The sequence below is a fragment of the Craterilacuibacter sp. RT1T genome (assembly GCF_023502145.1).
In the GTDB taxonomy this organism is placed as follows: domain Bacteria; phylum Pseudomonadota; class Gammaproteobacteria; order Burkholderiales; family Chromobacteriaceae; genus Craterilacuibacter.
Genome location: NZ_JAMFLI010000003.1, coordinates 1 through 57,671 on the forward strand (window position 1 = coordinate 1; position 57,671 = coordinate 57,671).

50 protein-coding genes and 2 tRNA genes (1 of these 52 running past the window's edge) are annotated in these 57,671 nt (G+C 57.2%); 32 read left to right on the top strand and 20 right to left on the bottom strand.

Annotated features, from left to right (window positions below):
- Positions 1 to 319, top strand: a 319-nt coding sequence (locus M3P88_RS06370; protein WP_249615213.1) for a protease inhibitor I42 family protein, incomplete at its 5' end; no start/stop codon positions are given.
- Between the two features lie 72 nt (positions 320 to 391).
- Here the strand turns inward: M3P88_RS06370 and M3P88_RS06375 are convergent.
- Together M3P88_RS06375 and M3P88_RS06380 are read right to left on the bottom strand one after the other, a co-directional pair.
- On the bottom strand, positions 392 to 1,645 hold the full coding sequence (locus tag M3P88_RS06375; protein ID WP_249615214.1) for a hypothetical protein: 1,254 nt from the start codon (positions 1,643 to 1,645) through the stop codon (positions 392 to 394).
- A 230-nt stretch (positions 1,646 to 1,875) separates the two neighbouring features.
- The gene (locus M3P88_RS06380) at positions 1,876 to 2,793 is read right to left on the bottom strand and encodes a LysR family transcriptional regulator (protein WP_249615215.1); all 918 of its coding nucleotides are present in this window, start codon (positions 2,791 to 2,793) and stop codon (positions 1,876 to 1,878) included.
- A 92-nt stretch (positions 2,794 to 2,885) separates the two neighbouring features.
- Between M3P88_RS06380 and M3P88_RS06385 the strand changes: the two genes are divergently transcribed.
- Genes M3P88_RS06385 through M3P88_RS06400 form a run of 4 tightly spaced genes read left to right on the top strand, consistent with a single transcriptional unit; the run spans position 2,886 to position 5,400 of the window.
- Entirely contained in the window at positions 2,886 to 3,425 is a 540-nt protein-coding gene (locus M3P88_RS06385) for a cytochrome b (protein ID WP_249615216.1), read from the top strand.
- 10 nt (positions 3,426 to 3,435) lie between these two features.
- On the top strand, positions 3,436 to 3,978 hold the full coding sequence (locus tag M3P88_RS06390; protein WP_249615217.1) for a YceI family protein: 543 nt from the start codon (positions 3,436 to 3,438) through the stop codon (positions 3,976 to 3,978).
- Between the two features lie 21 nt (positions 3,979 to 3,999).
- Entirely contained in the window at positions 4,000 to 4,569 is a 570-nt protein-coding gene (locus M3P88_RS06395; protein WP_249615218.1) for a YceI family protein, read from the top strand.
- A gap of 57 nt (positions 4,570 to 4,626) precedes the next feature.
- On the top strand, positions 4,627 to 5,400 hold the full coding sequence (locus M3P88_RS06400; RefSeq protein WP_249615219.1) for a DODA-type extradiol aromatic ring-opening family dioxygenase: 774 nt from the start codon (positions 4,627 to 4,629) through the stop codon (positions 5,398 to 5,400).
- Between the two features lie 26 nt (positions 5,401 to 5,426).
- Here the strand turns inward: M3P88_RS06400 and M3P88_RS06405 are convergent, their stop codons facing one another.
- From M3P88_RS06405 to fadD, 14 genes are all read right to left on the bottom strand, one after another.
- Positions 5,427 to 6,998, bottom strand: a complete 1,572-nt coding sequence (locus M3P88_RS06405; protein WP_249615220.1) for a methyl-accepting chemotaxis protein — start codon at positions 6,996 to 6,998, stop codon at positions 5,427 to 5,429.
- A 64-nt stretch (positions 6,999 to 7,062) separates the two neighbouring features.
- Positions 7,063 to 9,522 carry a putative bifunctional diguanylate cyclase/phosphodiesterase gene (locus M3P88_RS06410; protein WP_249615221.1) on the bottom strand — a complete coding sequence of 820 codons (2,460 nt, stop codon included), beginning with the start codon at positions 9,520 to 9,522 and terminating at the stop codon, positions 7,063 to 7,065.
- Positions 9,519 to 10,523: an ABC transporter substrate-binding protein gene (locus M3P88_RS06415; RefSeq protein WP_249615222.1), complete on the bottom strand. Its 1,005-nt coding sequence runs from the start codon at positions 10,521 to 10,523 to the stop codon at positions 9,519 to 9,521. The genes M3P88_RS06410 and M3P88_RS06415 overlap by 4 nt, the downstream gene beginning before the upstream one ends.
- A 189-nt stretch (positions 10,524 to 10,712) precedes the next feature.
- A complete protein-coding gene (locus tag M3P88_RS06420; protein WP_249615223.1) occupies positions 10,713 to 11,792 on the bottom strand; it encodes an FAD-dependent oxidoreductase in 1,080 nt (359 codons plus the stop codon).
- Positions 11,789 to 12,427 carry a DUF3047 domain-containing protein gene (locus tag M3P88_RS06425; RefSeq protein ID WP_249615224.1) on the bottom strand — a complete coding sequence of 213 codons (639 nt, stop codon included), beginning with the start codon at positions 12,425 to 12,427 and terminating at the stop codon, positions 11,789 to 11,791. Before M3P88_RS06425 ends, M3P88_RS06420 begins: the two co-directional genes overlap by 4 nt.
- Positions 12,424 to 13,041, bottom strand: a complete 618-nt coding sequence (locus tag M3P88_RS06430; protein ID WP_249615225.1) for a CDP-alcohol phosphatidyltransferase family protein — start codon at positions 13,039 to 13,041, stop codon at positions 12,424 to 12,426. The genes M3P88_RS06425 and M3P88_RS06430 overlap by 4 nt, the downstream gene beginning before the upstream one ends.
- Entirely contained in the window at positions 13,034 to 13,684 is a 651-nt protein-coding gene (locus tag M3P88_RS06435) for an ATP-binding cassette domain-containing protein (RefSeq protein WP_249615226.1), read from the bottom strand. Before M3P88_RS06435 ends, M3P88_RS06430 begins: the two co-directional genes overlap by 8 nt.
- Positions 13,662 to 15,263 (bottom strand): ABC transporter permease, encoded by a 1,602-nt coding sequence (locus tag M3P88_RS06440; protein WP_249615227.1) that lies wholly within the window; start codon positions 15,261 to 15,263, stop codon positions 13,662 to 13,664. The genes M3P88_RS06435 and M3P88_RS06440 overlap by 23 nt, the downstream gene beginning before the upstream one ends.
- Before the next feature lie 3 nt (positions 15,264 to 15,266).
- Positions 15,267 to 16,448, bottom strand: coding sequence for an ABC transporter substrate-binding protein (locus tag M3P88_RS06445; protein ID WP_249615228.1), 1,182 nt, complete (start codon positions 16,446 to 16,448; stop codon positions 15,267 to 15,269).
- A 10-nt stretch (positions 16,449 to 16,458) separates the two neighbouring features.
- The gene (locus M3P88_RS06450) at positions 16,459 to 18,603 is read right to left on the bottom strand and encodes a dihydrolipoyl dehydrogenase family protein (RefSeq protein ID WP_249615229.1); all 2,145 of its coding nucleotides are present in this window, start codon (positions 18,601 to 18,603) and stop codon (positions 16,459 to 16,461) included.
- A gap of 164 nt (positions 18,604 to 18,767) precedes the next feature.
- A complete protein-coding gene (locus tag M3P88_RS06455) occupies positions 18,768 to 19,397 on the bottom strand; it encodes a MarC family protein (protein ID WP_249615230.1) in 630 nt (209 codons plus the stop codon).
- Positions 19,398 to 19,695: 298 nt separating this feature from the next.
- A complete protein-coding gene (locus tag M3P88_RS06460; protein ID WP_249615231.1) occupies positions 19,696 to 20,061 on the bottom strand; it encodes an arsenate reductase in 366 nt (121 codons plus the stop codon).
- Positions 20,062 to 20,072: 11 nt separating this feature from the next.
- The gene (locus M3P88_RS06465) at positions 20,073 to 21,212 is read right to left on the bottom strand and encodes a PilT/PilU family type 4a pilus ATPase (RefSeq protein ID WP_249615232.1); all 1,140 of its coding nucleotides are present in this window, start codon (positions 21,210 to 21,212) and stop codon (positions 20,073 to 20,075) included.
- Between the two features lie 105 nt (positions 21,213 to 21,317).
- Entirely contained in the window at positions 21,318 to 22,997 is a 1,680-nt protein-coding gene (gene fadD, locus M3P88_RS06470; RefSeq protein WP_249615519.1) for a long-chain-fatty-acid--CoA ligase FadD, read from the bottom strand.
- Positions 22,998 to 23,223: 226 nt separating this feature from the next.
- Here fadD and rimP point away from each other — a divergent pair, with 226 nt between their 5' ends.
- The 9 genes from rimP to M3P88_RS06515 all read left to right on the top strand — a co-directional run bounded on the left by rimP (position 23,224) and on the right by M3P88_RS06515 (position 35,332).
- Positions 23,224 to 23,649 carry a ribosome maturation factor RimP gene (rimP, locus tag M3P88_RS06475; protein ID WP_124734571.1) on the top strand — a complete coding sequence of 142 codons (426 nt, stop codon included), beginning with the start codon at positions 23,224 to 23,226 and terminating at the stop codon, positions 23,647 to 23,649.
- Positions 23,650 to 23,700: 51 nt separating this feature from the next.
- A complete protein-coding gene (gene nusA / locus M3P88_RS06480; protein WP_124734570.1) occupies positions 23,701 to 25,182 on the top strand; it encodes a transcription termination factor NusA in 1,482 nt (493 codons plus the stop codon).
- A gap of 35 nt (positions 25,183 to 25,217) precedes the next feature.
- The gene (gene infB, locus M3P88_RS06485; protein ID WP_249615233.1) at positions 25,218 to 28,091 is read left to right on the top strand and encodes a translation initiation factor IF-2; all 2,874 of its coding nucleotides are present in this window, start codon (positions 25,218 to 25,220) and stop codon (positions 28,089 to 28,091) included.
- 84 nt (positions 28,092 to 28,175) lie between these two features.
- The gene (gene rbfA, locus M3P88_RS06490; protein WP_124734568.1) at positions 28,176 to 28,562 is read left to right on the top strand and encodes a 30S ribosome-binding factor RbfA; all 387 of its coding nucleotides are present in this window, start codon (positions 28,176 to 28,178) and stop codon (positions 28,560 to 28,562) included.
- On the top strand, positions 28,562 to 29,482 hold the full coding sequence (truB, locus tag M3P88_RS06495; RefSeq protein WP_249615234.1) for a tRNA pseudouridine(55) synthase TruB: 921 nt from the start codon (positions 28,562 to 28,564) through the stop codon (positions 29,480 to 29,482). Before rbfA ends, truB begins: the two co-directional genes overlap by 1 nt.
- A 75-nt stretch (positions 29,483 to 29,557) precedes the next feature.
- Positions 29,558 to 29,827, top strand: a complete 270-nt coding sequence (gene rpsO / locus M3P88_RS06500; protein ID WP_249615235.1) for a 30S ribosomal protein S15 — start codon at positions 29,558 to 29,560, stop codon at positions 29,825 to 29,827.
- Between the two features lie 177 nt (positions 29,828 to 30,004).
- Positions 30,005 to 32,152 (top strand): polyribonucleotide nucleotidyltransferase, encoded by a 2,148-nt coding sequence (pnp, locus tag M3P88_RS06505; RefSeq protein ID WP_249615236.1) that lies wholly within the window; start codon positions 30,005 to 30,007, stop codon positions 32,150 to 32,152.
- Between the two features lie 130 nt (positions 32,153 to 32,282).
- Positions 32,283 to 33,041 carry a M90 family metallopeptidase gene (locus M3P88_RS06510; RefSeq protein WP_249615237.1) on the top strand — a complete coding sequence of 253 codons (759 nt, stop codon included), beginning with the start codon at positions 32,283 to 32,285 and terminating at the stop codon, positions 33,039 to 33,041.
- Between the two features lie 233 nt (positions 33,042 to 33,274).
- A complete protein-coding gene (locus M3P88_RS06515; RefSeq protein ID WP_249615238.1) occupies positions 33,275 to 35,332 on the top strand; it encodes an EAL domain-containing protein in 2,058 nt (685 codons plus the stop codon).
- A 115-nt stretch (positions 35,333 to 35,447) separates the two neighbouring features.
- Here the strand turns inward: M3P88_RS06515 and M3P88_RS06520 are convergent, their stop codons facing one another.
- Positions 35,448 to 36,938, bottom strand: a complete 1,491-nt coding sequence (locus M3P88_RS06520) for an aldehyde dehydrogenase (RefSeq protein WP_249615239.1) — start codon at positions 36,936 to 36,938, stop codon at positions 35,448 to 35,450.
- Positions 36,939 to 36,987: 49 nt separating this feature from the next.
- The gene (locus M3P88_RS06525; protein ID WP_249615240.1) at positions 36,988 to 37,533 is read right to left on the bottom strand and encodes a cupin domain-containing protein; all 546 of its coding nucleotides are present in this window, start codon (positions 37,531 to 37,533) and stop codon (positions 36,988 to 36,990) included.
- Between the two features lie 211 nt (positions 37,534 to 37,744).
- Here M3P88_RS06525 and ald point away from each other — a divergent pair, with 211 nt between their 5' ends.
- The 10 genes from ald (at position 37,745) to M3P88_RS06575 (ending at position 48,377) form a co-directional block, all read left to right on the top strand.
- Positions 37,745 to 38,869 (top strand): alanine dehydrogenase, encoded by a 1,125-nt coding sequence (gene ald, locus M3P88_RS06530; RefSeq protein WP_249615241.1) that lies wholly within the window; start codon positions 37,745 to 37,747, stop codon positions 38,867 to 38,869.
- 21 nt (positions 38,870 to 38,890) lie between these two features.
- A complete protein-coding gene (locus M3P88_RS06535; RefSeq protein WP_249615520.1) occupies positions 38,891 to 39,658 on the top strand; it encodes a gamma-glutamyl-gamma-aminobutyrate hydrolase family protein in 768 nt (255 codons plus the stop codon).
- 38 nt (positions 39,659 to 39,696) lie between these two features.
- Positions 39,697 to 41,031: a glutamine synthetase family protein gene (locus M3P88_RS06540; RefSeq protein WP_249615242.1), complete on the top strand. Its 1,335-nt coding sequence runs from the start codon at positions 39,697 to 39,699 to the stop codon at positions 41,029 to 41,031.
- Between the two features lie 57 nt (positions 41,032 to 41,088).
- Positions 41,089 to 42,465 carry an aspartate aminotransferase family protein gene (locus tag M3P88_RS06545; RefSeq protein WP_249615243.1) on the top strand — a complete coding sequence of 459 codons (1,377 nt, stop codon included), beginning with the start codon at positions 41,089 to 41,091 and terminating at the stop codon, positions 42,463 to 42,465.
- Positions 42,466 to 43,313: 848 nt separating this feature from the next.
- On the top strand, positions 43,314 to 44,174 hold the full coding sequence (gene motA / locus M3P88_RS06550) for a flagellar motor stator protein MotA (RefSeq protein WP_249615244.1): 861 nt from the start codon (positions 43,314 to 43,316) through the stop codon (positions 44,172 to 44,174).
- Between the two features lie 15 nt (positions 44,175 to 44,189).
- Complete coding sequence (gene motB, locus M3P88_RS06555) at positions 44,190 to 45,092, top strand: flagellar motor protein MotB (RefSeq protein WP_249615245.1); 903 nt, start codon at positions 44,190 to 44,192, stop codon at positions 45,090 to 45,092.
- 10 nt (positions 45,093 to 45,102) lie between these two features.
- Positions 45,103 to 45,831, top strand: a complete 729-nt coding sequence (locus tag M3P88_RS06560; protein ID WP_249615246.1) for a class I SAM-dependent methyltransferase — start codon at positions 45,103 to 45,105, stop codon at positions 45,829 to 45,831.
- On the top strand, positions 45,821 to 47,149 hold the full coding sequence (locus M3P88_RS06565; RefSeq protein WP_249615247.1) for a histidine kinase: 1,329 nt from the start codon (positions 45,821 to 45,823) through the stop codon (positions 47,147 to 47,149). Before M3P88_RS06560 ends, M3P88_RS06565 begins: the two co-directional genes overlap by 11 nt.
- Before the next feature lie 3 nt (positions 47,150 to 47,152).
- Positions 47,153 to 47,935: a TrmH family RNA methyltransferase gene (locus M3P88_RS06570; protein ID WP_249615248.1), complete on the top strand. Its 783-nt coding sequence runs from the start codon at positions 47,153 to 47,155 to the stop codon at positions 47,933 to 47,935.
- Between the two features lie 103 nt (positions 47,936 to 48,038).
- Complete coding sequence (locus tag M3P88_RS06575; RefSeq protein ID WP_249615249.1) at positions 48,039 to 48,377, top strand: YegP family protein; 339 nt, start codon at positions 48,039 to 48,041, stop codon at positions 48,375 to 48,377.
- A gap of 29 nt (positions 48,378 to 48,406) precedes the next feature.
- Here M3P88_RS06575 and M3P88_RS06580 read toward each other — a convergent pair whose 3' ends face one another.
- Entirely contained in the window at positions 48,407 to 49,204 is a 798-nt protein-coding gene (locus M3P88_RS06580; protein WP_249615250.1) for a hypothetical protein, read from the bottom strand.
- 146 nt (positions 49,205 to 49,350) lie between these two features.
- On the bottom strand, positions 49,351 to 50,040 hold the full coding sequence (locus M3P88_RS06585; protein ID WP_249615251.1) for a Bax inhibitor-1/YccA family protein: 690 nt from the start codon (positions 50,038 to 50,040) through the stop codon (positions 49,351 to 49,353).
- A 158-nt stretch (positions 50,041 to 50,198) separates the two neighbouring features.
- Between M3P88_RS06585 and M3P88_RS06590 the strand changes: the two genes are divergently transcribed.
- From M3P88_RS06590 to M3P88_RS06625, 8 genes are all read left to right on the top strand, one after another.
- Positions 50,199 to 50,283, top strand: a tRNA-Leu gene (locus M3P88_RS06590).
- 298 nt (positions 50,284 to 50,581) lie between these two features.
- Positions 50,582 to 51,889: a trigger factor gene (tig, locus tag M3P88_RS06595; RefSeq protein ID WP_249615252.1), complete on the top strand. Its 1,308-nt coding sequence runs from the start codon at positions 50,582 to 50,584 to the stop codon at positions 51,887 to 51,889.
- Positions 51,890 to 51,921: 32 nt separating this feature from the next.
- The gene (clpP, locus tag M3P88_RS06600; protein WP_220789403.1) at positions 51,922 to 52,539 is read left to right on the top strand and encodes an ATP-dependent Clp endopeptidase proteolytic subunit ClpP; all 618 of its coding nucleotides are present in this window, start codon (positions 51,922 to 51,924) and stop codon (positions 52,537 to 52,539) included.
- Between the two features lie 17 nt (positions 52,540 to 52,556).
- A complete protein-coding gene (gene clpX / locus M3P88_RS06605) occupies positions 52,557 to 53,834 on the top strand; it encodes an ATP-dependent Clp protease ATP-binding subunit ClpX (RefSeq protein WP_249615253.1) in 1,278 nt (425 codons plus the stop codon).
- A gap of 130 nt (positions 53,835 to 53,964) precedes the next feature.
- On the top strand, positions 53,965 to 56,379 hold the full coding sequence (gene lon / locus M3P88_RS06610; protein ID WP_249615254.1) for an endopeptidase La: 2,415 nt from the start codon (positions 53,965 to 53,967) through the stop codon (positions 56,377 to 56,379).
- A gap of 172 nt (positions 56,380 to 56,551) precedes the next feature.
- A complete protein-coding gene (locus M3P88_RS06615; protein WP_124734539.1) occupies positions 56,552 to 56,821 on the top strand; it encodes an HU family DNA-binding protein in 270 nt (89 codons plus the stop codon).
- Positions 56,822 to 56,885: 64 nt separating this feature from the next.
- A tRNA-Asp gene (locus M3P88_RS06620) sits at positions 56,886 to 56,962 on the top strand.
- Positions 56,963 to 57,028: 66 nt separating this feature from the next.
- On the top strand, positions 57,029 to 57,671 hold the beginning of the coding sequence (locus M3P88_RS06625) for a SurA N-terminal domain-containing protein (protein ID WP_249615255.1). 1,184 nt of this gene lie beyond the right edge of the window; 643 of the gene's 1,827 nt are visible here — the first part of the coding sequence; its start codon is at positions 57,029 to 57,031; its stop codon lies off the right edge, out of view.

Genomic DNA, 57,671 nt, shown 5'->3' on the forward strand with positions numbered 1-57,671 from the left:
TGCCGGGCAGGTGCTCAGAATAGGGGAGGCGGATAACGGCTTGACGCTGCAGATGCAGCGCGGGCAGCACTTGCAGCTGGTGGTGCCGGCTAATCCGTCTACCGGCTATGTCTGGCAGGCTACGGGGTTTGCCCCGGTGCTCGCGCAGCAGGGCGAGGCACTCTGGGTGGCGAATGGCAGCATGCCGGGTAGTGGAGGGGTCGAAACCTGGTCTTTTGTCGCCGACAAGACGGGCGTCACACAGTTGCGGTTACGCTATTTGCGGCCATGGGAAGCGATGCCGCTACGCGAGCTGAGCTACCGCGTTGAGGTCTATTGACTGATCTTTTTAATGCACGCTCTGGAGTATGCAAAAAGGCGCACGGCTAGCGTGCGCCTTGATGATGAGCATTTATTTGATGCGTTTGAATACGATAGGTTGAGACGTGTTATCCGCCGCAGTCAATGTAAGGCTATCTCCGCTTACTGTCAGTGGCAATGTCTGGTCTATGTCAATAGAAGAGACATGGTTGCCATAACCTCCCTTGTCCACGGTGCTGACGCTGGCGTGCGACAGACCCCACCAGCCGGTCTGATCTTTCAAAACTTGGTAGTTAAGGGTGTTGCTCTCCCATGTGTACTGACCGATCTCAAAACCATTACATGCGCCAGGTGTTTTGTCATCCACCAGATCACATCCATTGCGACCCGTTTCCACCATCAGATACTTGGTGACGCCGGTTGTTTTCCCGGTGTTGTAGAAGGTCAGTAGCACATCGTTATTTCCGGCTTTAACCGTCCAGCTGCCAAACAACGGCTTCTCTGCAAAAGGTGTCAAACGTTCAAATTGGTGGCTAGCCTGGTTGTCCTTGACCTGAAGTACACCATCCTTGAGTGTGAAATTAAAAGTACCCTGCGGATGGGAAAGCCCCCACTCACCATTGGTGTCAATCTGCGGGTAAGCCTTAAGCTCGCCCGTGCCGGCATTCCAGCTATAGTTGCCTCGTTCAATACCCGGCTTCCCGCTGTTATCTGCGTCGCCATTCTGGGCCAGGGTATAAGTGCCATCAGGCAGGAGGGTTAGCAGCACCAGTGGGTCGGTATCTCCTTGTATCATCCGCCACGAGCCGGCAATCCCTGTGGTTGCCAGTGCCGCATTCATATGCGCGGTGGCCTGATCTTCGGCAACCAGAGCTTTGGGCAGTACCTTGCCCGCTGCAGCGTCGAAGTCTGCGGACTTGAAGTCCAGTTCGACGGTTTTTAACTGCTCGAACAGGGTGCGTGAAATCGTGATGCCGTTTTCCGGATTGTCGTCATCATCCAGCGTTTGCAACAATTGCGCGATATTGATCGCGATGGCGCTGGCCTGATCATTGTTCCCTGCCAGCATCAAGGGGGTGAGCAGCGCGGCGGCTTTGGCCGCAGGCAACTGGATCCCGCCGATGGAGAAGGTCACGCTTTCGCCTGGCAAATAGCGGAACTCGCCTTTTTCATTGGTGTAGCCGGATTGTGTCGCCGTTTTGTACGCGACGCCTGCCACAACGCTATCCTTGAATACGCCAGTCTGTGTTGTTGCCGTTGCACTGTCTGAACTGCTGCCTCCGCTGCCACCGCAAGCAGCCAGAATGACAGGTAACGTGATGGCGAGTAGGTGTCTGCTTTTCATATATCCCCCTTTGGTTTGTGGTGCTCCTTTAAGTAAAAATTAGGGCGAGCCAGAAAAGCCGGATTTGACCCATGTCAAATGATTACGATCATGGGTTTGAATAGGCTATTTTTTTGATGCTTTTTTATTTGAAACTCATTGATATTTATAGTTTTTTGTGTTTATTTTGTGGCGGAAATGGTCTTGATTTTCTGTTGGATTTTGATTGCCCAACTGACCGGGTCAGTTCGCTAAACCACTTGTGCCGTTTCACTCCATGCGGCCGCGTCCAGCCGGGTGTGTAGAAAATCCACCATGGTTCTGACCTTGAGCGGCAGGTGCTTGCGGCTGGGGTAGAGCGCATAAATGGCCACTTCACCGGCACTCCACTGCGGCAGCACTTCAACTAGCCGTCCGGCTGCAATATCTTCACCAACGATAAAGCCGGGCTGGCGCACCAGCCCCAGATGCGCCAGTGCAAACTGGCGGCAAACATCCCCATTGTTTGCAAGCAGGCGCGAGTCTACGCGTACGCTGTATACGTCCTCACCATTTTGCAATGCCCATAACTGGCGCTGGCTGGCATAGCTGTAGTCGATTACGCTGTGTTGCGTGATGTCTTGCGGGTGTTGCAGCGGCGGACGCCCGGCCAGGTAGTCGGGGCTGGCGCATACCATCAGGCGGGCGCTGCAGAGTTGGCGCACGATCAGTTGCGAGTCGGGCTGTTCGCTGCTGATGCGAATGGCCAGATCAAAACCGTCTTCAATCAGGTCTATTTTGCGGTCGGACAGGTCGATGTCCAGCTGGATGTCGGGATGGATCGCGGCAAACTCGGCCCATAAGGGGGCCAGATAGCGCGCGCCAAAACTGAGGGGCGCGCTCATGCGCAGCAGGCCGCGCGGCTCCAGACTATGGCTGGCCGCTTCGGCTTCCGCTTCGGCAATGGCCTGCAATACCTCGCGGCAACGCGCAACATAGCGTTGCCCTTCTTCGGTCAGGGACAGACGCCGCGTGGTGCGCTGCATCAGCCTGACGCCCAGCTGCATTTCCAGATCGGCCACCAGTCGCGACAGTCTGGTTTTTCCCTGTTCCAACTGGCTTGCTGCTGCGACAAAGCTGCCCTGATCCACCACCGCCACCAGCGCCCGCATCGCTTCTAGTTTGTCCATTGTTCTTTATTTCGCATTAATTTATTTCATTTTAGGTAGTTTATCGCGATCTCAAATGCCAATACAGTGCGCCATATGACAAAGAGGGGGCGATGATGGCAGCAAAGGCGTATGCGCCACTGCAAGTGTGCTTGCACTGGTTAATGGCGGTTCTGATTGTAGCGACTCTTGGCGGCGGGTTTTATGTGGCGGGTCTTGCCTTGTCGCCAGCCAAATTCCGTTATCTGGCCTGGCACAAGTGGGCGGGTTTTGTCGTGCTGCTGCTGGTTTTCATGCGTCTTGCCGCGCGGCTGCGCTATGGCGCACCGGCGCTGCCTGGCCATATGGCCCCTCTGGCACGGGTGGCCGCCCACGCCGGGCATCTGGCGCTATACGGCTTGATGCTGACGCTGCCGCTGACCGGCTGGCTGATGAGCTCGGCCAAGGGGATCCCGCTGGTGCTGTTTACGGTATTGCCTGTGCCGGATCTGCTTGCGGCCAACCCTGAACTTGCCGGGCACCTTGCCTTCTGGCATCCGCTGCTGGCTTATACCCTAGCTGCTTTCATAGGTCTGCATGTGCTGGCCGCCCTTAAGCACCACTATCTCGATCGCGACGGCCTGCTGTTTCGTATGCGCCTGCGTCAACCATAAGGATGTAATGATGAAAAAACAGATTTTGGCGCTCGCGCTGTGCCTGCCGCTCTGGGCGCAAGCACAGGTGCTGGATGCCGCGGCCAGCCGGCTTGATTTCACACTGACCCAGATGGGCGTGCCGATGAAGGGCAGCTTTCGCGCTTTCAAGGCCGAGGTGAATTTTGATCCGACCAAACTGGCCGCCAGCCGTGCCGATATTCGCATTGCCACAAGCAGTATCGCTTTGCCGGCGGCTGATGCGGTGAACGAAGCGAAAAAGCCGGACTGGTTTGATGTGGCACGCTACCCCGAGGCGCGTTTTGTTGCCAGCCAGTTCAAGCAGTTGGCTCCTGAGCGTTTCGAAGTGCGCGGCAAGCTGACGCTTAAGGGCGTGACGCGCGAGATTGTCGCGCCGTTTACCACCAAGGCACAGGGCAAGAAGCTGCTGATCGACGGCATGCTGCCGGTGTCGCGCCTGGCATTCAATATCGGCGACGGCAGTTGGCGTGATACCGAAACCGTATCCGATATTGTCAAACTCAATTTCCGTCTGACCCTGATTCAAGCCTGAATAAACCCGAAGGAGCACACCATGAAAAAAACCCTACTTGCCAGCCTGATTTTGTCTGCCGTTGGCGCTGCTTATGCCGCACCGGTCAAGTATGAAATCGACCCGACCCATACCACGGCCAGTTATGAGGTTAACCATCTGGGCATGTCGCTGCAAAGCGGGACTTTCAGCCAGATCAAGGGCAATTTGCTGGTCGATGAGGCGGCTAAAGCGGCCAGGGTGGATGTCACGATTCCGACCGCTACGCTGAATAGCCATCTGGCCAAGCGTGATGAGCATCTGAAAAGTGCCGACTTTTTTGATGTAGCCAAATATCCGACCATGCGTTTCGTTTCGGACAAAGTGCTCTTCAAGGATGGCAAGCCTTCCTCCATTGATGGCCAGCTGACGCTGCTGGGGGTGACCAAGCCGGTGACGCTTAAGGTGCATTTCGCCGCCAAACAGGCCAACCCCATGAGCGGGGTGGAAACCTGGGGGGTGAACGCCACCGGCCAGCTTAAGCGCAGCGAGTTCGGCATGAAGACCTATTTGCCGGGTATTGCCGACGAAGTAAAACTGGATATTGCGCTGGAAGCACCCAAGGCGCAGTAATACGGCGAGCGGCTTGGCCAGGCTCAAGCCGCGTCTATCCGCGATAGGAGTTCAGTCATGCGTTTGCCTACCTTGTTTATTTCTCACGGCGCGCCCACGCTGGCGCTGGAACAGGGCGCCGATGCGCAATTTCTCGCCGCGCTTCCTGCGCGTTTCGCCGCGCCGCGTGCGGTGCTGGTGGTGTCGGCACACTGGCAGGCGGCGCAGCCTGTGATCGGCTGTGCCGCGCAGCCGGTGACGATGCATGATTTTTCCGGCTTTCCCGCGCCCTTGTCTGCGCTGCACTATCCGGCTCACGGCAGCCGCGAGCTGGCGGGCGAGCTGGCTGCCGCGCTGGACACAGCCGGCATCGCTTATGCGGTCGATGATATGCGCGGACTGGACCATGGCGCATGGGTGCCGCTGAAACATATGTGGCCAGAGGCCGGTGTGCCGGTACTGACACTGGCGCTGCCTTATGCGACAGACGCAGCAACATGGCTGGCTCTGGGGGAGGCTTTGTCCGCTTTGCCGGCGCAAGGCGTGCTGATATTGGGCTCGGGCGGTTTTGTACACAATCTGGCGGCCTTGCAGGCAGATGGTAGCCCGCCGCCACAGTGGGCACAGTCGTTTGAAGCGTGGATGGACGATGCCTTGCAAAACGGCCGGCGCGAAGCGTTGCTGGCCTGGTCGCAGCAGGCGCCTTATGCGCGTCAGGCGCACCCCAGTTGCGAGCATCTGGCGCCGCTGTTTGTCGCCCTGGGAGCGGCAGGGTCTGCGGCCCATGCGCAAAAGTGGTATGCGGCGTGGCGTTACGGCAGCTTGTCGATGGCGGCTTACGCCTTTGTCTGAAAGCGTAAGCCGGTGCGGGGGGCGTGTCAGACTTCGAAGGTTTCCGCCAGCTTGCGCATCTCACCTGCACGGACAGACAGGCCGCTAATCTGGCGGGTCGCGTTGGCCAGATGTTCGTTGGAGGCGCTAAATTGCTCGGCAATGCTCAGCATTTCATTCGCCAGATGGTTGGCGGCTGCCGATTGCTGCTGGTTGGCACTGGCGATGTCCTGCATATTGCCGTCTACGGTTTCGGTTTCGCGTGAGACGGCATGAATGCCATCGGCCGCATCTTTCTGGGCGAGTGCGCTGTTCTGGCTTTGACGGGTGACATCGCCCATCTTGTGGATGGCGTTGCTGGTCGCCTCATTGACATGGGCGATCAGCTGGTTGATCTGTCCGGTTGACTGGCTGGTGCGCTCTGCCAGCTTTCTGACTTCATCGGCCACGACGGCAAAGCCGCGACCCGCTTCACCGGCACGCGCGGCTTCGATGGCCGCATTCAGCGCCAGCAAATTGGTCTGCTCGGCAATATCGTGAATGGTATTGCTGACCAGGCTGATCTGGCCGATGGCGTCCCCCAGTGAAGCCACCGTTTGCTGGGCCGTCTCGACCTCGCGGCTGAAGGTGCCGCTTTGCGTTTCCAATAGCGAGAGCTGCTTGCTGCTGCCATCCAGGCGCTCGCGGGTCATTTTGCTGATCTGTGCAGACTGGGTGGCATTTTCTGCAACTTGCGTGATGGAGGCGGACAGCTCTTCAATCGCGCTGCTGATATTGGTGACGCTGCTGCTGCCGGTGGCGATGCGATCTTGTGTTTCGTGCATGCGCGCTTCCAGTTGTGCGCTGCTGCTGGTCAAGGCATGGGCGGCAGTCTGGATGTCGTCAACTACGACCTTGGTTCTGGCCTGCATGATAGCGAGTGCTGTTGCCAGTTCCCGGGCGATGCCGGACTGTTTGCAGGCAATGGGTTCGCCCAGCCGGCCTTCGGCCATGGCATGGCAGGCGTCAATCAGCGCATGGATATTTTGTTGCTGGCGCTGCTCATAGTGCTGCCAGAGCAGTGTGGCGCTCAGGGCGAAAGCGCCCAGGCCCAGTGCCAGCGGCGAGGCCTGCCAGGCGGCCATGCCGGCGATAAGCGCGCACATCAGTAATCCGTAAAGCCGGCGTACCGTCTTTTCACCGGGGCCTTTGCGGGGCGGGCGGGGCAGCGCCGCGGCCGACATCAGGGCCGGGTAATCGCGTTGTGCCTGCTCGATTTGTGTGCGCGAGGCCGGAGAGCGTACCGACATATAGCCCGTGGTTTTCCCTTTTTCCTGCATGGGCAGCACGAAAGCGTCTACCCAGTAATGGTTGCCGTTCTTGCAGCGGTTTTTGACCAGGCCATTCCATGGCTGGCCCGAGCGTATGGTCTGCCATAAATCGGCAAACAGTAGCGGCGGCATGTCCGGATGGCGCACGATATTGTGATGTTGTCCGATCAACTCGTCGCGGGTGAAACCGGAGATTTCCAGAAAGCGGTCGTTGACATATTCAATCACGCCATCCAGTTGGGTGCGGGTGACGATGATGCCCTCGGTAAAGGGCGTTTCCTGATTGGTAACTGGCTGGTTGTTGCGCATGGTCGGCTCCGGATGGATGAATTTTTGAGCGTTTGTCTTGGTCAATGCACGGCGGGTAGGCGTGCTATGCATGTTGCTCCGGGCTATGGATCAGGGTGTCGATGACAGTTTGTGCCGGCATCGGACGGGCAAACAAATAGCCTTGCAGGGTCAGCTCGCCACGTGCGGCCAAGAAATGTTGCTGGGCTTGTGTTTCGACACCCTCGGCAACAATGGCCAGGCCAAGATGGCGGGCAATGGAAATAATGGTGTCGACCAATGCGCCATCGTTTTTGTCGCCGGGCAGGTTACGCACAAAGCTCTGGTCTATCTTCAGCTCGTGTATCGGCAGTTGCTTAAGATAGGCCAGCGAGGAGTAGCCGGTGCCAAAATCGTCAATGGAGAAGCGTATGCCGGCTTCGCTTAGCGCCGCCATTTTGGCGCGTGCCTCATCGAATTTGTCCAGCAACAGCCCTTCGGTGATCTCCAGTAGCAGCCGGTTGGGCGAGGCGCCTTCGCGCTCCAAGGTGGCTAAGACGGTATCAACAAAATTATCTTGGGCGAAGTGTTTGGGGCTGACATTCACGGCAATGGAAATAGGGCTGCCGGCAGCCGCAAGCTGAGCCAGCGCCTGACAGGCTGCCGTGAGTACCCAGTTATCCAGCTCGATGATCAGGCCGCTTTCTTCGGCCACCGTGATGAACTCGCCGGGGGGCACCAGACCACGCACCGGATGCGCCCAGCGCACCAGTGCTTCCAGGGCGCAGACTTGCCCCTGGGTATTCACCTGATGTTGCAGATAGAGCCGTAGCTCTCCCTCTGCGATGGCAAGGCGCAAGTCGCGTTCGATATCAAAGCGCTTACGTGCGATGTCGCCCATGCTGCTTTCGAAAAAGGCGATATAGCCGCCGCTTTGCCGGCGCGCGCGCGAGAGTGCGGTCTGGGCCATGAGCATCAGTTCGCTGGCATCTTCATCGCCACTGGCCAGGGCAATGCCGATGCTGACGCTAAGCTGTACCGGACTGCCTTGCAGCTCAATAGGCAGGGCGACGCTGGCTTGTACATCGTTGGCCAGATGCATCATGACCGAAGCGGCCTCCCGCCTGGACGCAGGCAGATTGGTTTGCAAAATGGCAAACTCGTCGCCGGTCAAGTGTGCCAGCAGGGCATGGGGGAATTGTGCGGCCAGCCGTTCGCCCACACTGCACAGCAACTGGTCGCCGGCTTGCATGCCGCGTGCTTCGTTGATTTTGTTGAAACGGTTGATATTGAGCACCAGCACGGCCACACCACCTTGGCGGCTTAGCGTTTCATCCAGTTTTTCCAGCAGCAGTTTGCGGTTAGGCAACTGGGTGAGTGAGTCATACAGTGCCAGCCGGCGCGCATCTTCCTGAGCGCGGTAGATGCAGGCAAGGTCGCTGAACAAGGCGACATAGCGGTTGATGCTGCCGTCTTCTTCGTTACGGATGGCGCGCACCATCAGCCACTGCGGATAGATCTCGCCATTTTTGCGCTTGTTCCAGATTTCGCCCTGCCACAGACCCGTTTGTTTCAGCGTCCGGTGGAATTGGCGGAAAAATTCCGTATCGTGCCGGCCCGAGGCCAAAAGTGTCGGGGTGTTGCCGAGTGCATCGGTGGCGCTGTAGCCGGTAATGTCGGTAAAGGCCGGGTTGACGGCAATGATGCGGCTATTGACATCGGTGACGAGTATGCCTTCAGTCGCGGCATCGAATACTTGCTGTGCCAATTGCAAGCTGGCCTGGTTGGCCAGCAGGCTATCGCGGTCTTGGCGTGTGCGCTCAAGGCCGGCATTGAAAACCTGCACCAGTTCGCGTATTTCGGCAACACCTTGTTCCGCGACCGGGGGCAGGTCGAGCCGGCCTTGTTGTAAGGCGCGACTGCGGCCGAGTAAATCGGCCAGCGGAATGGCCACATTGCCGCGTACCCACCACGACAATATCCCGGCAAACAGCAGCATGCCCAGCCACTCGGGCAGGCGCTGCCATAGGCCGTGGCTAAGCCCTGCGGTCATGTTCTGGCTGTAGTCGTAGCGTATCCATACCACGCCGCGCTCCAGCGCACTGATTTCATGCGGACTGGCCGCCATGGTGTACGGCATCATGATGCTCAGTTTCTTATTGTGCGCATCATGACTCAGCCGCGCTTTTACGCCGGAGCGGGCGAGGGCAAAGCCGGCCCCGTCCCAGGCCGGCAGCGCGAGCGCCGCCGCTTGCCCTTTGCGCTCACTGCGACTGGCGTAGCGTACTTGCCCATCGGCGTTAACCAATGCAGTTTCCATGCTGTCGCTTTTGGCGCCGGTGAGCATGACTTCGGCTTCGAGCTGGGCAGGATTGTGCTGTTGCAGCGTAGCGGCCAGACGGGACAGACGCGCCGATTCGCTACGTAGTAGTGCATCGGCTTGTTCGTGGATGCTCTGCGTTTCGATTTGTCGCATCCAGCCCAGAGACAGCATGACTGAAAGCATAAAGGCGATAATAACGGCCAGCGGCAACAGCAAGCGCAAGGATAGGGCGCGATATTTCATGTAGAAAAACCCGGTAAAAATCGTGGGTTGCTTAGCCGCTCGGTCAGCCCGGTTTGGGCCGGTAACAAGCCGGCATCCTGCATCAGCCGGCTTAAGCGGCGTGCCGCAAGGGTCAGCAATGATGGTTCGCCGTTTAGCAGTTGCAGGTTGTGGTCAGAGCCGGGTAGTACGAGGGTCGAGAAAATGGCTGCAAGGGCTTCGGCTTGCTCGTGCATGCGTAAAGCCATGGTGGCAAGCACGCTTGCCTGTGCCTGATTCAGGCGTTCCAGTACCGCGAAATGGGCACGCAGTAATAAACGCAATGCATTTTTATGTGGATCTAGTGCCTCGCGGCGTACGGCGAGGACATCGAAAATGGTATCGGGCAAGTCGCTGCTGTCAAACAGGATATGTCCGCCCAAGCGCTGCAGCTTGGTGCTGACCGGCGGATAGCTGATCAGGGCATCAATCTGCCCTTTACGCCAGGCATTTTCATGGTCATTGACCGGCAACGGAATAATATGGACGTCTTCGGGTTTGAGTTTTGCCGCCTGCAAGATGCCCGCCAGCATGACTGCGCCCGTAGCCGAGCTTTCCACGCCTATGCGCCGTCCCTTGAGTTCAGGTAAATGCAGGATGTCTTCTCTGGCAAGCAGTACGTCTGCACCTGCAGAAATATTGAATACCATCACTACAACCAGATCCAGACCGGTGGCACGTGCACGCAGGACTTCATCCAGCGTCAGGGTGGCGGCATCGGTGATGCCGGCTGCAAGTAATTGTAATGAATCGCTGGCAGATGGCACCTCGATCAGATTGACCTGATCGGCCGGCAAGAGTCCCTCGTGCCGTGCAACAAACAGCAGTTCATACCCGGGCCAGATATGGCTGCTTATTTTAAGCGCGGTCGGGTGTGCAGTGCGGCAAGCGGGTAGTAAAGCCCCTAGCCCTAATGCGCAGCCGACGCTAAACAGGCGGCGGCGGTAAAAGGATGGCAGAGGGTTTTCAGCCGCGAGGTTCATAATATTTTCAATAGTTTTCTATTGTCATATGCCGATGATATTACCGCTTTAAAGACCCGTCTATGATTATGGTCAAGGCATGGAGTCGTTTCTGCAGGGTGTGGCCGTGCAGGGCATTCGTGTCGGGGTGCTTGGTGGGCTTGCCGGCACCGTGCTTTAGCATGCGGTGCATCTGCAAGTTTGTGTTGTTTAACGCTGGAAACGACGCATAAAACCGCGGTCTATATGGTCCTTGAGTTTCCATACCCAGGTACCTGCAAAGCTGAAACCCTTGTATACGCCGATGGCGCGCTGAGGCCCCGAGACCAGCAGTGACAGATAGCTGCTTTGTGGCGTGTAGTGCAACAAGGGCTGGCCATCGACTGCCGCCAGCAGGTTGTGCATCAGAATCGCACCGTGGCGCACGGCATAGACACCGGCCTTGTCATGGATGTGACCTATCTGGCTGGCGATATCGCCACCGGCAAATACGCATGGGTGGCTGGTCGAGCGCAAGGTCGCATCGACCTCGACAAAGCCTGCCGCATCGCAGGCCAGACCGGCAGCCTGCGGCCAGGCTTGCGCGGTCGAGCCGCTGGCCCAGAACAGGCTATCGAACGCCAGCTCCGACCCCGATGCCAGTTGCAGCCTGTCAGTGCTAACTACAGTTATTGCCTCGCCTTCGCGCAAGCTTACGCCGGCAGCCTGCAGGGCTTGTCTTGCCAGATGCGCGGCGCGCGCAGGATGGCGCTTAAGCAGGCTGCTGCGGCTGATCAGCGAGATGTGTTTTGCCGGATATCTGAGCGCCAGTGCCAGCGCCAGCTCTACGCCGGCCGCGCCGCCACCGGCTACCACGATCTGCTCCGGCTCGGGCCGGGCATCCAGTTGCTGCAGGCGGCGAATAAAGCCGTCTATCGGCTTGACGCCGCAGGCCGCATCCGCCGCGCCGGGTACGGCGCTAAGTTTGGGGCTAGAGCCGATATCGAGCGAGAGCAGGTCGAAGTCCAGTGCGAGCTGGTCCGTGTATAGCCTGCGTTTTGCCAAGTCCAGCTCGGTGGCGGTGTCGTGAACCAGCCTGACACCGGCGGCCAGACATAGCGGGGCAAGATCGATATGCATCTCTTCGCGCGAGTAAGCGCCGGCAACCAAGCCGGGCAACATGCCGGAGTAGGGTGCAAGCACATCGCGCGTCAGCAGCGTGATGTCCAGATCGGGGCGGGGCTGGCGTATCAGCGCCTCCAGTACAAATAAATGGCTGTGGCCGCCACCGGTTAGCAGTAGTTTTTTCATTGTGCGGAAAACCAGATATCGCCATACCAGGCGCTGGCTTTGCCGCCGGCGTTATCGGCGTCGCTCATCAGCGCCACCGCATCGATATGGTCAAAGTCTTCGCCGAAGGCGGCTTTCAGGTCTTCGCGTACATTGCGCTTGTGCGCCACCCACTGCCCGGCCTTGGCATTGCCGCTGTCCAGAGCCAGCAGCATGGCCTGAGCAACAAAGGCATTGGGCCAGCGGCTGCCGACGGGCTGGTTGCTGGACCAGACATAGTTCAGTGCGCGGCTGGACAGGCCGAAGGGGCCGCGCTCATCCACCACATACACCCGCGCCGGATAGTCGTCGCCGCTCTTGCTTCTTTCGTTGACGCCGGCGTAGGTATTGCTGATTTTCCAGCGCCAGTTAAGAAAAGGCGTCTTGGTCAGATCGACCTTCATCTTGCGGAACTTGCCGGAGGCACCGCCATCGGCATCGGCCCGCAACACGGTGCTGTTGCCATCCTGCACCAGCCGGTAGCGGGTTTCACCCTTGAAGTTTTTAGTGTCCCAGCCGGCGAGCGAGCCCTGGCTGAAGGCACCGGCCAGCGGCTCGGCCGCGAAAATGCTGCTGGCAGAGAGTGCCAGCAGCCATACAGGATTCAGTCTCTTCATGCTTTGGGTCCGGTAAAGCTGTGCCAGCCGGCGGCAAGCCGGCTGAACGTGGTCAGGGCGCACAGTGCGGCAAAGCCCCAGGCCAGCAGCGGGAAATAGGCGGGAAAAATGCACATCAATGCAAAGCAGGTCAGCGTTTCGCTGGCCTCGGTCAGTCCGCCCAGATAGTAAAAGCCCTTATTGGGGTAGGTGGTGCTGTGGATGCGGCGCTTTTCGGCCATCACGGCAAAGGCAAGAAAGCTGGTGCCGGTGCCGACAAAGGCAAAGATGAGTGCCGCACCGGCCAGGGCATTGCTCTTTGGTGCTGCCAGCGCAAAGGCAAACGGGATGGACGAATAAAACAGGAAGTCCAGACTGATATCGAGAAAAGCGCCGCGATCGGTCGGGGTGGTGAGCCGGGCCAGTGTGCCGTCGAGCCCATCCAGCAGGCGTGACAGCAAAATCAGCGCAAGGCCGCTTAAAAACCAGTGCTGGCTAATGGCCAGTGCCGCCAGCAAGCCGCAGGCAAAGGCGCTTAGCGTGACCGTGTCGGCATGGATGCGCTGGCGGTGCAGGGCTCTGGCCATGGCCGCCAGCGGTCGGCTTAACAGTGGCAACAGCAGGCGGTCAAGCATCAGGGGCCTCCAGCTGGATGACCCGTCCGCCGGCAGGGATGTCGGCGCTGTCATGGGTGACCAGCAAGGCCGGAATCGCGCGCGCCTGCAAATGGCGATAGACAAAGTCGCGCATGTCCTGGCGCAAGCGGCTATCCAGCCGCGAAAAGGGTTCGTCCAGTAACAGCATGGCAGGCTCGGCCAGCAGGGCGCGCATCAAGGCTACGCGTGCGGCCTGGCCGCCGGAGAGGGTGGAGGGGGCGCGTTTTTCCATGCCGCTCAGTTCTGCGTCTTGTAGCGCCGCCCTGACCGCATCCTGGCGTGCCTGGCCGCGCAGGCTGGCGGGCAGGGCAAAAGCCAGATTCTCGGCTACGCTCATATGCGGAAACAGCAGCGCGTCCTGAAACAGCAGGCCGATGCGGCGTTGCTCCATGGGTATTCCCGTCAAGTTCAGTCCCGCCAGACGTATCTGCCCGCTTTGGCGGATGGCAGGCGGCAGGGCGCCAGCGATGGCCGCCAGCAAGCTGGACTTGCCGCAGCCGGAAGGGCCCATCAGGGTCAGGATTTCGCCCGCTGCCAGTGTCAGGCTAAGCGGGCCGATGGCGCGGCCATCGGGCAGGGTCAGGCAAAGTGCGTCCAGTTCAAACAGCGTGTTTTTCATCATCGGGTAGGGTGCGTGCCAGCATAAAAGCGATCAGCGGCAATAAAGTCGTAAGCAGGGCATAGGCGGCCATCACGCGGCGATTGCCGCCTGAGGATAGTGCTACCGCTTCGGTGGTTAGCGTCGTGATGCGCCCGGCCCCCAGATACAAGGTGGGCAGGTATTGGGCCATGCTGACTGCGACACCGACGGCGGCAGCAGCGGCAATCGGTCGCGCCAGCATCGGCCATTTGACGCGCCAGCAGGCTTTGACGCGCGCGTATCCCAGCGCGCGCGCAAGCAGCAGATAGCGCGCATCGAAACGCCGGTAGGCGGGAGCCAGCACAATCACCATATAGGGAAACACCCAGAATAACTGTGCCCAGGCAACGCTGAGCAAATGGCCCTCCAGTTGCCAGGGCAGGGCCAGCTGGTACAGGCCGGCGACCAGCAAGACTTGGGGCAGGATAAGCGGTGCCAGCAGCAGGCTGGCCACGGCCGGGTGCTCGCTGCCGTACTCCAGCCACAATAGTGCCAGCAGCAAGGCGGCCGAAACACTGAGTAGTGCCAGCGCCACGGTGCTGGAAAGATGGGCGGCCAAGGTGTCGCCACCGTCTTGCCAGGCGGCGAGTGTCAGGCTTTGCGGCCAGGGCTCGGGAAAGAGCCACAGCCCGGCAAACGACCATAGCAGCGTCAGCAGGATGACTGCGCCGTAAATCGCCAGCAAGCTGATGGCCAGCATGCGCCCGCCAAGTTCGGCGCTGCGTTGTCCGCGCTGGCCGTCGGGCCAGCGGTGGCGCGCCAGCCATATGCGCCACCATAAGGCAAAGAGCAGCAGCAGTGCGCCGCTAAGCAAGGCCAACAGCCAGCTGCCGGCCATGGCTGGCGCCAGGCGTGCCGGATCGCCTTCCTGCAGCCACTGCCATAGCAGCACCGCCAGCGTAGGCGGTGTGCCGGGGCCTGCGATGATGGCCATATCGATGACGGTCAGGGCATAAGCCAGTACCGCGCATAAGGGCCAGGCCAAGCGCGGCAGCAATTGCGGCAGAATGATCCAGCGCCAGATGCGCTGCGGGCTATAGCCCAGGCTGGCGGCGACTTGTGTCTGCTGGGCAAGCTCGCGGCGCGCGAGAAACAGCGCGATATTCCACAGCAAAAACGGCATTTCCTTCAGGCATAAAGCCAGTGCCAGCGCCAGCCCTTGCGGATCGTTGACCGTTACCCAATCCGGCGCGTCGGCGGGAGCGCCTGCGATGGCGGCAAACAGGCGTACCAGCATGCCGCCAGGTGCAATCAAAAAGACCAGCCCGATGGCAAACGCCGCATGCGGCAAGGCCAACATGGGCGAAAACAGCGCGCTCAAGCGTAACCAGTGACGGCTGTGATACAGGCTGCGCGCAATCAGCAGCGCACCGCCTAGCGCAGCTGCACTCCCCAATAGCGCCGAAATCAGCGTGCTGCTCAGGGCGCTTGCAAACTGCGGGTCGGTGATCAGTGCGCCAAGCGCCGCGCCGGACAGCGCCGGCCATAGTGCCGCCAGCAAGGCGGCCAACAACGGCAGGGCAAACAGCAGGCCGACCAGCGTCAGGGTCAATACGGGCATGGATCAGGCACCGCCTGCCTTGCCGTAGCGGCGCAGCCATTCTTTCTCCAGCGCATCCACCCAGCTGGCGTGCGGTTCGGCCAGTGTCTTGACGCTGGCCGGCAGGCTGCCGGCGGCGCTTTGCCGCAAGGCCGCGCCTTGTGCGGCCGGCAGCTTGGCCGGATCCAGTACGCTAGGGTCACCCCAGATGGCGACATCGGCTTTTTTGACTTGTGCTTCGGGCGAGAGCAGGAAGTTGGCCAGCACCTTGGCTGCGGCGGCCGATCTGGCATTAAACGGGATGGCGACAAAATGCACATTGGCCAGCGTGCCGCCCTTGTGTCCATAGCTGTAGGCCGTTTTGGGCAGGCGCTTGGCGGCAATGAGATTGGGCACTTCATTCGGGTTGAAGCTGATGCCCAGCAGCAGTTCGCCATCGGCCATCATCTGCAGCGTTTGCTCGCCGGAGCTGGCAAAGGCCTGACCCTTGCGCCACAGCAGAGGATGCAGTTGATCAAGGTAGGCCCATAAGGCGCGGGTTTCCCGGGCAAAAACCGCCGCGCTGACCGGCTGTTGCAGCAGCGTCGGGTTGGGGGCCAGCTCCAGCAGCGCCTGCTTCAGGAAACTGGTGCCGTGAAACTGTGGCGGCTTGGGGTAGCTGACCCGTCCCGGATGGGCTTTGGCAAAGGCCAGCAGGCTGGTCATGGAGTCTGGTGGCGCGGGCACACGGCTGCGATCGGCAATGAAAGTCAGCTGGGCACCGCCCCATGGCGACTCCAAGCCCTGGGTGGGTTCGGCAAAATCGCGCTCCACCGGCTTTTTCAAGTCGACATAGCGCCAGTTGGGCAGGTCTTTGGCAAAGGGCGCCGACAATAGCGCCTGATTTTTCATGCTGCGGAAGTTTTCGCCATTGATCCAGACCAGGTCCACGCTGCCGCCTTGCGTGCGTCCGGCGGCTTTTTCCGCCGCGATGCGGCGGATGACTTCGGCCGTGTCGGCGGTTTTGACATGCTTGACGCTGACGCCGTAGCGTTTTTGCGTTTCCTTGCCGGCCCAGGCGATATAGCGGTTAATCGCCTCGCTGCCACCCCAGGCATTGAAATAGACGGTCTGGCCGCGCGCTTGTGCCAGCGTCTGCTCCCAGTTGGCACGCGCGGCGGGGCTGAGCAGGCTTAGTACGAGCGTGGCAAGTAGCGTGTATTTCATGTCTGTCCTGTTAGTGCGGCGGGTTGTGGCAGGCGCGGCGTAAAAACCAGCGTGCCAGACGCAGCGCCCACGCCGGGGTATGGGCTTGCTGCCAGAGACCGGCGACGGCTTTATTGCCCTCCATCCAGGTCGGGTAGCCATGTATGGTGGCCAGCACTTTCTTTAGCCCCAGGCCGTGCTTCATGGCCAGCGTCCACTCGGCCAGCATGTCGGCGGCGTGTTCGGCCACAATACTCACCCCTAAAATGCGGTCGCTGCCCTTGGCCGTCAGCACCTTGATAAAACCGCGATTGGCCTCGTCGGCAATGGCGCGATCCAGCTCGGCCAGGTCCAGACGGGTGGTTTCATAGGCGATGCCTTGAGCCTGCGCTTCGTTTTCGTTCAGGCCGATGCGGGCCGCTTCGGGCGAGGTAAACACCGCCATCGGCACCAGGCTATGGTCGCTTTTAAAGCGGCGCAGCCCCTGAAGTGCATTGGTCGCGGCGATCCAGCCTTGTTGTGCCGCCATATGGGTGAACTGGTAGGGGCCGGCCACATCACCACAGGCGAAGATGTGCGGCATGCGTGTTGCCAGCGTGTCGTCCAGTACCAACTTGCCGTCTTCCAAGAGCCCCAGTTGTTCCAGCCCGAAGCCGCTTAGCCGTGCTTTGCGTCCGGTGGCAAGTAATACCTGATCAAACGCCAATGTCTGTGTCTGGCCTTGCTGGCTGTAGTGAAGCTGCTTGCAGCCGTTGCTCTGGCTGAACTGATGAAGGATGGCGTGACAGATCACCTTTACTCCATCCGCCTGCAGCGCCGCACTGATGCTGTTTGCGGTGTCGATATCGTCGCGCGGCAAGAGTTGCGCACCGGCTTCAAGCAAGGTGACACGACTCCCCAGGCGGGCGAAGGCTTGCGACAGCTCGCAGCCTATGGCGCCACCGCCGATGACCAGCAAGTGCTCGGGTAGGGTGGTGAGTGACCATAGGGTTTCCGAGGTCAGTGGCGCGCAAGAGTCCAGCCCCGGGATGGGCGGGATGGCCGGCGCGGCACCGGTTGCGATAATGATGGCGCGCGTGTTGAGCGTGCGCTCGCCGACCTTAACCTGCCATGGCGAGATAATCTGCGCCTTGCCCTGTATGCACTCGACCCCCAGTGCCGTGTAGCGCGCTATCGAATCATGGGGGGCGACACGTGCAATGACACGCTTGACCCGTGCCATGACTTCGCTAAATGGTGCGTGCAGGCTACCGTTTAAGCCGTAATCGGCGGCGTGGCGTGCCTCGTGGACCAGCCTGGCCGAGCGTATCAAGGCCTTGGAGGGAATGCAGCCGGTGTTGAGACAGTCGCCCCCCATCTCGCGCGCTTCAATCAGTGCCACGCGTGCGCCGGCAGCTGCGGCGATATAGGACGCAACCAGCCCGGCCGCGCCCCCACCTATGACCACCAGATTGGTTTCGAACTGTTTGGGCTTGCGCCAGTGGCGCAAGCGTGCCTGTTTGCGGTAGCGGCGCAATAGTGCGCTGCTGGCGAGCGGCAGGATGGCCAGTAAGACGAAAGAAGCCAGCATCAGCGGCGACAGAATGCCGGACACGCTTTGCAGCGTACCCAGTTGCTCTCCTGCATTGACGTAGACAAGGGTGGCCGGCAGCATGCCCAGCTGGCTGACCCAGACATAGGTTGACACGCGCATGCGGGTGAGCCCCATGACCAGATTGACGACGAAAAAGGGAAAAAGCGGTGCCAGACGCAAGCCAAACAGATAGCTTTTGCCTTCTTGTGAGATGCCGGTATTGACCGTGGCCATGGCTTTGGCAAAACGGCGCTCGACGCTGTCGCGCAGTAGATAGCGCGCCGATAAAAAGGCGAGGGTGGCACCCAGTGTGCTGGCAAAGGAAATGATGAGGGTGCCGGCGGTCAGGCCAAATAATGCCCCGCCCAGCAGGGTGAGCAAGGTCGCGCCGGGCAGCGACAGGGCAGTCGCCAGCACATAAAGCGTAAAGTAGATGGTGATGCCGGCAAAATAGTTTGCCGCTACGGCGCTGCGCCACTGCCCCAGATGCGCATGGATGCGCTCAAGACTCAGCCATTCGCTGCCGCCCAGTGCGAAAAATGCCGCGACCAGCGTACAAAGGGTCAGCACCAGTGCCAGACGTAAAAAAGCATGTTTGCTCATGGCGCACTTGTCTTGCCGTAGGAGAGGGTCGGTATTTTAACCGCTAATCATGCGCAACTGATTTTTATCAGGCCAATGGGCTTGGTGTTCCGTATTTGTTTGCTTGATCGGTGAAAAGCAGGCAAAAAAAGGGCGGCACAGAAAAGTCCTGTGCCACCTGGTGTTTAGCGGGCAAGCTGTGGAAACAGGCGGTAAACCCCGTCCACGATAATTTCTACCGATAGTGCGGCCAGAATCATACCCATGACCCGGTTGACGATATTGATGCCGGTCTGGCCCAGGATGCGGCCGATAGGTGTTGCCAGTACCAGGGTGACATAGCAGGCAGCCGCTACCAAGAGGCCGCTGATGATCAGTGCTAGGAGTTGCAGCCACCCCTTGGCGGCACTGGCATAAATGATCACTGTCGACATCGTTCCCGGCCCCATCATCAGCGGGATGGCCATAGGTACGACCGCGATATTGGTTTTGGCTTCGGCTTCTTCACGCTCCTGCTTGGTCGTCTTGGTCGGAGACGATTTGGCGTTCATCAGCGAGATGGCGATCAACATCAGCAGCATGCCGCCGCCAACCTGGAACGAGCCGATGCTGATGCCCAAAAATTTGAGCAGCGCATCGCCGACCAGAGCAAAAACGATCATAACAATGGCGACGGTCGATGCCGTCGTTTTGGCGATGGCTTTGCGTTCTGCTTGTGATGAATTCGGGGTCAGACTAATAAAAACAGGTATTGCACCCAGCGGGTTAACCAATACGAGCAATGCGGTAAATATTTTAATGATTTCAAGTTCCATGGCGCGGATCATACCTCTGTCAGGTAGATATCTCATTCAGACTAGGGACGAGAACAGACACGCTCGCGCCAATGCCTTCTCTGGTGAAGCAAAATAGCAGGCCCAGCCTGATCATTCAGGTTGGCACCGTTGCATTCAATATGCTTAAAGTAGCAGGTTTTGCGGGGCTTGCTGCGCGAGAGAGAGGGCTGTTTGCGCGTGGCGATAGCCGGGCGCACGCAAGTGCGCTTTGGGGTGTGGCATCAGGATTTTCGCCAGTGTGGAGGCTAAAACCTGATGCCACAGGTGAGAGTATGCTTTATTCGCCGTCGTGCTGTTGACCTAGGTGCTGGCTGTAGTTGTTCTCGTTAAATCCAACAATCAGCAGCGTGCCGTATTCAAGAACCGGGCGTTTGATGAGCGAAGGCTTTTCCATTATCAGGGCGATGGCCGTATCCGCATTATCGGCGCATGCCTTGTCTTGCTCGCTCAGCGCACGCCAAGTCGTTCCTTTACGGTTGATCAAAATAGCCAGATCTGTGCGCTCCAGCCAGCGCTTTAGGGTGGCCTCGTCAATGCCCTGTTTTTTAAAGTCGTGGAAACAGGTGTCGACTTGGTGTTCGGACAGCCACAGGCGGGCTTTTTTTACCGTGCTGCAATTAGGTATGCCGTAAAGGGTGATCATGGTGACGGGGCTTATTTAAGGGTGAAACCGGCAAAGTCCGGAAGGTCGGGGCTGCTGGCCGGGGTGGGTGTTGGTCTGGGGGTTTTATTCTTTTCTGTGGCGTGGTTGATCAGCCAGTACAAATTGGTGGGCGAGTCGGCATTTTTCATCGCCTCGTCCAGACTGATCTGTCCGGCGTTGTAAAGCTTGAACAGTGATTGCTCGAAGGTCTGAGCACCATCGGACATTGAAGCCTCGATGGCATCCTTGATTTTATCTACCTCACCATGGCGTATCAGTTCGGCAATGTGCGACGTGTTGATAAGCAATTCGACCGCAGGTATCAGCTTACCCTGGGGGTTGGGGGCCAGGCGTTGCGAAATGACGGCCTTGAGAGAGACCGACAGATCCATCAGCAAGGCCGTGCGCGACTCGGCCGGGAAAAAGCTGATGATGCGGTTGAGCATGTGGTAGCTATTGTTGGCATGCAAGGTGGTGATGCATAAATGCCCTGACTGGGCGTAGTTAATGGCATGGGTCAATGTTTCTGCATCACGGATCTCGCCTATCATCAGCACATCCGGCGCTTCCCGCATTGCATTTTTCAATGCGGCAGTATACGAGTGGCTGTCTATGCCGATTTCACGCTGATTAATGATGGATTTCTGGTGACTGAACAGAAATTCGACCGGATCTTCTATCGTCAGGATGTGGCCGCTCTGCGTCTGGTTGCGCAGATTCAGCATGGCGGCAACGGTCGAGCTTTTTCCCGAGCCGGTTGCGCCGACGACGATAATCAGGCCGCGTTTGTGGCGGATCAGTTCCTGCAACGTAGAGGGGAGGTTGAGCTCGTCAAGCGAAGGGATTTTGGGCGCGATATGGCGGATAACCATTGCGACCGTGCCACGCTGGCGGAAGATATTAACGCGGAAATTGCCCAGCCCTTCGACCTGACGGGCAAAGTTCATTTCCATCTCCCGTTCGAAATCTTCGATTTCACGTTCATTCATCAGGCTGTAGGCCAGATGCTGAACATTTTCCGGGCTAAGCGGTTTGTCGTTGACGGGGCGTACCGTGCCGTCAATCTTAATCTGGACGGGAGCAAAGCTGGTGTAAAAGGTGTCGCTGGCTTTTTTTTCAGCCATCAACTTCAAGAAAGGCAGCATCAGCATGGGGGAACTCCGGCTGCAGAGCGTGGCTGTTTCGATATAAAACCCCGGACGCCATGTGTTAATAGGGCGCGACCGGGGTTTGGGATGGTTTGGCTTTGTATGGGCTTAGGCTGTTTTGCCGATCTGTTCGTCGCGCAGCGCGCGGCGCAGTATTTTTCCGACGTTGGTTTTTGGCAACTCGTCGCGGAATTCGACAGACTTGGGCACCTTGTAGCCGGTCAGGTTCTGGCGGCAGTGCTCAAGTACGGCATCGCTAGTCAGCGTCGGATCTTTGCGTACCACAAAGACTTTCACGACCTCACCCGAGCGCTCATCGGGAATGCCGATGCAGGCCACTTCCAGTACGCCAGGGTGCAACGCCACCACATCTTCGATTTCGTTCGGATAAACATTAAAGCCGGACACCAGTATCATGTCTTTCTTGCGGTCTACCAGTTTGACGAAGCCATCAGGTGTCATCACGGCCATGTCGCCGGTAGCGAGGAAGCCATCCTTGTCTATCACTTTGGCGGTTTCGTCCGGGCGCTGCCAGTAGCCTTTCATGACTTGCGGGCCTTTGATGCAAAGCTCGCCAGCCTCTCCTTGGGCGACTTCTTTGCCGTCTATGTCGCGGATCTGGATGTCGGTAGAGGGTACCGGCAGACCGATGGTGCCGTTATAGTCTTTCAGGTTTAGCGGGTTCATGCAGGCCGCCGGGCTGGTCTCGGTCAGGCCGTACGCTTCCACCAGTGTCACGCCAGTCGTTTGCTTCCAGCGCTCGGCAACCGCACGCTGTACCGCCATGCCGCCGCCCAGCGACAGGCGCCAGCTGGAAAAATCAATCGTCTTGAATTCCGGATTATTCAGCAGGGCATTGAACAGCGTATTTACCCCGGTAATGGCCGTGATTTTGTACTTCTTCAGTTCTTTGACGAAGCCGGGGATGTCGCGCGGATTGCTGATCAGGACATTCAGTGCACCAATTTCGGTAAAAGCCATCAAATTGGCTGTCAGCGAGAAGATGTGGTAGAGCGGTAAGGCCGTAACGATGACTTCCTGCCCTTCGCGTATGCCCGGTTTGATCCATGCGCCGGCTTGCAGCATATTGGCGACAATATTGCGGTGTAACAGCATGGCACCTTTGGATACGCCGGTTGTGCCGCCGGTGTATTGCAAGAAGGCAATGTCTTCATGGCCGATATCGACTTTGCGGTAAGCCTGCTTGCTGCCTTTGTCTAGTGCGTCGTTGAAGCGGACATGGCCGGGCAGATGCCAGGCTGGAACCATTTTCTTGATTTTGCGCACGACGAAGTTGACGATGGCGCCTTTGGGGAAGCCCAGCATGTCGCCAATGGAGGCGATGATGACGTTTTTGACCTTGGTGCGGCGGATTACGTCTTCCAGTACGTTGGCGAAGTTTTCCAGAATAACGATGGTTTCGGCGCCTGAGTCGTTAAGCTGGTGTTCCAGTTCGCGCGGGGTATAAAGCGGATTGACGTTGACGACGGTGCAGCCTGCGCGCAAAGTGCCGAAAACTGAAACGGGGTACTGCAACAGGTTGGGCATCATCAGGGCAACGCGGTCGCCCTTGGCGAGCTTAAGCGTGTTTTGCAGGTAGGAAGCAAAGTGGCTGACCTGTTGATCCAGTTCGCCATAGCTGAGCACCTTGTCCATGCAGGCTACGGCAGGACGATCGCGAAACTTGCTTACACTGGCGTCAAAAACCTCGACAATAGACTTGAATGTATTGATGTCGATTTCGTGTGCGACGCCCGCCTGATAGTTCTTGAACCAGACTTTTTCCATATCCTGTTGTTTCTCCATCGTGTTTTTGGTGGCCGGTATACGCGCACCGGTGCTCTTTTTCTGCAATTTACCTTAACTAAATGCCTAGTGCAAAATTGTCTCTTGTCATGCTTGCATGGTGTGTTATGCAATACAGGCTTGGCGTTTTCTTTTTGCGCTGAATGGGTTACACTAACCGATATTTAGTGATGGGCGGTTCGCCCATTTTTTATTTGTGGAAAATGCAATGGATGTACGTCTGCTGTTGGAAAATACCCTGCCGGGCCTGGGTTTTGAGTTGGTTGATGTTGAGCTGACCCCGGGTGGTGGCTTGCGTGTTTTCATGGACAAAGAAGGTGGCGTAACGATTGAGGACTGCGTGTCGGTCAGCAATCATATGACCCGTTTGTTCATGGTGGAGAATATCGATTACAGCCGGCTCGAGGTATCGAGCCCAGGTCTAGATCGCCCTCTGAAAAAGGAGGCCGATTTTGTGCGTTTCGCGGGACAGCTTGCCAAGCTGCGCACACGACTGCCCGTAGAGCAGCAAAAGAAATTTACCGGTCGTCTGTCGGGCGTTGAGGATGGTGTGCTCAAGCTTGAAGTGGAAGGCCGGATTGTGGAGATCGAACTGTCCAATATCGACAAGGCTCGCATAGAGCCGGAGTTCTGATTCAGGACAGGCGTTTCTCTCACAAAAAGGACAATGTATCCGGAGGAATGAATGAGTCGCGAGATTTTGTTGCTGGTTGACGCCTTGGCTAGCGAAAAGAACGTTAGCCGGGATGTAGTATTTTCTGCTTTGGAGCAGGCGCTGGCTTCGGCAACCAAAAAGAAGTTCACAGCTGAAGACGACATGGAAGTGCGTGTCGAGATCGATCGTCAGACCGGACTGTATAGTACGTTCCGTTGCTGGCTGGTGGTCGAGGACGAGCTTCTCGAATCTGAAGATCGTGAGATGACTTTGGCGATGGCGCGGGAAAAGGATCCGCGTGCCGAGGTGGGAAGTCTGGTTGAAGAGCCGATGGAAGCGGTCGAGTTCGGCCGTATCGGTGCGCAAACTGCCAAGCAGGTCATCTTGCAGAAAATCCGTGACGCAGAGCGTGAGCAACTGCTGACCGATTTCCTCCAGCGTCGTGAGCATATGGTATCGGGCACCATCAAGCGCATCGAACGTGGCAATGCCATTGTCGAATGCGGCAAGCTTGAGGCCGTGCTGCCGCGTGACCAGATGATCCCTAAGGAGAATCTGCGGGTGGGTGACCGTGTGCGCGCTTTCCTGTTGCGTATTGACCGCGCGGGTCGTGGTCCGCAACTGGTGCTGTCGCGGACCAGCGCCGACTTCCTGGTCAAGCTGTTTGAGCTGGAAGTGCCTGAGATCGAAGAAGGCCTGCTGGAGATCAAGGAAGCGGCCCGCGACCCGGGTATGCGTGCCAAGATTGCCGTTAAAGCCAATGATCCGCGTATTGATCCGCAAGGAACCTGCATCGGTATGCGTGGTTCGCGCGTCCAGGCCGTGACGCAGGAGCTGGCCGGTGAGCGTGTCGATATCGTACTGTGGGCACCCGATCCGGCCCAGTTCGTGATCAATGCACTGTCGCCGGCGGAAGTGACCCGCATCATGATTGATGAAGACAATCATGCGATGGATGTGGTGGTTGAGGAAGAGCAATTGGCGTTCGCCATCGGCCGTAGCGGCCAGAACGTTCGTCTGGCGGCAGAGCTGACCGGTTGGAACATCAACATCATGACCGTGGTGGAGGCCGAGGAGAAGCTCCAGGCCGAAGACAATGTGTTGCGCGAGGTGTTCATTAGCCAGCTGGATCTGAGTGATGAGCTGGCGGGCGTGTTGGTGAAGGAAGGTTTTACCTCGCTGGAAGAAGTGGCGTATGTGCCGATTTCCGAAATGCTGGAAATCGACGGATTTGACGAGGAATTCGTCAATGACTTGCGTAGCCGTGCACGTGATGCATTGCTGACGCAGGCAATTGCCACCGAAGAAAAGGTGGAGAGTGTGGAAGATGAGCTTCGCAATCTGGAAGGCCTTGATGCCGAACTGGTGCGCAAGCTGGCTGAAAACGGTGTGACGACGCGTGACGACCTGGCCGATCTGGCCGTGGACGATCTTGTCGAGTTGACCGGTATGGAAGCCGAACCTGCCCGCGCTCTGATCATGAAAGCGCGTGAGCACTGGTTTGCCCAGTAAGCATCAAGCAGAATTAACAGATTGTAGGAAGACGAATGGCATTAACTAATGTAAAAGAATTTGCAGCTGAGCTTAAGCTGACACCGGAGCGCCTGCTTGAGCAGTTGCGTGCATCCGGTGTGGCCAAGCAGGCTGTCAGTGATACTTTGACCGAACAGGATAAGAGCCGCCTGTTGGCGCATCTGAAGCAGGCACATGGTGCGGCTGCGGATAAAAATGTCACCTTGGCACGTAAGCAGACCAGCGAGATCCGCACTGCCGACGGTGGCACCGTCAAGGTTGAAACGCGCAAGAAGCGTGTTGTAGCGCGTCCGGAAGAGTCCGTGCCGGCCGCTGCGCCAGCACCCGCTGCTGCGCCTGCAGTTGAAGTCAAGCCTGTGGTTGAAGCGAAAGCCGAGCCTAAGGTCGAAGCTAAGGTCGAAGCCAAGCCGGTAGAAGCCAAGGTTGCACCCGTTGCGCCGGTTATTTCGGTTGCGCCGTCTGCCAAGCCTGTGGCTGAGCCTAAGCCTGCGGCCAAGCCCAAGGTAGAAGCTAAGGTGGAAAAAGCCGAAGCCAAGCCTGCGCCGGTTGCGCGTCCGGTTGCTCCGCAGTCCATCTTGTCGGCAGAAGAAATTGCTTCGCGTGAAGCTGAAGCACGTCGCCATTCCGAGTTGCGTGCTCGCCAGGAAGCGATGCTGCGCGAAAAGCAGGAGCGTGAAGCGCGCCGCCAGGCTGCTATTGCCGCCAAGAATGCACCACCGCCGCCACCTGCGCCCAAGCCTAAGGCTGAGCCGGTTGCCAAGCCATCCGGCGCTGGCATTACGCCTGCTAAACCGGAAGACCGTCGTGGTGGCGATTCGGTACGTTCGGCGCGCCCGTCGGCTAATCGTCAGTCCGTCTCTTCGTCGCCGGCTCGTGCTGGCGGTGCACCTGCGGGTGCCCGTCCAGCCGTCGCCGCACCTGCACCGGCTGCTGCGCCTAGCGGCCCGCGTTCGCCTGATAAAAAGCCAGGTGGTGGCAAGGGTGGCAATCGCGACTGGGATGACAAGAAAAAAGGTGGTCGTGGCCTGAAAACCAAGGGTGGAGATACCACCGGCGGCTGGAAGTCCAAGAAGGCTGGTGGCCGCAACAAGCATAGCGGGCAAAATGCCTTTAGCGCGCCAACCGAGCCTATCATTCATGAAGTGCTGGTGCCAGAAACCATTACCGTTGCCGATCTTGCTCACCGCATGGCTGTTAAAGCCGCCGAGGTGATCAAGGTGCTGATGAAGATGGGCATGATGGTTACCATCAACCAGGTGCTGGATCAGGATACCGCGATGATTATCGTGGGCGAGATGGGGCATACGGCTAAGGCGGCACAGGCGGATGATCCGGAAGCGTATCTGGAGAAAGACGAAAGCGCGGCTGCCGTTGAGCAAATCTCGCGTCCGCCGGTTGTGACCGTGATGGGCCACGTTGACCACGGTAAGACTTCGCTGCTGGACTATATCCGTCGCGCTAAAGTGGCTTCGGGCGAGGCCGGTGGTATTACCCAGCATATCGGTGCTTATCACGTTAAGACCGACCGCGGCATGGTGACTTTCCTCGATACCCCGGGTCACGAGGCGTTTACCGCCATGCGTGCCCGTGGTGCCAAGGCAACCGACATTGTGGTGCTGGTAGTGGCTGCCGATGATGGCGTGATGCCGCAGACGATTGAGGCGATCCACCATGCCAAGGCCGCCGGTGTGCCTATGGTCGTAGCGGTCAACAAGATCGACAAAATGGGCGCCAACCCGGAGCGTATCCGTCAGGAACTGGTTGCCCAGGAAGTCGTGCCGGAAGATTGGGGTGGCGACACCCAGTTCGTCGAAGTTTCGGCCAAAATGGGCCAGAACATCGACGGCCTGCTGGAAGCCATCTTGCTGCAAGCCGAAGTGCTGGAACTCAAGGCGCCGGTTAATGCGCCAGCCAAGGGTATTATTGTTGAAGCCCGTCTGGACAAGGGCCGTGGTCCGGTTGCGACCTTGCTGGTTCAGTCCGGTACTCTGAAAAAGGGTGATGTGGTTCTGGCGGGTACGGCATTTGGCCGCGTCCGTGCCATGATTGACGAGAACGGCAAGCCGGTTGATTCTGCCGGTCCAGCTATTCCGGTTGAAATTCTGGGTCTGTCCGACGTGCCGCAAGCTGGTGAAGATGCAATGGTACTGACCGACGAGAAGAAGGCGCGTGAAATCGCCTTGTTCCGTGCCGGTAAATACCGTGACGTACGTCTGGCCAAGCAGCAGGCTTCCAAGCTGGAAAACATGTTTGCCCAGATGGCCGAGGGCGAGATCCAGAACCTGTCCATTATTATCAAGGCAGACGTTCAGGGTTCGTACGAAGCACTGGCAGGCAGCTTGCAGAAGCTGTCGACCGACGAAGTTCGCGTCAATATCCTGCACTCCGGTGTGGGCGGGATTACCGAATCCGATATCAACCTGGCCATTGCGTCCAAGGCTATCGTAATCGGCTTTAATACCCGTGCGGATGCGGCGGCACGCAAGCTGGCCGAGAACGAAGGCGTAGATATTCGCTACTACAACATCATTTACGATGCGGTAGACGAAGTGAAGGCAGCGCTGTCGGGCATGCTGGCACCAGAGAAGAAGGAAGTGATCCTGGGTACGGTCGAGATCCGTCAGGTGATTTCTGTGTCCAAGGTTGGCAATATTGCCGGCTGTATGGTGACCGATGGTCTGATCAAGCGTTCCGCCATGATCCGTTTGATCCGCAACCATGTAGTTGTGCATACCGGCGAACTGGATTCGCTCAAGCGCTTCAAGGATGACGTGAAGGAAGTGAAGCAGGGCTACGAATGCGGCCTGATGCTGAAGAACTTCAATGATATCCATGAGGGCGACCAGCTCGAGGCATACGAAATCGTCGAAGTGGCGCGTTCCCTCTGAGTCTGAGTTGAAACAGGGCGGGTGCTTATCCGGCTTAAGGCCGGTGGCACTCGCCTTTTTTGCTGAATATGAAAGGATAGCGTGATGGCTAGAAAAGCATTTTCCCGCTCTGACCGTATGGCTGACCAGATCCAGCGTGATCTGGCCGAACTGATTCGTACCGGTCTTAAGGATCCGCGGGTAGGTTGGGTGACGATTACTTCGGTTGAATGTACGCGTGACTACTCGCATGCCAAGATTTTTTACACCGTGATGGGTGAGGGCAAGCGTGAAATCACTCAAGAGGCACTGGAACACTCGGCAGGCTTTCTGCGCAAGGAGTTGGGGCGTGGCCTGAGTGTTTATACCGTGCCGCAATTGCACTTTGTCTACGACGAGTCGATCGAGCGTGGCGTGTATATGAGCCGCCTGATTTCGGATGTGTCTGAAGTTGATGCCAAAAACCGCGACAAGCTGGGCGAGGACGAGTAATGGCCCAGGTGCGTCGTCCCAAGCTGAATATCGATGGCGTACTGCTGCTCGACAAGCCTTTGGGTTTTTCCAGTAATGGTGCCTTGCAAAAGGTGCGCTGGCTGTATACCGCAGCCAAGGCCGGCCATACCGGCGTGCTTGACCCGCTGGCAACCGGATTGCTGCCGGTCTGCTTTGGCGAGGCCACCAAGTTTTCTTCGTTCCTGCTGGATGCGGACAAGGGGTATCGCGCGACCGTATGTTTCGGTGTGAACACCACCTCCGGCGACAGCGAGGGTGAAGTGGTGCAGCAGCGGCCGGTCAATTTTAGTCTGGACGCGCTGCAGGCTGTGATTGCGCGTTTTACCGGTGATATCGAGCAAGTGCCGCCGATGTATTCGGCGCTCAAGCATCAGGGTAAGCCTTTGTATGAATATGCCCGTCAGGGCATAGAAATAGAGCGTCCGGCGCGCAAGGTCACCATCTTCAAGCTTGAGCTGGAGTCTTTTTCCGGTAATACCGCTGTGATCAATGTGCTGTGCAGCAAGGGAACCTATATCCGTACTCTGGCGCAGGACATGGGCGAGGCGCTGGGCTGTGGCGCGCACCTGACCGGTTTGCGCCGTACGCAGACGGCAGGCTTCCGTCTCGAGGATGCGCTGACTATCGAGCAGGTCGAAGCTGTTGCCGCCGAGGCGCGCACGGGCTTGCTGTTGCCGGTGGATATTCTGCTGGCCCATCTGCCGGAAGTGGCGCTGGATGAAGAGGATTTCGCGCGATTTATGCATGGTCAGGCTGTCCCGTCACAGGCAAACCATGTAATAATGTCGCGTTTTCGCGTGTACCGTGAGGCAACGCGCGAATTTTTGGGTCTGGCCGAAGTAAGGGAAGAAGGTTTCCTGCATCCAAGCCGACTCGTGGTAGCGAAAGCTGCCGCTTAAGTGAAGCACGGATGGGTTCGCGCTCGCCGTGCTTGCCGGGCAATCGCCCTCAATTAGTATTGTGGAGTTTTACACATGGCAATGACCGCCGCGCAAAAAGCAGAAATCGTTAAAGACTTTCAACACCAGGAAGGCGATACCGGTTCTTCCGAAGTTCAGGTTGCTCTGCTGACCGCTCGTATCAACGATCTGACTTCGCACTTCAAAAGCAACACCAAAGATCATCACAGCCGTCGTGGCCTGTTGAAGATGGTGAGCCGTCGTCGTCGTCTGCTTGACTACCTCAAGCGCACCAACAACGATAGCTACCGCGCTCTGATCGCTCGTCTGGGTCTGCGCAAGTAAGTGCAGTAAAATGAAAAGTCGCAGCTCAGGCTGCGATTTTTCACGTTTCAACTGGTCATTCTTATTATCGAAGATGGCGGGGTGAGCCTCTAGTTATCAGCATTTCACCGAGTGCTGATAGCTAGGGGTTCCCGTTATCAAAAGCTACACCAAATCATCCAGAGTAAGGGATTCCCAGTGTTCAATAAAATCAGCAAGTCTTTCCAGTACGGCAAGCATACCGTCACTATTGAAACCGGCGAAATCGCACGCCAGGCTTCGGGTGCCGTTCTGGTCTCCATGGACGAAACCGTGGTACTGGTTTCTGTTGTCGGTTCTAAAAACGTTAAGCCGGGTCAGGATTTTTTCCCGCTGACCGTTGACTACCTCGAGCGCACTTACGCTGCCGGTAAAATCCCGGGTGGTTTCTTCAAGCGCGAAGGTAAGCAGTCGGAAAAAGAAATCCTGACTTGCCGCCTGATCGACCGTCCTATCCGTCCGCTGTTCCCGGCCGGTTTCTATCACGATGTGCAGATTGTTGCGACCGTGATGTCGCTGAATCCAGAAGTGGATGCCGATATTCCTGCCATGATTGGCGCTTCGGCTGCACTGGCCATCTCCGGCCTGCCGTTTGCCGGCCCGGTTGGTGCTGCGCGCGTAGGCTACGCGGCTGGCGAGTACATTCTGAACCCGACCAAGACCGAACTGGTGACTTCTGAACTGGATCTGATCGTAGCCGGTACCGAGCGTGCCGTGCTGATGGTTGAGTCCGAAGCCAAGGAATTGTCCGAAGCCGTGATGCTGGGTGCCGTGGTGTTCGGTCACGAGCAGATGCAGGCTGCCATCACTGCTATTAACGAGTTGGCTGACGAAGTGAACCCGGTCATGTGGGCATGGGAAGCGCCGGCACATGATGCCGAACTGCTGGCACAGATCCGTGAAGTCGCCGGCGAAAAAATCGCTGCCGCCTTCCGCATCCGTCAGAAGCAAGTGCGCTCGCAAGCGCTGGCTGAAGCATGGGATGCCGTTAAGGCCGCACTGATCACCGAAGAAACCAGCACGCTGAAGGCCAATGAAATCAAGGGCATCTTCAAGCATATGGAAGGTGAAATCGTGCGCGGCCAGATTCTGGCAGGCGAACCGCGTATCGATGGTCGTGACACCCGTACCGTGCGTCCGATTTCGGTACGTACCGGTGTGTTGCCGCGTACCCATGGCTCCGCACTGTTTACTCGTGGCGAAACCCAAGCGATTGCGACCGCAACGCTGGGCACCAGTCGCGACGAGCAGATTATCGATGCGCTGGCCGGCGAGTACACCGACCGCTTTATGCTGCATTACAACTTCCCGCCGTACTCCACCGGTGAAGCCGGCCGTATGGGCCCGCCTAAGCGCCGTGAAATCGGTCACGGCCGTCTGGCCAAGCGCGCGCTGCTGGCCGTACTGCCGCCAGCTGACGAATTCAGCTACACCATGCGTGTCGTGTCGGAAATTACCGAGTCCAACGGTTCTTCGTCCATGGCATCCGTGTGCGGTGGCTGTCTCGCACTGCTGTCGGCCGGTGTGCCGCTGAAGGCGCATGTGGCCGGTATTGCCATGGGTCTGATTCTGGAAGGTAACCGCTTTGCCGTGCTGTCCGACATTCTGGGTGACGAAGATCATCTGGGCGATATGGACTTCAAGGTAGCCGGTACGGCTGAGGGCGTAACCGCTTTGCAGATGGATATCAAGATCCAGGGTATTACCAAGGAAATCATGCAGGTTGCGCTGGCGCAGGCCAAAGAAGGCCGCATGCACATTCTGGGTGTAATGAAGGATGCGGTTGAAGGTCCTCAGACCCTGTCCGAGTTTGCACCGCGTCTGTTCACCATGAAGATCAATCCGGAAAAAATCCGCGAAGTGATTGGCAAGGGTGGCGAGACTATCCGTGGCATTACCAAGGATACCGGTTGCGAGATCAATATCGAAGACGACGGCACCATCACCATCGCTTCGGTTACGCAAGAGGGTGCGGATGCAGCCAAGAAGCGTATCGAAGAAATTACGGTTGAAGTCGAAGTCGGCAAGATTTACGAAGGTCCTGTCGTCAAGATCCTCGACAACAACGTCGGTGCCATCGTGTCCATCCTGCCAGGCAAAGATGGTCTGGTTCACATCTCCCAGATCGCCAACGAGCGTATCAAGAATGTGGCCGACTATCTGAAAGAAGGCCAGGTCGTTCGCGTCAAGGCCATCGAAATGGACGATCGCGGTCGTGTTCGCCTGTCGATCAAGGCACTGCTGGAAGACGAGTCCAAAGTGGCGCGTGAAACAGCCGAGTCGTTCGGTTTGAAGTCCGGCAACTGATTGCCGCAGCGGATTTTCCGCTTGGCTATTGAAAACCCGTACGCCTTGCGTGCGGGTTTTATTATTTGGATCTTGCGTGTGTGCATGGTGCAAAATGCAGCGCCATCGGGCCGGTTCAGCAGGAGGGTGGATGTTCTGGAAAAGTGTTGGTGCAGATCATGTGCGGGCGCACAAATTGCAATTTTTGCGTGATGCGATACCGGGTCTGCCCTTGCTGTCGGGTTTATCCGAGGAGGAGGGTGCACGTTTAGCCGAGCTTGCCTTGCATTTTATCGATAGCAAATCCTTGCTGCGTGTCGATGGCGAGCGCTTGGCGGATCTGGATGCGGCCGAACTGGCCTTGCAGGCGGTATTGCCGGTGTTGGCATTAGGTGAGTCGGCATTGGAAGGCTGGCAAGAGGTGATTCTGTATCCGGCAGCCTTTGTGACGCGAGACACCTGGCTGGATGAGATGGGGCTCGCGCACGAGGGCGAGCAGGTGCTGATCGGGCAGGCAAGGCAAGATGGGCCTTTGTTGCTGTCTTTGCCGGATGTGGTGGACTCCCCCTCGTTGGATGGCTGGAATGTGGTCATCCACGAAATGGCGCATAAGCTGGATATGCTGGATGGGGATGCCAATGGTTGCCCGCCTCTGCATAAAGGCATGGATAGGGCACAGTGGGCGCAGGACTGGCAGGCGGCTTATCAGGCATTTGGCCGCCAGCTTGCGGCCGGAGAGCACTCATGGCTGGATCCTTACGCCGCGGAGCACCCTGCCGAATTTTTTGCGGTGCTGTCGGAGTGTTTTTTTGAAACGCCGCACTGGATAAAAGCCGACTATCCCATGCTCTATGCCCATTTGTCTGCGTTTTATCGACAGGATACCTTGGCCAGATTGCCCGCACCGTAACGCCTCGCGTTTTTATGGGGATCTGGCTGGTATGGGCTTGTACGGTATTTTTGATAGAATGCACGTTCTGTGTTGCTTGACTCATGTCGTTTTGGTATTTAGCGATGTTTTGAGAGCGCTATGTGATTTTTTTGCTAGAGGCTGGATTGCTTGGCGCTATGACGGGGTGTGCCATCCATTTAGGACTCATGCGTATTGCGAATAGTGTCGCTTAAACTTGCTAGTGGAAAGTAATGTCGATTAACGTTTTCAACCCTCTGCTTGACCGCTTGCTGGTGCGCTTTGCGACGAATCCTGCGCTCACCGCCATTGTCAGCGTGACTTTGGTCGTGATGCCAATCGCCGTATTGCGCGCTTTACTGCAAGTGTTGGGAACGCTAGCCGACATGGCTGAATGGTCGCAACTGGCTGCCCAGTTGAATAGCTGGCAAGAGCTATGTTTTGCGCTGGTACCCTTGCTGATGAATATCTATCTTGCGCTATATGAAGCGGCGCGGGAGCGGATGTCGCCGGTGCTTTGCGTCACCAGCAGCCTGATGGTGTTGATGTTGTTTCATATGGCGTGGCATCCCGATGGCGGCGTCTTGCCTGATAGTATTCCGCTCGCGATATTGGCCGGCTTTCTGGCAAATGTACTGCTCAAGGCAACACAGCGTTTCCCCGGGCTTTCTGCCGGTAGCCAGAATAGTCTGGTTGAGCAAAACATCAATAATATGTTGGGCTTGCTGGCTGTTGCCGCCGTGGCCGGTGCGCTGGCCTTTCTATTGGTGCCGCTTAGCCATCTGCTGTTTCAGTATGTTTTGCAGTGGCAGTCTGGGCTGGATCCCGCCACGTTTGGCGGCGGGATGGTATATGAGTTGGCTCGTGGCATCAGCTGGTTGTTTGGTATCAATGGCCATCATCTCTTGCGCAGCGTGAGTGATGGATTTCAGCTGTCAAGCCAGCTGAATATGGCTAGCTGGCGGGCAGGTGAGGCGCCGCTGAATGTGCTGAGTAATACGTTTTTCGATGTCTGGTGTGCGGTAGGTGGGAGCGGTAGTACGTTGAGTTTGGTGCTGTGTGTGCTACTCAGGTCTCGCTGCACGGCTTACCGCCATCTGGCGCGGGCTTCTTTGCCGCTGGCCGCCATTAATGTCAACGAACCGCTGGTGTTCGGTATTCCCATTTTTTTCAACCCCGTGATGGCCATTCCCTTTCTTTTGGTACCCCTGCTGGGGTATCTGCTAGCGTATGGGGCAACCATGCTGGGGCTGGTGCCGGTATTGCAGTCGCAAGTGGGGTGGATGATGCCGCCCTTGCTGAATAGCTGGATGGCCAGCGGCGGTTCGTGGGCTGCCGTTTTCTTGCAGTTGCTGATTATCGTCTTGGGTGCCTGTATTTATTGGCCGTTTTTTTGCAGGATGGAGCAGCGCAGTGAAGGCGCTACGCCGGACCTGCCAGCCCTGGCCGGCTTCAGTTTGCCTGAGCGCAAACTGGAAGTGACCACGCAGCAGCACAACTATATTGCCCAGATGCACAGCAATTTCCAGGCGCAAAAAGAAGTGGAAACGCTACAGAAAGAAGGCAGTTTTGAACTGTTTTATCAGCCGCAAATTGCACTGGAAAGCGGGCGTATTGTCGGGGTCGAGGTATTGCTGCGGCACAAGGGGACGGACGGCGTTATCAAGCCGCCCACCTTTATCGCCAGCTTTGACTGTTTGGGTCTGATGCCTGAACTGGATTTCTGGGTGCTGGAGCGGGCCGTGATGGCAGGTCGGGAATTGGAGGCGATGGGGCCCTTGAGTCTGGCTGTCAATTTATCACCGCAGACCTTGCTGGATGCGCGTTTGCCAGCCGTGCTGGATCGCGTGCTGGATCGGCCCTTGCCTGAGGGTATTACGCTGGAAGTCGAGATAACCGAGAGCCAGTTAATAAACGACTGCGTACGCTTTTCCGCCAACTTGCAGGCTCTGCGCGCACGGGGGTTGCGTGTTGCACTGGATGATTTTGGCTCGGGCTATTCGACGCTGGCTTATCTGACCCGCTACCAGTTTGACAAGATCAAGCTGGACCGCTCCTTGGTACTCGCCCTGAAGGGAAAGGCTGGGAATGACTTTTTTACCAGTACGGTGCGCCTGTGTGAGGTGTGTGGCGCCGAAGTACTGGCTGAAGGCGTGGAAACGGCGGAGGAGCTGGCTCAGGTTGCCGCTAGCGGGGTGGTCTTGGTGCAGGGCTATTATTTTTACCGGCCGATGCCGATGGAAAGCCTGCTGCCCTTGCTGCTGAAGCCGCAAGGCGCGGCGCTGGCTTGATGGTAACTTTTCTGCCTGTTTATTAAAGGGGCGCTGCATGGCAGCGCCCCTTGTACATTGCCGGCGGTCTTTTAGCGGCTTGCTGCCGCGTTCTGTTCCGGCACCCGCTTGCCTTTTAGCAGAGTTTGATCAGGGTGCTCTTCAGTTCCGAATACTTTTCCATTGCATGCAAGGACTTGTCGCGACCGTTGCCGGACTGTTTAAAACCACCGAAGGGGAAGTTCATGTCTCCGCCTTCGTCGTAGCAATTGACCCATACGGTGCCGGCCCTGAGTGCACGCGACACCTTATGCGCGGTTGAAAGATCCGAAGTCCAGACCGCCGCTGCCAGGCCATATTCGCTATCGTTGGCAATGCGGATGGCTTCTTCGACGGTATCGAAGGTAATCACCGACAGTACCGGTCCAAAGATTTCCTCGCGGCAGATGGTCAAATCGGCACGCGCACAGTCGAACGCGGTCGGTTCGATAAATAAGCCTTGCTCAAGATGTGTTGCTTTCCCGCCACAAATCAGCGTGGCGCCTTCACTCAAGCCTTTATCCACATAGGACAGTACCTTGTCGTACTGGATACGGTCGACGATGGCGCCCATGGCTGTGTCCGGGTTGAGCGGGTCACCCGGTTGCCAGCCTTGCGCGGCCTCCTTAAAGGCGGCGAGGAAGCTGTCCTTGATGTCGCGGTGTACCAGTACGCGCGAGCCTGCCGTGCACATTTCGCCCATATTGTAAAAGATGGCGGCAGCGGCCGTGCGGGCCGCTTTTTTAATGTCGGGGCAGTCCGGCAGAATGATGTTGGGCGACTTGCCGCCTAGCTCCAGCCAGGTGCGCTTGAGGTTAGATGCGGCGGCATCCGCCGCAATCAGCTTGCCGACGGCGGTCGAGCCGGTAAAGGCGATGCAGTCGATATCCATATGCAGCGCCAGCATTTTTCCGGTGTCGCCTGCGCCGGGAAGTACCTGGAAAATGCCGTCAGGAATGCCGGCTTCTTTGGCGAGCGCTGCCAGACGGATGGCGGTCAGCGGGGATTTTTCCGAAGGCTTGACGATCACGGCATTGCCTGCCGCCAAGGCTGGGCCGAACTTCCAGCTAGCCATCAGGATGGGGAAGTTCCATGGCACCACGGCGGCAACGACACCGATGGCTTCGCGGGTAACCAGGCCGACCAGCTTGGGGTCAACAGGTGCCACTTCTCCGCCAATTTTATCGATCGCTTCGGCAAACCATTCCACACAGTAGGCTGCACCGGCAACATCGACGCTTTGTGTGTCGGAAATGGGTTTGCCTACGTCCAGTGTTTCCAGTAGCGATAATTCATCGCTGTGTTCGCGTATCAGCGCGGCAAAGCGTTTGAGGATGCGTCCGCGTGCCAGCGGTGCCAGTGCTGACCACTCGCCGGACTCAAAGGCTTGGCGGGCGGCCTGAACAGCGGTATCGACCTCGCGCTGCCCGCACCAGGCAATCTGTGCCAGTGTCTGGCCATTGGCTGGGTTGACGCAGACAAAACTGCGGCCATCTTGAGCGGCGCTGTATTCGCCGGCGATAAAGGCGCGGCCTTCGATCTCAAGTTCGGTCGCAAGTTGTTGCCATTCGGGGTAGCTACGAGCCATGGTGTGTCTCCTTTGTTGTTTTCTTGCAAATAGTGGGTGGTGATGCGGTTTAAAAAGTCGGCGGTGAGTTGGCGCTGACAATTTCGCATGGCGAAAGACCCAGATTGCGGAAGCGGTGTGGTAAACGGCTATCGAAGTAATAGGCATCGCCGGGGCCCAGTTCGCGTTGTTCTCCATCGACGGTCAGTTCTATCCGTCCGCTAATCACGACACCGCCTTCTTGCCCTTCATGCTCCAGCATATCCGGGCCCGTATCGGCACCGGGCTCATAATGTTCTTTGAGGATGGCGAGCTCACGCTTGGGGTGTGCCATGCCGACCAGCAAGAGCTTGATTTCCTCATTGCCCAGATTCGGTAACTCTTCACCCTGATAAAACACCGTAGGTGCCCGCGGCTCTGCATCGAAGGTGAAAAAATCGGCCAGCGTCATCGGCAGGCCTTCCAGTACCTTTTTCAGCGAGCTAATCGATGGGCTGACCCGGTTCTGTTCGATCAATGAAATGGTGCCGTTGGTCACGCCGGCGCGTTTGGCGAGCTCGCGTTGAGACAGGCTCAGGCGTTCGCGCACCATTTTTAGTCTTGCTCCAATATCCATGTCTTCCGGCCTTTGTTGTCTGATGTTAATAATATTAGACGAATAATGTTAAGTAAATTGTTGTCTGTTCAGACATTGTTGCGATGCAAAATGGAAGATCATTGCAAATTGGCTATTTTGTAGCCAGTATCAGGGTATTGCTTTGCCATGATGTAAATTTTTTTAAACGCACCCAAGTTGAAGTGTCTACATAGTATGACAGGAGACTGTGATGTTGATTGGCGTTCCGAAAGAGATCAAGGTTCACGAGTACCGCGTCGGTTTGACGCCATCCGGTGTGCGCGAGTTGGTGGTGCACGGCCACGAGGTGGTGGTGCAGTCTCAGGCCGGGCTCGGCGTAGGTTTTACTGATGAGCATTACATCCAGGCGGGTGCGTCCATCGCATCGGCTGCATCAGAGATTTTTGCCCGTGCCGACATGATCTGCAAGGTCAAGGAGCCGCAAGCCATCGAATGCCGGATGCTGCGTCCGGGGCAATTGCTGTTTACCTATTTGCATCTGGCGCCGGACCCGGACCAGACGCGTTTGCTGGTTGACTCGGGAGCCATTGCCGTGGCTTACGAGACGGTGACCGATGACAAGGGGGGCTTGCCGTTATTGGCACCGATGTCGGAAGTGGCTGGGCGCATGGCGATACAGGCTGGTGCACATGCGCTGGAAAAGGCGCAAGGCGGTCGTGGCGTGCTTCTGGGCGGCGTACCCGGGGTCGCACCAGCCAAGGTGGTGGTGCTAGGGGGCGGCGTTGTGGGCTTGAATGCTGCGCGCATGGCCATGGGGCTGGGAGCGGAAGTCGCCATTCTCGACAAGTCGCTGCCACGGCTTAAAGAAATCGACATGTTGTTTGGCGGGCGCATCAAGACCCTGATGTCCAATAGCGTCAATATCGATGAGTCCATACGCGAAGCCGATATGGTAATTGGCGCGGTGCTGATTCCGGGCGCGGCCGCGCCCAAACTGGTGACGCGCAAGATGCTGGGCTGCATGAAGCCCGGCGCGGTACTGGTGGATGTGGCCATTGATCAGGGCGGCTGCTTTGAAACCAGTCGGCCGACCACGCATAAAGAGCCGACCTATGTTGTCGATGGCATCGTTCACTATTGTGTGGCCAATATGCCTGGTGGTGTGGCGCGTACTGCGACCATGGCACTGACCAATGCCACTTTGCCTTATGCGCTGGAGTTGGCCGATAAGGGCTGGGCACGGGCTTTGCTTGATAATGCCCATCTGCGCGATGGCTTGAATGTGTGCTGCGGACAGGTGACTTACGCCGCTGTCGCTAACGCACTGGGTTATCCATTTATTAAGCCGCTGGATGCCATCAAGGCTGCCGGCTGATTTTTGATCAGAGGTCGTATGTTGCACAAACCCGTAATCGGTATCCCCTGTGACGTCAAGATGATAGGGCATTTCCCTTTTCATGCCGTCGGCGACAAATATGTCGCTGCGGCCGCTGGGGCGGCGGGCGGCGTACCTGTCCTTATTCCGTCACTCGGGGACGAGGATCAGATCCGCGCCTTGCTGCAACTGGTTGATGGCTTGCTATTGCCCGGTTCGCCGTCAAACGTCGAGCCGGCGCATTATCAGGGCGAGCCTAGCCGTGCAGGTACTTTGCATGATCCGGCACGCGATGCGACCACCTTGCCGCTGATCCGGCTGGCTCTGGAGGCCGGCGTGCCCTTGCTGGGGATTTGTCGCGGTTTTCAGGAGATCAATGTCGCCCTAGGGGGGGAGCTCTACCAGCATGTGCAGGAAGAGGACGGCAAGATGGATCACCGCGAGCCGGACACCGATGATCTTGAGCAAATGTATGGCCCTGCGCACGAGTTGGCGATTACGCCGGATGGCTGGCTGCATGGCTGGACCGGCAAGACGCAGGCGCGCATCAATTCCATTCATCAGCAGGGCATCAAGCGGCTGGCCGAGTCACTGGTGGCCGAGGGCTATGCCAGCGATGGCCTGGTCGAGGCGTACCGGGTAGAGGGTGCGCGTGCTTTTGCCTTTGCCGTGCAATGGCATCCGGAGTGGAAGTATTGGGAGAACACGCTTTCCCAGGCAATTTTCAAGGCTTTCGGTGACGCTTGCCGGGAGCGCCGTATGCGACGCGAGTCGTCGCTGACACGGTAACCAGAGCCGGTAAACCGGCCGCAACACAAGGAAAGACCATGTTTCAACAAAATCTAGACTGGCTGCGCGAACACCGTATCACCGAAATGGAGTGCATTGTTCCGGACATGACCGGAGTGGCGCGAGGCAAGATTGTGCCCAAGGATAAATTCATCAGCGAAACGGAAATGCGTCTTCCGGAGGCGGTGCTGATGCAGACCGTGACCGGTGACTATCCAGATGACAGCATGCTGGATCTGACCGATCCGGATATGGTGTTGCAACCGGACCCGGCGACCTTGCGTCTGGTGCCATGGGCGACCGACCCGACGGCACAGTTGATCTACGATTGCTTCCGTGCCGATGGCACGCCGGTCGACATCGCGCCGCGTAACGTATTGCGTCGCGTACTGTCGCTGTACGACGCCAAGGGCTGGGCGCCGGTGGTGGCACCCGAGATGGAGTTTTACCTGCTGTCGCCCAACCCGGACCCGGATATTCCGTTGGCTCCGCCAGTCGGGCGTACCGGCCGTGCCGAATTCGGCCGCCGCTCTTACGCCATTGATGCGGTTAACGAGTTCGACCCGCTGTTCGAGGATATCTATGACTACTGCCATGCGCAGAATCTGGAAGTCGATACCCTGATTCACGAGGTTGGCACCGCGCAGATGGAGATCAATTTCCTGCACGGTGATGCGATGTCGCTGGCCGACCAGGTTTTCCTGTTCAAGCGTACCGTGCGTGAAGCTGCATTCCGTCACAATATGTACGCCACCTTTATGGCCAAGCCGATGGAGAATGAGCCGGGCAGTGCCATGCATATCCACCAGAGTCTGGCGGACAAGGAAACCGGCAAGAACATTTTCAGCAATGCGGATGGTTCGCCATCCGATCTGTTCTTCAACTTCATCGCCGGCCTGCAGCATTATCTGCCGGAAGTGATGCCGCTGTTTGCACCGTATGTGAACTCGTTCCGCCGTCTGTCGCCTTATATGGCGGCACCGACCAACGTCGAGTGGGGCTACGACAACCGTACTGTGGGTCTGCGTGTGCCACACTCCAGTGCGGCCGGCCGTCGGGTAGAAAACCGTGTACCGGGTGTGGACGTCAACCCGTATATCGCCATGGCCGCTACGCTGGCCTGTGGTTATCTTGGCATCATCAAGAATATGAAGCCGCGCGACCCGTGCCAGAGCGATGCCTATGAGCTGCCTTACCAGTTCCCGCATTCCACCGAAGAGTCCCTGGTCCGTCTGGCGCGCTGCGAAGATATCGCCGAAATCCTGGGGCCGCGCTTCGTGAAAATGTATGTCGGGATGAAACAGAAGGAATTCTCCGAATACTTCCGCGTGATCAGCCCGTGGGAGCGCAAGTTCCTGCTGCTGCACGTCTAACCCTGTCGTATAAACCGGCACCCGCTGCGGCGGGTGTTTTTACAAGAGGAGAAGCTGATGAGCCAGCAACATACCACCCAAGATTGGCGCGACATGGATGCCGCACACCACCTGCATCCGTTTTCCGATACCAAGGGGCTGAATGCGCAAGGTGCGCGTGTGATTACTCATGCGGACGGTATCTACTTGTGGGATTCGGAAGGCAACAAGATCACTGACGGCATGGCCGGGCTGTGGTGCGTGAATATCGGCTACGGGCGCAAGGATTTGCCTGAAGTAGCCAAGCGCCAGATGGAAGAGCTGGCTTATTACAATACCTTCTTCAAAACGACTCACCCCAAGGTGGCTGAACTGTCGGCCCTGCTGGCCAGCGTCGCGCCGGATGGTTTCGAGCATGTGTTTTATACCAACTCGGGCTCGGAGTCGGTCGATACCATGATACGCATGGTGCGCCATTACTGGAGTTCGGTTGGCAAGCCGGAGAAAAAGGTGCTGATCGGGCGCTGGAACGGTTATCACGGCTCGACCATAGGGGGCGCCAGTCTGGGTGGCATGAGCTATATGCACGAGCAGGGCGATCTGCCGATTCACGGTATCGTGCACGTCGAGCAGCCCTGGTACTACAAGCACGGCAAGGATTTGACGCCGGAAGAGTTCGGCATTCAAGCGGCGCAGTGGATAGAAGCCAAGATACTGGAAGTCGGCGCGGACAAGGTCGCCGCCTTTGTCGGCGAGCCTATCCAGGGGGCGGGCGGCGTGATTATTCCGCCATCGACCTACTGGCCTGAAGTCGAGCGCATCTGCCGCAAATACGATGTGCTGCTGGTGGCCGATGAGGTGATCTGCGGTTTCGGTCGTACCGGCGAATGGTTCGGCCAGACGCACTTCGGTTTTAAGCCTGATGTATTTACCACGGCCAAGGGTTTGTCGTCCGGCTACTTGCCTATCGGTGCGGTGTTTGTCGGTGAGCGCGTGGCACGCGGCCTGATCGAAGAGGGCGGCGACTTTAATCACGGCTTTACCTACTCCGGTCATCCGGTGTGTGCCGCTGTTGCACATGCCAATGTGGCTGCATTGCGTGACGAGGGTATTGTCGAGCAAGTCAAGAACGACACCGGCCCTTATATGCAGCAGCGCTGGCGTGAGGTGTTCGGCCAGTTTGCCCATGTGGACGATGTGCGCGGGGTTGGCCTGATCCAGGCATTCACTCTGGTGAAAAACAAGGCGACACGCGAATTGTTTGATAACTGGGGTGAGACCGGCACGATGTGCCGCGATATTTTCTTCAAGCACAACCTGATTATGCGTGCTTGTGGTGACCATATCGTGTGTGCGCCACCTTTGGTAATTACCAAGGCTGAAATCGATGCCATGCTGGAAACGGCGGCAGCCTGCCTGCAGGAGTTTGAGCAGCTTGTTGCTGCGCGGCCATAAATTTTCTAAGGATGTAAACGCGGGGAGTCGGAGCCTTGGTCGCTGCACGCCATGACCAAGGCTCCGGCTCCCCATGTTTTTTATTGCTTGATTTGCCCGCTGCGCTTTTTAGTCTTTTTCTTTCAATAAAAACCGTTTGAGTAGGTACAGAATAGTGAACTGCAGTATCACAATGATGGCGATAGAAAAGATGATTTCCCATACTACGCTGCTGAACAATTCACGCATCGTGCGCTCCCCGAGACACTCTTTCACTGGTCAATAGCTTAGATCTGTCATGGTTGGGTGTGTTGGCCGGTTTTATTGTTTGCAATAGCAAGGCCTATGACTTTGATTGTGCTTTGATTTTATGGCTTTAGTGTATTAAGTTTTTGTGTTGATAAATTGAAATGAGGCGGTGAGTGTGGGGATGCTGCCTTGGTCTTTGTTGTTGAATAGGATTTTTGTCGGCTTTGTGCGATTTAATATATTAAAATCAAAGGCTTGTATTTTTTTGTTTGGTTCTTGTATGAGGCGGGAGTGATACGCTGATGGTTTTGGGCTGCGATCGCCAGTTGATTTTTAATTATTGCTGTTGTTTGTATGCAACTTTGCGTGGCAGCTTGAAAATGGGTTGGGGGCTGTGTGCCGGCACGGTGGCGCACAAATCCGGCATTTGCTTGATGCAGGGCATGTCGTTGATGCTTGTGGTGAGTGTTGTTGCATTTGCTTACGGGTGACTATAGTTATAGGGTGTAATACAATAAAAAAAGTTTCTTATTTGCGAGTGTCGAGTGCACTGTCCATCGCCTTGCTGTTGCGAAGGGTGTGCATCTCCGGCTTAGCTTCAGCTTTCCCCAAGGGTATACATGTTTATTCCTATCGGTTATGTGGTCATTCTGGCAGCCTGTTTCGGGGGGTTTGCGCTGGCAGGGGGGCATCTGGCATCGCTGTTTCAGCCGGTCGAATTATTGATTATTGGTGGTGCCGGCTTTGGTGCTTTTTTGGCCGCCCACGGTGGCGCGCCACTCAAAGCGACCGGGAAAGCATTGCCCAAGGTATTTAAGGCCTCGCCATACAGCAAAGCCTTCTATATGGACTTGTTTGCTCTGCTGTTCGAGATCTTGGCCAAAGTCAGGAAAGAGGGCTTGATGTCGGTTGAGGCCGACGTCGAGGCACCAGAGAGTAGTCCTTTATTTGCCAAGTACCCGGCGATACTGGCGGATCATCATGTTGTCGAATTTATTACCGATTATTTGCGGCTGATGGTGGGCGGTAGCCTGAATGCCTTCGAAATAGAAAACCTGATGGATGTGGAGCTGGAAACCCATCACCACGAAGCAGAAGTGCCGATTGGCGCGGTCAAGAGTCTGGCCGATGGCTTGCCTGCTTTTGGTATTGTGGCCGCAGTGATGGGGGTGGTGCATACCATGGAATCGGTCGGCTTGCCGCCGGCTGAATTGGGCAAGCTGATCGGTGCGGCGCTGGTGGGTACATTTGTCGGTATTTTGCTGGCCTACGGTTTTGTCGCGCCAATTGCTACCGCGATGGAGCATAAACTGGCTGATCAGACCCGCGTGTTCCAGACGATCAAAGTCACTTTGCTGGCAAGCCTGAATGGCTATGCGCCACAGGTTGCCGTCGAGTTTGGCCGCAAGGCACTGGCCGGGCCGGATCGTCCATCCTTCCGCGAGCTGGAAGAGCACGTCAAACAGGCCAAGGCCAAGTAAGGCAGGAAAGACTATATGGCTGACGAATCTCAACGCCCCATTATCGTCAAGCGCATCAAGAAGGGCGGTCATGGTCATCACGGCGGTGCATGGAAAATTGCGTACGCCGACTTTATGACCGCCATGATGGCTTTTTTCCTACTGATGTGGCTGCTGGGCTCTGCATCCCAAGGCACGCTCAATGGTATTGCCGAGTATTTCAAGACCCCGCTGAAAGTGGCGCTGTCTGGTGGTTCGGGCGCGGGTGATGCGACCTCGATGATAAAAGGGGGGGGGACTGACCTGACGCGTCAGGCCGGGCAGGTTAAGCGCGGCTACAAACATCCGGCGGAATTGGCAGAGGAAAAGCAGCGCTTGCAGGCGCTGCAACAAAAAATTCAGGCCGATATCAATACCAGCAATGTGCTGAAGTTTTACAAGAATCAGTTGCGGCTGGAAATGACGCCGGACGGTTTGAAAATCCAGATTGTGGATGAAAAAAACCGCCCCATGTTTGCCTCGGGTAGTGCCGATATTCTGCCGCATACGCGTGAAATTTTGCGCGAGCTGGGTTATGAGCTTAATGCCGTACCCAATATGTTGAGTGTGTCCGGGCATACCGATGCGACGCCTTTTGCCGGTGGTCAAAAGGGCTATAGCAACTGGGAGCTTTCGGCGGACCGTGCCAATGCTGCCCGGCGCGAGCTTTTGCTGGGCGGGATGGATCCGGTCAAAATTCTGCGAGTGGTGGGCTTGGCAAATGCCAATCCCTTGACGCCGCAAAATCAGTTCAGTCCGGAAAATCGCCGCATTGCCATTGTGATTCTGAATGATGATGCGGTCGACCGCATACGCAGCGATGGCTTAAGTGCCGCGCAAAATACGGTGGCTGATGGGGCATCGGAGCCTGCCGCAAGCACGGCAGGCGGCGAACACTAAGGTGTTGCTGGTGCGATCTGCCGTGCTGCTGCTGTCGGCTGCCGTGATGGCGTGGCTGGTTTATGCGCCGGCCACCCAGCCGCTATCTTGGTGTGCATTGCAAGCCGGCATCGTTTTGTTGCTGGCGCGCTTGTTCCGTCTGAGGGTGTTTGCTGCGCTGTTGTTGGCTGGTCTGTTTCCTTTGCTGGTGTTGGCGTTGTGGCTGGACCTTCCGGCTTGGTTATATGCGCTGGCGGCGGCGCTGACTTTTGGCCTTTCACGCAATGCCTTATACGAGCGGGTGCCGTTTTACCTGTCGTCAGACGAGGCCTGTCGGGTGCTCGCTACATGGTTGCCCGCTGGGTCGCGCGTGCTGGATGCGGGTAGTGGCGATGGCCGGGCAGTATTGCTATTGGCGCGCTTGCGGCCCGATATCGAGGTGCTCGGAATGGAAAATGCCTGCTTGCCTTATCTGCTGGCACGTTTGCGCTGGCGTCTGGCCGGCTCGCCGGCCAATGCCAAGCTGGCTTATGGCAGTTTTTGGCAAGCGCAATGGGCCGAGTATGATGTGGTCTATGCCTTTCTTTCCCCCGCTCCTATGGCGCGGCTGTGGCGGGTATTTTGTGCGGGTGCGGGTGCTGATGCCGTGTTGATCAGCAATACCTTTGCCATCCCGGATGTGCCAGCCGATGAAGTCCTGGCTTTGTCCGGGCCTTTGCAGTGCGAGCTCCTTATCTGGCGTCATCCCCATGCAACTTGATACTTGGCTCGCCTCTGTTGCGGCACAGCGCTGGCCTGTTCTGCCGCAAACGCATGCACGTATACGGCAGGAGTTGGCGCGTGGCAGCGAACGTTTGCGGTTTGAAGTGCTGGCCAATCTGACCTTGGCCGATCCGTTTTTACTGCTGGACTTGTTGCGCCTGATGGCGACTTCCACCACCTTGCAGCGTAGCGGCAGCTTGCCTGCCGTCGAGCAGATGCTGATGCTGGTGGGGAGCGAGCGCATTATGCTGCGCTATCGGCAGTTGCCGGCCTGGCCTGAACCTGCGGACAGTCATGAGCTTGCCGTGCAGGAGGAGGTCGCCGGCCTGATGGGGCGTGCACGCACTGCCGCACTGATCGTCAAAGCCTGGCTGTCCCTTGCGGGGGAGCATAAGGTGGAAGACAGCTTTATTGCCGCCGAGCTTTACAATTTGCCGGCATGCTTGTACCTGCTGCAGCACCAGCAACGGCTAAAAAAACCGGCGCTACAGCAGATGGCAGAGCAGTTCAACATGGATTACCCGCCACTCTTGGCCGCATTTATCCAGCGCATGCCTTTGCCTGAGGGTTTGAATGGGCTGCTGGGCAGCGGTGTGCCTAGCCGGCAGCGCCAACTGCTTAAGCTTGCCGTTGCCTGCGCCGAGGGGCTGGATCAGGGGTGGTGGCGGCCGGCGTGGCAGGCGGGGGTTTCGGCGGCGGCGCATTTGGTGGGCGCGACCTATTCCGAGACTTATCAGGCCGTGGTGCATGCTGTTTTGCAGGTGGCCCGCAATCCGCAGGCGCCCGCTTATACTTTTGCTGCCCGCCGTTTTCTGGCCATGGAAGGCGATATTCCGCCTGCCGATGCGCCATGCTTGGCACCCGCGCTGGATATGGCAGCGCGTGTGGATCTGACCATACGAGCCGCCTTGCGCCATTTGGCTAATGATCTGGGTTTTGAGCGCGTGTTGTTTTACCGCTTGAATGAGGCGGGTGATGTCTTGCGCTTGCAGTTCCAGATTGGTCTTAAGTCTGGTGATGCGCTATTGCGGCAAATGCCATTGATAAAGCCGGATGGCTTGCCGGCTTTGCTGTTGAGCCGGGCGCAGGGCTTTTTGCTGACGCCGGTGCTGCATGCGCGCTTGCAGCTGAAATACGCCGATGCCTGGTTGTCGGCATTGGCTGGAAATGATGTCGCCTTGCTGTCGGTTTATGCAGAAGGCCGGCCGCTGGGCCTGTTTGTGGCCGATAATGCCAGCTCTGGGCGCGCCATTGACGAGGCCTGCTATCAACAATTCAAATTACTGGCCGCCCGGGTGGCCGGTTTATCATTCTGACGTATGCAAAAGATTATCAGCTCGGCAAGTAACGAAGACCTCAAACAATTGGCACGGCTGGTGCAGAACGTACGCGAGCGGCGCAAGAGTCGGCAGATGGTGCTGGAGGGTATTCATCTGCTTGAGACGGCACTGGATGTTGAGCTGGTGCCGACGATGGTGTTTGTCAACGAGGACGCGGCGCAGCGATCCGATGTACAGGCTTTATTGGCGCGCTTGTCACCCGATAGCGAGTGCATTCAGGTGGCGCGGGGCGTGTTTGCCAAGGTGACGGCGCTGGCTAGCGCGCCCGAGGTGTTGGCGGTTTGCCCGCGACCCGAGGCGCGGCAGCCGCAGGAGGATGCCAGCCGCCTGCTGCTGGAAGACATTCAGGATCCGGGTAATCTGGGCACGATTCTGCGTTCGGCCGCTGCGGCCGATGTGCGAGAGGTCTACCTGTCCAAAGGTTGTGTCGATGTGTTTTCCCCCAAAGTGTTGCGCTCGGGCATGGGGGCGCATTTTGCATTGACCATTCATGAGGGGGCCGATCTTGCCGCCGAATTGGCCGCTTTTACCGGGCGTAAGCTGGTGACCCATCTGGCAGGAAGTACTTCGCTTTACGGGGAGGATTTGTCCGGGCCCATTGCGCTGGTCTTGGGTAATGAAGGCGCGGGAGTGTCGGATACTTTAGTTGGTTTGTCCGACGTGCGGGTACGCATTCCGATGCCGGGGCATGCCGAGTCGCTGAATGTCGCGATGGCGGCCACCATTTGCCTGTTTGAACGGGTGCGTCAATTGCAATGCTAAGTGCTCTGTAGTGTTGCAGGGTGATTTGTGACTGATCGTAATCTACATTGGGTATTGGTTGACGGTGATATTCATCATCTGCACCGTACACAAGGAGAGTGCGATGAGTGGCAAGTTTGAGGTCGGTAAGTCCAAGAATGGCAAGTATCTGTTCAACCTGAAGGCCGGCAACGGGCAGATTATTTTGACCAGTCAGCTATTTGATTCTTTGCACCACGCGATAGAGGCGGCTCAGTACCTGCAATCTGAGCCTAAGCTGGATATGCGCATCCGTCGCAAGATCTCGACAGTGGGCGATCCTTATTTCAGTGTGCTGGGGCGCGGCGACAAAGTGCTGGCGCGTAGTGAAATGTATTCGTCCTCCACGGCGATGGAGCGCGGAATAGATTCGCTGCTGGATCATGCACCGACGGCTCAGGTGGTCGATACGACGGCGCTATAGCGACCGGGTGGGGTATGTTGATTGTGCCCCTAACCGCCTTTTTCAATCGCAGCCAGCGCGTGCTCTACATCCTTGAGAGACTGCTTCGCTTGCGGATCATCGCTGCCGCGAAGTTGTTGTTTTAGCCAGTCGCGAATTTTTTTCAGTTCTGCCAGCATCTTTTTTATTTCGGGATCTTCTTCCTGCTTCTGTGTCCCAACGTTTGAACGCTCCAGCTTGGGTGCAGGTTCGTTCGATTCTTGTGTCTGGTTTTCGTCGGGGCGTTCATTTTCGCCGGGCTGGCTGTTTGTGGCGTCTTCCAGGCTAGCCATCAGTGCCCCGGTTTCCGGTAATGCCTCGCTCGCCGCTTGAGCGGTCTCGGCCTGGCCATCTGCCGAAGCTGCCGTGACGGGTGGTTGCGGCAGGGTGGGGGTCGCATTGCCGCTGCCACCACTCAGGGACTTTAGCTCGCGTGATGCTTGTGCCAGTTGCTGCGCCAGTGCGCGCAAGCTGCCCGGATCGTTGCCGGCGAGTACCATTATTTTCCGTAGCATCTCTATCCGTGCCTTGAGCATGCTCTTGCTGAGATTAGCCATTTGATTTGAATTTGATGGTGTGGCGGCAGCGGGCTTGCGTAGTTTGGCCATGTGCTTGGCCAGCGCCGTGGAGAGTGTGTCGTGCAGGATATTTTGCGGCGTATGGGTGGGAAGGGGCGTGGCGGAGGGCGGTGCAGTATTGTTGGCGGCTGGTGCGGCTGGTGCGACTGGTGCGGCTGGTGCGGCAGGGCGTTTGTATGCTGTGCCATGGGTTGTTGCACTGCGGTATTCGCTTGAAGGGCGCACTTGCATGGGCTGTCTTTCGGTAAGCTTTTACTTGCTATCGTCTGTATTTGCCATTTCTTGAGTGTCTTGATGGGTAGCTGCTGTTTGGTCCGGTAAATAAAAAAGCCGGTGTAACCCTTGTGGGGCAACACCGGCTTGCTGAATTGAGCTGATTAGTCGCGCTGGCCGCCAAAAGCCATCAGAAGCTGCAACAAGCTGGTGAACAGGTTGTAGATGCTGATGTAAATGGTCAGTGCTGCGGAGATGTAGTTGGTTTCGCCGCCATCCACGATGGACTTGACCTGCCACAGAATCATCAGCGAGCTGAACAGGGCGAAGGCTGCGGAGATGGTCAGCTGCATGGCCGGAATGCGCAGGAAGATGTTGGCGATCATCGCCACCATCAGGACCACGGCACCGACGGTCAAAAAGCGGCTCAGCCCGGACAGGTCGCGCTTGGTGGTGGTCGCGATGCCGGCCATCACAAAAAAGACCACCGAAGTTGCGCCGCCTGCCACCATGACCAGTTGGGCGCCATTTTTCAGGCTAAGCGCTACTTGCAGCAAAGGCCCGAGCAGTACGCCCATAAACAGGGTGAGTACCATCATCAGAACGACGCCCATCGAGCTGTCGCGATTTTTTTCTACGGCAAAAAACAGGCCGTACAGCATGGCGATCATGATCAGGCTGGACATGATCGGGCTGCCAGCCATAAAGGCAAAGTTCATATTGGTGCCGATGACCGCGCCTATGATGGTCGGAATCATCGACAGAGCCAGCAGCGCATAAGTATTGCGCAGAACCTTATGGCTGGCGCCTACCTCGGTGCTGGTGCGGTAGGTAGTCTGAAAGTTCTGTTGCATACGGTGTTTCTCCTTGGGTGTTGCGGTGTGAATTGGTTCTGACATTACTAATGGTAAATGGTTTCCATTGTGGATGGAAATATGGCCGTGTGTCTTGTCTTATCGTTTAGTGTGCGATATTATTGCGCTCTTGTCTTGGCAGATGACGCCATTGGCAGGCGAGGGTGGCGGAATTGGTAGACGCACTGGATTTAGGTTCCAGCGGGGCGACCTGTGAGAGTTCGAGTCTCTTCCCTCGCACCATAGATAAATTCTGCAGCCTTGTGCTGTAGGCAGTAGCCCCGCACAAACGGCAAGTACCGTTTTGCGGGGTTTTTTGTTTGTCCTTTGCGGGGGTAGCAGGCGCAGCTTGCTGCTTATGGCTTCCCGATAGGGCATGATATACTGGCCAACTTTTGCGGCAGGTTGTGCAGGAAATATATTTTGCTTTTGCAGTTTTGCCGTGGCTGGCGAGTGCCGGAGCAGGTAAACCTGTGTGGCGGAGTTTGTTTGATTGCGCTGCCTGCTCACTCCAACCCTGTATAAAGATCAAGGATTCAACATGCAAGTTCAGCTGGAAACGTTGAGCAACCTCGAGCGTCGCATCACCATCGCGCTGCCGATGACCGAGATCGATGCCAAGGTAACAGAACGCCTCAAGCGCGCAGCCCGCAGTGCCAAGATTCAGGGCTTCCGCCCGGGTAAGGCGCCGTTCAAGATTGTTGAAGCAAACTATGGCCCGCAGATCCGTGAAGAAGTGATCGGCGAGCAGGTTCAGCAGAGCTTCTATGTTGCCGTTGCACAGGAAAAGCAGCGCATTGCTGGTTACCCGCGTTTTGAAGCGGCCCAGGAAAGCGCGGATCTGGAAAACTTCAAGTTCTCCGCCGTATTCGAAGTGTTCCCGGAAGTGGTCGTAGGCGATCTGACAGTTGCTGAAATCGAAAAGCCAGTCACCCCAGTCGGTGATGCGCAGATCGAACAGACTATCGAGATCCTGCGTAAGCAGCGCACCCGCTTCAACTATGTTGACCGCGCAGCTGCCGAAGGCGATCGCGTGATCATCGACTTCAAAGGCTCGATCGACGGCGTATTGTTCGCTGGCGGTTCGGCTGAAAACCACGCTTTCGTACTGGGTCAGGGCCAGATGCTGGCTGACTTCGAAGCCGGTGTGACCGGTCTGAAAGAAGGCGAAACCAAGTCGATCGAAGTGGCTTTCCCTGAGGACTACCACGGTAAAGAAGTCGCCGGCAAAACGGCCGTGTTCGAAATCACCGTGAAAAACGTATCCGAAGCGCAACTGCCAGCTATCGATGCCGACTTTGCCAAGGCGCTGGGTGTGGCCGATGGTGACGTGGAAAAAATGCGTGCCGAAATCAGCAAGAACGTCGCACGCGAAGTGAAGCGTCGTCTGGCTGCCCGCACCAAGGAAAACGTGATGCAGGCGCTGCTGGATGCAACCAAGATCGACTTGCCTAAGTCGCTGGTTGAGCTGGAAGTTGGCCGTCTGATGGATCAGGCTCGCCAGGACCTGCAACAGCGTGGCATGAACATCAAAGATATGCCTTTCCCGGCCGAACTCTTTACTGCACAGGCCGAGCGCCGTGTGGCACTGGGTCTGATCCTGTCGGCTGTCGTTGAAGCCAACAAGCTGGAAGCCAAGCCGGAACAGGTTAACGCCATGATCGCCGAGTTTGCCGATAGCTACGAGCATCCGGAAGAAGTGGCCAAGTGGTACGCGGAAAGCGCAGAACGCATGGAAGGTCCAACCTCCATGGTTCTTGAAGACAATGTCGTAGAGTTTGTGCTTTCGCAAGCTAAAGTGGTAGAGAAAGAAGTGGCGTTTGATGCACTGATGGGCAACAACGCCTGATAATGACTGACCAGAGAGGCCGAATCATGTCGATGATGGATCCCCGGGCCTTGGGCCTGGTACCTATGGTGGTAGAGCAAAGTGGGCGTGGCGAACGCGCTTACGATATTTACTCGCGCCTCCTCAAGGAACGTATCGTGTTCCTGGTGGGCCCCGTAAACGACGAGTCGGCCAATCTGGTCGTCGCGCAGATGTTGTTCCTTGAGTCGGAAAACCCGGACAAAGATATTTACCTTTATATCAATTCGCCGGGTGGTTCGATTACGGCAGGCATGTCGATTTACGACACGATGAATTTCATCAAGCCTGATGTATCGACCTTGTGTATCGGTCAGGCAGCCAGCATGGGTGCATTCCTGCTGTCTGCCGGCACCAAGGGCAAGCGTTATGCGCTCGCTCATAGCCGGGTAATGATTCACCAGCCATTGATTGGTGGTTTGTCTGGCCAGGCAACAGATATCGAAATTCATGCGCGTGAACTGTTGAAGATCAAGGCGCTGATGAATGAATTGATGGCCTTGCATACCGGCAAGGACGTCGAGCAGGTCGAACGTGATACCGAGCGCGACAATTTCATGTCGGCCGAACAAGCGTGCGCCTACGGACTTATTGACAAGGTACTGACGTCCCGCAAGGACGTGGTGGCTTAAGCTGACGGATAGTATGCATGTCTGAAAAATCGAGCGGCGAAAAACTCTTGTACTGCTCTTTCTGCGGCAAAAGCCAGCATGAAGTGCAGCGCTTGATAGCCGGCCCCCAAGTCTATATTTGCAACGAGTGCGTGCGCTTGTGTGACGATATCATTATCGAGGAGCTCGACCAGAAATCGATCGAAGCCGCCGTCGAGAGTGAAGAGCGCAAGCTGCCTGCACCGCAGGAAATCCGCGAAGCGCTGGATCAGCATGTTATTGGCCAGGATATGGCCAAGAAATCGCTGGCGGTTGCCGTGTACAACCATTACAAGCGGCTGTACACACCGGTGGTCAAGGATGAGGTTGAACTGTCCAAGAGTAATATTCTCTTGATCGGTCCGACCGGCTCCGGCAAAACGCTGCTGGCGCAGACGCTGGCCAAATTGCTGGATGTCCCTTTTGTGATTGCGGATGCCACCACGCTGACCGAGGCCGGTTATGTGGGGGAGGATGTAGAACACATCATCCAGAAGCTGCTGCAAAAGTGTGATTACGATGTCGAGAAGGCGCAGCGCGGTATCGTCTATATCGACGAAATCGACAAGATTTCGCGCAAGTCGGAAAACCCGTCCATTACCCGCGATGTGTCGGGTGAAGGCGTGCAGCAGGCGCTGCTGAAGCTGATTGAAGGTACGGTCGCTTCGATTCCGCCGCAAGGTGGCCGCAAGCATCCGAATCAGGAGTTCATCCAGATCGACACCACCAACATTCTGTTCGTGTGTGGCGGTGCGTTTGACGGGCTGGAGAAAATTATCCGCCGTCGCTCGGAAAAGGGTGGGATTGGTTTCGGTGCCGAAGTTTCGTCCAAGGATGAAGGCAAGAGCGTTTCTACCTTGTTCAAAGAGGTGGAGCCGGAAGACCTGATCAAGTTTGGTCTGATTCCCGAGCTGATCGGTCGTCTGCCGGTAGTCACGACGCTGGAAGAGCTGGACGAAGAAGCGCTGGTCACCATCCTGACCCAGCCGCGCAATGCGCTGAGCAAGCAGTATCAAAAATTGTTCGCCATGGAGGGCGTGGAGCTGGAATTGCGTCCATCTGCATTGCGCGTGATCGCCAAGCAGGCGATGATACGCAAGACGGGTGCCCGCGGTCTGCGCTCCATTCTCGAACGCGCCTTGCTGGATACCATGTATGAACTGCCTTCGATGCAGAACGTGGAAAAGGTTGTGGTTGACGAGAAGGTGATCGAAAAGGGCGATAAACCCTTGTTCATCTACCGCGAGGCAGATGACGGGCTGGCCCAGTCTGCCTGAAACGGTTGAACATGACAAAACCGCCCTTCAGGGCGGTTTTTTATTTGGGGCTGACAGCCGGAGCGCTTGAAATGCGCATGTGCTCCCCCATTTCTGCTCTATTAATATCCATTAGCCATGGTCAGGAAATATGTCCCAGAGCGTCGAACTTCACGAAGAAACCGCATTGCCGCTGCTGCCGCTGCGCGATGTGGTGGTCTTCCCCCATATGGTTATTCCGCTGTTCGTCGGTCGTGCCAAGTCTATCCGTGCACTGGAAGTGGCGATGGACGAAGGCAAGCAGATCCTGCTGGTTGCACAGCGCTCCGCCTCCAAGGATGAGCCTGCGCCCGAAGATCTGTATGAAATCGGTACCGTGGCCTCCGTGCTGCAAATGCTCAAGCTGCCGGATGGTACGGTCAAGGTGCTGGTAGAAGGGCGCCAGCGCGCCTATGTGAAGGATGTCCGGGAAGAGGAAGATTGCTTTGTTGCGACTGTCTCGCCTGTGGCACCCGAGCCTGCGGACTCGACCGAAGTCGAAGCCATGCGCCGCGCCTTGCTGAACCAGTTCGAACAGTACGTCAAACTCAACAAGAAAATCCCGCCCGAAGTGATGACCTCGCTGGCCGGTATCGAGCAGGCCGGGCGCTTGGCCGATACCGTGGTGGCGCATCTGCCGCTGAAGATCGAGCAGAAGCAGGAAGTGCTGGAAATCCTCGAGGTGCAGGCGCGTCTGGAGCATCTGCTGTCACAGCTGGAAGGCGAAATCGACATTCTGCAGGTCGAGAAACGCATCCGTGGCCGCGTCAAGCGCCAGATGGAAAAGAGCCAGCGCGAGTATTACCTGAACGAGCAGGTCAAGGCCATCCAGAAAGAACTGGGCGAGCTGGAAGAAGGCGGCGAGACCGAAGAGCTGGAAAAACGCATCAAGGCCTCGGGCATGAGCAAGGAGGCGCGCGAAAAGGTGACGGCCGAACTCAAGAAGCTGTCGCTGATGTCGCCGATGTCGGCCGAAGCCACGGTGGTGCGTACCTATATCGATACGCTGCTCGATCTGCCGTGGAAAAAGAAAACCAAGATCAGCAAGGATATCGAGCATGCCGACGATGTTCTGAACGAGGATCACTTTGGCCTGGAAAAGGTCAAGGAGCGCATTCTCGAGTATCTCTCGGTGCAACAGCGTGTCGACCGCCTCAAAGCGCCTATCCTGTGCCTGGTTGGGCCGCCGGGCGTGGGTAAAACCTCGCTGGGGCAATCGATTGCCCGTGCAACCGGACGCAAGTTCGTGCGCATGGCTTTGGGTGGCGTGCGTGACGAGGCCGAAATCCGCGGTCATCGCCGTACCTATATCGGTTCCATGCCGGGCAAGGTGCTGCAAAACATGACCAAGGTCGGCGTGAAAAACCCGCTGTTCCTGCTGGACGAGGTCGACAAGCTGGGTGCTGACTTCCGTGGCGACCCGTCTTCGGCGCTGTTGGAAGTGCTGGACCCGGAGCAGAACCATGCTTTTGCCGATCACTATGCCGAGGTTGAGTACGATCTGTCGGATGTGATGTTTGTCGCGACCGCCAATTCGCTGAATATCCCGCCAGCGCTTTTGGACCGCATGGAGATTATCCGTCTGTCCGGTTACACCGAAGACGAGAAGATCAATATCGCGCTCAAGTATCTGGTGCCCAAGCAGATGAAGAACAACGGGGTGAGCGTGGACGAGGCGCTGATCGACGAAACAGCCATCCGCGACATCGTGCGTTACTACACGCGTGAAGCCGGCGTGCGTAGCCTGGACCGTGAAATCGCTAAAATTTGCCGCAAGGTGGTGATGGCGCAGTTGCAGAAAAAAGACAAAGCCGGCAAGGTGACGGTCGATGCAGATAACCTCGACAAGTATCTGGGTGTGCGCCGTTTCGACTATGGTCTGGCCGAAGAAGAGAACCGCCTGGGGCAGGTCACGGGTCTTGCCTGGACCGAAGTGGGCGGAGAATTGCTGACGATCGAGGCGGTAGCACTGCCTGGTAAAGGCAATATCATCCGTACCGGCCAACTGGGCGAAGTGATGCAGGAGTCGATTACGGCAGCCTTGAGCGTGGTCAGAAGTCGTGCCGCATCGCTGGGCATCAAGCCGGATTTCTATGAAAAACGCGACATGCACATACATGTTCCTGAGGGTGCAACCCCCAAGGACGGGCCATCTGCGGGTATTGCCATGACCACAGCCATTGTGTCGGTACTGACCGGAATTCCGGTGCGCGCCGATGTGGCTATGACGGGTGAAATTACCCTGCGCGGCGAAGTGTTGCCTATTGGCGGTCTCAAAGAGAAACTTTTGGCGGCGCATCGTGGCGGCATCAAGCAGGTACTGATCCCGCACGGCAATGTGAAGGATCTCGTTGAAATTCCAGCGAATATCAAGGGCAAGCTGGAGATCCATCCGGTCAAATGGATAGACCAGGTCTTGGCTTTGGCGCTGGAAAGAATGCCTGAGGCGTTGTCAGAGGATGCAACGTCTGCCAATATGTCGCCATCAGCGGACGCCGTACAGAATCAGTCCGTCGTGACGCACTGATTCAAGGCGTCGGAAAGAGTTTAACAGCGCATGAAATACCTCGTGTCGGGCAGGTTTTTTACCGGGGGCTATCCACGGGAGGCCGCTTGACACAAGGATTTCAGCCTTGCTATAAATCAGGCGGTTTTGCCGCATACTACGTATTCCGAAGAATGATGAAAGGGGACTTAACGTGAACAAGTCTGAACTGATCGATGCCATCGCAGCCCATGCCGACATTTCCAAGGCAGCTGCTGCCAAAGCGCTGGACGGTGTAATTGTTGCTGTAACCGATACCCTGAAAAACGGCGATGATGTCACGCTGGTCGGTTTTGGTACTTTCTACGTAGGCGAACGTGCCGAGCGTAGCGGCCGCAATCCTAAGACTGGTGAAACCATCACCATTCCTGCTGCCCGTACTCCGAAGTTCCGTGCCGGTAAGGCACTGAAGGATGCACTGTAAACAGTTGCATGCCTGCCTCTGACGGGCAGGCTGGACAGAAAGCTTGCTCTTCTGTCATGTTAACGGAGTGGTAGTTCAGTTGGTCAGAATACCGGCCTGTCACGCCGGGGGTCGCGGGTTCGAGCCCCGTCCACTCCGCCAGACACGCAAGGTGAACGGGCAACCGTTCACCTTTTTCTATTTGTGGTCGTTGACTCCAGTAAAGCCATGTTTGATTTCGTTCATAACAACAAATTTGCCATCAAGATCATTCTTGGTGCAGTAGCCCTGACCTTTGTCGGTTTCGGGGTAGGCAGCTATTCGTCAGTGGTGGATGATCCTTATCTGGCCAAAGTCGGCGGCCAGAAGATCGTTAAAGCCGATCTTGACCGCGCGCTTGAGGGGCAGCCTGCCAATGCCGCGACCCGTCAGGCCGCGCTGGAAAACCTGATCCGGCAGAATCTGGTGTTGGCGGATGCGGACGCCTCCAGCCTGACCGTGGGTAGCACCGAGCTGCGCCGGGTGATTGCCTCGATACCGGCCTTCCAGCAAGACGGAAAATTCAGCCCCGAGCGCTACAAGGAGTTTCTGGCTAGCCGTTACATGACGCCGGACGCATTCGAAGCGCGCGTGCTGCAGGACATTACCCTGCAAAGCCAGTTGTTGCCTTATACCGGCAGCCATTTCGTATCGCGTGCCGTTGCGGCGCGCATGGCGGCACTATTGGGTGAAACGCGCGATGTGCAGGCAATGGTATTGCGCCCGCAGGCATTCGAAGCCGATATCAAGCTGGATGAGGCGGCGCTTAAGGCTTACTACGACGCCAATAAAGCGCGCTTCCGTACGCCGGATGCGGTGAAGCTTGATTATG

Bases quoted from the DNA above. Each gene is read 5' to 3' on its own strand.
- M3P88_RS06375 (WP_249615214.1), bottom strand. From the start codon at position 1,645: ATGAAAAGCAGACACCTACTCGCCATCACGTTACCTGTCATTCTGGCT.
- M3P88_RS06380 (WP_249615215.1), bottom strand. From the start codon at position 2,793: ATGGACAAACTAGAAGCGATGCGGGCGCTGGTGGCGGTGGTGGATCAG.
- M3P88_RS06385 (WP_249615216.1), top strand. From the start codon at position 2,886: ATGATGGCAGCAAAGGCGTATGCGCCACTGCAAGTGTGCTTGCACTGG.
- M3P88_RS06390 (WP_249615217.1), top strand. From the start codon at position 3,436: ATGAAAAAACAGATTTTGGCGCTCGCGCTGTGCCTGCCGCTCTGGGCG.
- M3P88_RS06395 (WP_249615218.1), top strand. From the start codon at position 4,000: ATGAAAAAAACCCTACTTGCCAGCCTGATTTTGTCTGCCGTTGGCGCT.
- M3P88_RS06400 (WP_249615219.1), top strand. From the start codon at position 4,627: ATGCGTTTGCCTACCTTGTTTATTTCTCACGGCGCGCCCACGCTGGCG.
- M3P88_RS06405 (WP_249615220.1), bottom strand. From the start codon at position 6,998: ATGCGCAACAACCAGCCAGTTACCAATCAGGAAACGCCCTTTACCGAG.
- M3P88_RS06410 (WP_249615221.1), bottom strand. From the start codon at position 9,522: ATGAAATATCGCGCCCTATCCTTGCGCTTGCTGTTGCCGCTGGCCGTT.
- M3P88_RS06415 (WP_249615222.1), bottom strand. From the start codon at position 10,523: ATGAACCTCGCGGCTGAAAACCCTCTGCCATCCTTTTACCGCCGCCGC.
- M3P88_RS06420 (WP_249615223.1), bottom strand. From the start codon at position 11,792: ATGAAAAAACTACTGCTAACCGGTGGCGGCCACAGCCATTTATTTGTA.
- M3P88_RS06425 (WP_249615224.1), bottom strand. From the start codon at position 12,427: ATGAAGAGACTGAATCCTGTATGGCTGCTGGCACTCTCTGCCAGCAGC.
- M3P88_RS06430 (WP_249615225.1), bottom strand. From the start codon at position 13,041: ATGCTTGACCGCCTGCTGTTGCCACTGTTAAGCCGACCGCTGGCGGCC.
- M3P88_RS06435 (WP_249615226.1), bottom strand. From the start codon at position 13,684: ATGATGAAAAACACGCTGTTTGAACTGGACGCACTTTGCCTGACCCTG.
- M3P88_RS06440 (WP_249615227.1), bottom strand. From the start codon at position 15,263: ATGCCCGTATTGACCCTGACGCTGGTCGGCCTGCTGTTTGCCCTGCCG.
- M3P88_RS06445 (WP_249615228.1), bottom strand. From the start codon at position 16,448: ATGAAATACACGCTACTTGCCACGCTCGTACTAAGCCTGCTCAGCCCC.
- M3P88_RS06450 (WP_249615229.1), bottom strand. From the start codon at position 18,603: ATGAGCAAACATGCTTTTTTACGTCTGGCACTGGTGCTGACCCTTTGT.
- M3P88_RS06455 (WP_249615230.1), bottom strand. From the start codon at position 19,397: ATGGAACTTGAAATCATTAAAATATTTACCGCATTGCTCGTATTGGTT.
- M3P88_RS06460 (WP_249615231.1), bottom strand. From the start codon at position 20,061: ATGATCACCCTTTACGGCATACCTAATTGCAGCACGGTAAAAAAAGCC.
- M3P88_RS06465 (WP_249615232.1), bottom strand. From the start codon at position 21,212: ATGCTGATGCTGCCTTTCTTGAAGTTGATGGCTGAAAAAAAAGCCAGC.
- fadD (WP_249615519.1), bottom strand. From the start codon at position 22,997: ATGGAAAAAGTCTGGTTCAAGAACTATCAGGCGGGCGTCGCACACGAA.
- rimP (WP_124734571.1), top strand. From the start codon at position 23,224: ATGGATGTACGTCTGCTGTTGGAAAATACCCTGCCGGGCCTGGGTTTT.
- nusA (WP_124734570.1), top strand. From the start codon at position 23,701: ATGAGTCGCGAGATTTTGTTGCTGGTTGACGCCTTGGCTAGCGAAAAG.
- infB (WP_249615233.1), top strand. From the start codon at position 25,218: ATGGCATTAACTAATGTAAAAGAATTTGCAGCTGAGCTTAAGCTGACA.
- rbfA (WP_124734568.1), top strand. From the start codon at position 28,176: ATGGCTAGAAAAGCATTTTCCCGCTCTGACCGTATGGCTGACCAGATC.
- truB (WP_249615234.1), top strand. From the start codon at position 28,562: ATGGCCCAGGTGCGTCGTCCCAAGCTGAATATCGATGGCGTACTGCTG.
- rpsO (WP_249615235.1), top strand. From the start codon at position 29,558: ATGGCAATGACCGCCGCGCAAAAAGCAGAAATCGTTAAAGACTTTCAA.
- M3P88_RS06510 (WP_249615237.1), top strand. From the start codon at position 32,283: ATGTTCTGGAAAAGTGTTGGTGCAGATCATGTGCGGGCGCACAAATTG.
- M3P88_RS06515 (WP_249615238.1), top strand. From the start codon at position 33,275: ATGTCGATTAACGTTTTCAACCCTCTGCTTGACCGCTTGCTGGTGCGC.
- M3P88_RS06520 (WP_249615239.1), bottom strand. From the start codon at position 36,938: ATGGCTCGTAGCTACCCCGAATGGCAACAACTTGCGACCGAACTTGAG.
- M3P88_RS06525 (WP_249615240.1), bottom strand. From the start codon at position 37,533: ATGGATATTGGAGCAAGACTAAAAATGGTGCGCGAACGCCTGAGCCTG.
- ald (WP_249615241.1), top strand. From the start codon at position 37,745: ATGTTGATTGGCGTTCCGAAAGAGATCAAGGTTCACGAGTACCGCGTC.
- M3P88_RS06540 (WP_249615242.1), top strand. From the start codon at position 39,697: ATGTTTCAACAAAATCTAGACTGGCTGCGCGAACACCGTATCACCGAA.
- M3P88_RS06545 (WP_249615243.1), top strand. From the start codon at position 41,089: ATGAGCCAGCAACATACCACCCAAGATTGGCGCGACATGGATGCCGCA.
- motA (WP_249615244.1), top strand. From the start codon at position 43,314: ATGTTTATTCCTATCGGTTATGTGGTCATTCTGGCAGCCTGTTTCGGG.
- motB (WP_249615245.1), top strand. From the start codon at position 44,190: ATGGCTGACGAATCTCAACGCCCCATTATCGTCAAGCGCATCAAGAAG.
- M3P88_RS06565 (WP_249615247.1), top strand. From the start codon at position 45,821: ATGCAACTTGATACTTGGCTCGCCTCTGTTGCGGCACAGCGCTGGCCT.
- M3P88_RS06570 (WP_249615248.1), top strand. From the start codon at position 47,153: ATGCAAAAGATTATCAGCTCGGCAAGTAACGAAGACCTCAAACAATTG.
- M3P88_RS06575 (WP_249615249.1), top strand. From the start codon at position 48,039: ATGAGTGGCAAGTTTGAGGTCGGTAAGTCCAAGAATGGCAAGTATCTG.
- M3P88_RS06580 (WP_249615250.1), bottom strand. From the start codon at position 49,204: ATGCAAGTGCGCCCTTCAAGCGAATACCGCAGTGCAACAACCCATGGC.
- M3P88_RS06585 (WP_249615251.1), bottom strand. From the start codon at position 50,040: ATGCAACAGAACTTTCAGACTACCTACCGCACCAGCACCGAGGTAGGC.
- tig (WP_249615252.1), top strand. From the start codon at position 50,582: ATGCAAGTTCAGCTGGAAACGTTGAGCAACCTCGAGCGTCGCATCACC.
- clpP (WP_220789403.1), top strand. From the start codon at position 51,922: ATGATGGATCCCCGGGCCTTGGGCCTGGTACCTATGGTGGTAGAGCAA.
- clpX (WP_249615253.1), top strand. From the start codon at position 52,557: ATGTCTGAAAAATCGAGCGGCGAAAAACTCTTGTACTGCTCTTTCTGC.
- lon (WP_249615254.1), top strand. From the start codon at position 53,965: ATGTCCCAGAGCGTCGAACTTCACGAAGAAACCGCATTGCCGCTGCTG.